At 42.3% G+C, this 57,671-nt stretch carries 57 protein-coding genes, 1 other RNA gene and 1 pseudogene (1 of these 59 only partly in view); 23 read left to right on the top strand and 36 right to left on the bottom strand.

Annotation, left to right across the window (positions count from 1 at the left end; all coding sequences use genetic code 11):
• Window positions 1–47: 47 nt before the first annotated feature.
• Window positions 48–1,097, top strand: coding sequence for a polysaccharide lyase family 1 protein (locus CRO17_RS04920; RefSeq protein WP_097039816.1), 1,050 nt, complete (start codon window positions 48–50; stop codon window positions 1,095–1,097).
• Between the two features lie 221 nt (window positions 1,098–1,318).
• Here the strand turns inward: CRO17_RS04920 and CRO17_RS04915 are convergent, their stop codons facing one another.
• Window positions 1,319–2,113 (bottom strand): VLRF1 family aeRF1-type release factor, encoded by a 795-nt coding sequence (locus CRO17_RS04915; RefSeq protein ID WP_245864604.1) that lies wholly within the window; start codon window positions 2,111–2,113, stop codon window positions 1,319–1,321.
• A gap of 147 nt (window positions 2,114–2,260) precedes the next feature.
• Here CRO17_RS04915 and CRO17_RS04910 point away from each other — a divergent pair, with 147 nt between their 5' ends.
• Window positions 2,261–2,695 (top strand): GtrA family protein, encoded by a 435-nt coding sequence (locus tag CRO17_RS04910; RefSeq protein WP_097039814.1) that lies wholly within the window; start codon window positions 2,261–2,263, stop codon window positions 2,693–2,695.
• A gap of 471 nt (window positions 2,696–3,166) precedes the next feature.
• Window positions 3,167–3,607: a DUF2512 family protein gene (locus CRO17_RS04905; protein ID WP_097039812.1), complete on the top strand. Its 441-nt coding sequence runs from the start codon at window positions 3,167–3,169 to the stop codon at window positions 3,605–3,607.
• Between the two features lie 50 nt (window positions 3,608–3,657).
• Here the strand turns inward: CRO17_RS04905 and CRO17_RS04900 are convergent, their stop codons facing one another.
• From CRO17_RS04900 to CRO17_RS04865, 8 genes are all read right to left on the bottom strand, one after another.
• A complete protein-coding gene (locus CRO17_RS04900) occupies window positions 3,658–4,644 on the bottom strand; it encodes a ketoacyl-ACP synthase III (protein WP_097039810.1) in 987 nt (328 codons plus the stop codon).
• A 76-nt stretch (window positions 4,645–4,720) separates the two neighbouring features.
• Entirely contained in the window at window positions 4,721–5,863 is a 1,143-nt protein-coding gene (locus CRO17_RS04895; protein WP_097039807.1) for an acyl-CoA dehydrogenase family protein, read from the bottom strand.
• Between the two features lie 85 nt (window positions 5,864–5,948).
• On the bottom strand, window positions 5,949–6,263 hold the full coding sequence (gene qoxD / locus CRO17_RS04890) for a cytochrome aa3 quinol oxidase subunit IV (protein WP_097039805.1): 315 nt from the start codon (window positions 6,261–6,263) through the stop codon (window positions 5,949–5,951).
• Between the two features lies 1 nt (window position 6,264).
• Window positions 6,265–6,876, bottom strand: a complete 612-nt coding sequence (gene qoxC / locus CRO17_RS04885) for a cytochrome aa3 quinol oxidase subunit III (RefSeq protein ID WP_097039803.1) — start codon at window positions 6,874–6,876, stop codon at window positions 6,265–6,267.
• Window positions 6,877–6,891: 15 nt separating this feature from the next.
• The gene (gene qoxB, locus CRO17_RS04880) at window positions 6,892–8,841 is read right to left on the bottom strand and encodes a cytochrome aa3 quinol oxidase subunit I (RefSeq protein ID WP_097039801.1); all 1,950 of its coding nucleotides are present in this window, start codon (window positions 8,839–8,841) and stop codon (window positions 6,892–6,894) included.
• Window positions 8,842–8,861: 20 nt separating this feature from the next.
• The gene (gene qoxA, locus CRO17_RS04875; RefSeq protein WP_097039799.1) at window positions 8,862–9,896 is read right to left on the bottom strand and encodes a cytochrome aa3 quinol oxidase subunit II; all 1,035 of its coding nucleotides are present in this window, start codon (window positions 9,894–9,896) and stop codon (window positions 8,862–8,864) included.
• Window positions 9,897–10,256: 360 nt separating this feature from the next.
• Window positions 10,257–10,817, bottom strand: a complete 561-nt coding sequence (locus tag CRO17_RS04870) for a GNAT family N-acetyltransferase (RefSeq protein ID WP_097039797.1) — start codon at window positions 10,815–10,817, stop codon at window positions 10,257–10,259.
• Between the two features lie 66 nt (window positions 10,818–10,883).
• Window positions 10,884–12,062: an MFS transporter gene (locus CRO17_RS04865; protein ID WP_245864660.1), complete on the bottom strand. Its 1,179-nt coding sequence runs from the start codon at window positions 12,060–12,062 to the stop codon at window positions 10,884–10,886.
• 214 nt (window positions 12,063–12,276) lie between these two features.
• Here CRO17_RS04865 and CRO17_RS04860 point away from each other — a divergent pair, with 214 nt between their 5' ends.
• Window positions 12,277–13,872, top strand: coding sequence for a solute:sodium symporter family transporter (locus CRO17_RS04860; protein ID WP_097039794.1), 1,596 nt, complete (start codon window positions 12,277–12,279; stop codon window positions 13,870–13,872).
• A gap of 32 nt (window positions 13,873–13,904) precedes the next feature.
• Here the strand turns inward: CRO17_RS04860 and CRO17_RS04855 are convergent, their stop codons facing one another.
• Window positions 13,905–14,969 (bottom strand): methyl-accepting chemotaxis protein, encoded by a 1,065-nt coding sequence (locus tag CRO17_RS04855; protein WP_097039792.1) that lies wholly within the window; start codon window positions 14,967–14,969, stop codon window positions 13,905–13,907.
• 136 nt (window positions 14,970–15,105) lie between these two features.
• Here CRO17_RS04855 and CRO17_RS04850 point away from each other — a divergent pair, with 136 nt between their 5' ends.
• Window positions 15,106–16,173 (top strand): nitric oxide synthase oxygenase, encoded by a 1,068-nt coding sequence (locus CRO17_RS04850; RefSeq protein WP_097039790.1) that lies wholly within the window; start codon window positions 15,106–15,108, stop codon window positions 16,171–16,173.
• Between the two features lie 41 nt (window positions 16,174–16,214).
• Here the strand turns inward: CRO17_RS04850 and CRO17_RS04845 are convergent, their stop codons facing one another.
• The 4 genes from CRO17_RS04845 to CRO17_RS04830 form a co-directional block, all read right to left on the bottom strand.
• A complete protein-coding gene (locus tag CRO17_RS04845; RefSeq protein ID WP_097039788.1) occupies window positions 16,215–17,156 on the bottom strand; it encodes a siderophore ABC transporter substrate-binding protein in 942 nt (313 codons plus the stop codon).
• A 95-nt stretch (window positions 17,157–17,251) separates the two neighbouring features.
• Window positions 17,252–18,007, bottom strand: coding sequence for an iron ABC transporter ATP-binding protein (locus tag CRO17_RS04840; RefSeq protein WP_097039787.1), 756 nt, complete (start codon window positions 18,005–18,007; stop codon window positions 17,252–17,254).
• Window positions 18,004–18,954: an iron chelate uptake ABC transporter family permease subunit gene (locus tag CRO17_RS04835; RefSeq protein WP_097039785.1), complete on the bottom strand. Its 951-nt coding sequence runs from the start codon at window positions 18,952–18,954 to the stop codon at window positions 18,004–18,006. The genes CRO17_RS04840 and CRO17_RS04835 overlap by 4 nt, the downstream gene beginning before the upstream one ends.
• Window positions 18,947–19,897, bottom strand: coding sequence for an ABC transporter permease (locus CRO17_RS04830; protein ID WP_097039783.1), 951 nt, complete (start codon window positions 19,895–19,897; stop codon window positions 18,947–18,949). The genes CRO17_RS04835 and CRO17_RS04830 overlap by 8 nt, the downstream gene beginning before the upstream one ends.
• Window positions 19,898–20,063: 166 nt before the next feature.
• On the opposite strand from CRO17_RS04830, the gene CRO17_RS04825 reads away from it, so the two are divergent.
• Together CRO17_RS04825 and tlp are read left to right on the top strand one after the other, a co-directional pair.
• The gene (locus CRO17_RS04825; RefSeq protein WP_097039782.1) at window positions 20,064–20,798 is read left to right on the top strand and encodes a YqcI/YcgG family protein; all 735 of its coding nucleotides are present in this window, start codon (window positions 20,064–20,066) and stop codon (window positions 20,796–20,798) included.
• A gap of 56 nt (window positions 20,799–20,854) precedes the next feature.
• Window positions 20,855–21,088: a small acid-soluble spore protein Tlp gene (gene tlp / locus CRO17_RS04820; protein WP_097039780.1), complete on the top strand. Its 234-nt coding sequence runs from the start codon at window positions 20,855–20,857 to the stop codon at window positions 21,086–21,088.
• Between the two features lie 39 nt (window positions 21,089–21,127).
• Here tlp and CRO17_RS04815 read toward each other — a convergent pair whose 3' ends face one another.
• The 6 genes from CRO17_RS04815 to CRO17_RS04795 all read right to left on the bottom strand — a co-directional run bounded on the left by CRO17_RS04815 (window position 21,128) and on the right by CRO17_RS04795 (window position 23,957).
• Window positions 21,128–21,742: a spore coat protein gene (locus CRO17_RS04815; protein ID WP_245864603.1), complete on the bottom strand. Its 615-nt coding sequence runs from the start codon at window positions 21,740–21,742 to the stop codon at window positions 21,128–21,130.
• Between the two features lie 66 nt (window positions 21,743–21,808).
• A complete protein-coding gene (locus tag CRO17_RS04810; RefSeq protein WP_097039778.1) occupies window positions 21,809–21,976 on the bottom strand; it encodes a YfhD family protein in 168 nt (55 codons plus the stop codon).
• 13 nt (window positions 21,977–21,989) lie between these two features.
• Window positions 21,990–22,211, bottom strand: coding sequence for an alpha/beta-type small acid-soluble spore protein (locus CRO17_RS04805; RefSeq protein WP_097039776.1), 222 nt, complete (start codon window positions 22,209–22,211; stop codon window positions 21,990–21,992).
• Window positions 22,208–22,381 (bottom strand): hypothetical protein, encoded by a 174-nt coding sequence (locus CRO17_RS17440; protein ID WP_179636838.1) that lies wholly within the window; start codon window positions 22,379–22,381, stop codon window positions 22,208–22,210. Before CRO17_RS17440 ends, CRO17_RS04805 begins: the two co-directional genes overlap by 4 nt.
• Window positions 22,382–22,466: 85 nt before the next feature.
• A complete protein-coding gene (locus tag CRO17_RS04800) occupies window positions 22,467–23,324 on the bottom strand; it encodes an undecaprenyl-diphosphate phosphatase (protein ID WP_097039774.1) in 858 nt (285 codons plus the stop codon).
• 12 nt (window positions 23,325–23,336) lie between these two features.
• Entirely contained in the window at window positions 23,337–23,957 is a 621-nt protein-coding gene (locus tag CRO17_RS04795) for a DedA family protein (RefSeq protein ID WP_097039772.1), read from the bottom strand.
• 231 nt (window positions 23,958–24,188) lie between these two features.
• Here CRO17_RS04795 and CRO17_RS04790 point away from each other — a divergent pair, with 231 nt between their 5' ends.
• The 4 genes from CRO17_RS04790 to CRO17_RS04775 all read left to right on the top strand — a co-directional run bounded on the left by CRO17_RS04790 (window position 24,189) and on the right by CRO17_RS04775 (window position 28,856).
• Window positions 24,189–25,313 (top strand): conserved virulence factor C family protein, encoded by a 1,125-nt coding sequence (locus tag CRO17_RS04790; protein WP_097039771.1) that lies wholly within the window; start codon window positions 24,189–24,191, stop codon window positions 25,311–25,313.
• A 3-nt stretch (window positions 25,314–25,316) separates the two neighbouring features.
• On the top strand, window positions 25,317–25,745 hold the full coding sequence (locus tag CRO17_RS04785) for a BrxA/BrxB family bacilliredoxin (protein WP_097039769.1): 429 nt from the start codon (window positions 25,317–25,319) through the stop codon (window positions 25,743–25,745).
• Window positions 25,746–26,295: 550 nt separating this feature from the next.
• A complete protein-coding gene (katA, locus tag CRO17_RS04780; RefSeq protein ID WP_097039767.1) occupies window positions 26,296–27,753 on the top strand; it encodes a catalase KatA in 1,458 nt (485 codons plus the stop codon).
• 134 nt (window positions 27,754–27,887) lie between these two features.
• Window positions 27,888–28,856 carry a sodium:calcium antiporter gene (locus CRO17_RS04775; RefSeq protein WP_097039764.1) on the top strand — a complete coding sequence of 323 codons (969 nt, stop codon included), beginning with the start codon at window positions 27,888–27,890 and terminating at the stop codon, window positions 28,854–28,856.
• Between the two features lie 46 nt (window positions 28,857–28,902).
• Here CRO17_RS04775 and murB read toward each other — a convergent pair whose 3' ends face one another.
• Both murB and CRO17_RS04765 read right to left on the bottom strand, forming a co-directional pair.
• The gene (gene murB / locus CRO17_RS04770; protein ID WP_097039761.1) at window positions 28,903–29,826 is read right to left on the bottom strand and encodes a UDP-N-acetylmuramate dehydrogenase; all 924 of its coding nucleotides are present in this window, start codon (window positions 29,824–29,826) and stop codon (window positions 28,903–28,905) included.
• Window positions 29,827–29,979: 153 nt separating this feature from the next.
• On the bottom strand, window positions 29,980–30,612 hold the full coding sequence (locus tag CRO17_RS04765; RefSeq protein ID WP_179636836.1) for a nuclear transport factor 2 family protein: 633 nt from the start codon (window positions 30,610–30,612) through the stop codon (window positions 29,980–29,982).
• A gap of 233 nt (window positions 30,613–30,845) precedes the next feature.
• On the opposite strand from CRO17_RS04765, the gene CRO17_RS04760 reads away from it, so the two are divergent.
• From CRO17_RS04760 to CRO17_RS17435, 3 genes are all read left to right on the top strand, one after another.
• Window positions 30,846–32,339, top strand: coding sequence for a glycosyltransferase family 2 protein (locus tag CRO17_RS04760; RefSeq protein ID WP_097039756.1), 1,494 nt, complete (start codon window positions 30,846–30,848; stop codon window positions 32,337–32,339).
• A 14-nt stretch (window positions 32,340–32,353) separates the two neighbouring features.
• Window positions 32,354–33,466, top strand: a complete 1,113-nt coding sequence (gene wecB, locus CRO17_RS04755) for a non-hydrolyzing UDP-N-acetylglucosamine 2-epimerase (protein ID WP_097039754.1) — start codon at window positions 32,354–32,356, stop codon at window positions 33,464–33,466.
• 138 nt (window positions 33,467–33,604) lie between these two features.
• Window positions 33,605–33,766: a hypothetical protein gene (locus CRO17_RS17435; protein ID WP_179636834.1), complete on the top strand. Its 162-nt coding sequence runs from the start codon at window positions 33,605–33,607 to the stop codon at window positions 33,764–33,766.
• A 45-nt stretch (window positions 33,767–33,811) separates the two neighbouring features.
• On the opposite strand, the gene map is transcribed toward CRO17_RS17435, so the two are convergent.
• The 3 genes from map to smpB all read right to left on the bottom strand — a co-directional run bounded on the left by map (window position 33,812) and on the right by smpB (window position 35,629).
• Window positions 33,812–34,552, bottom strand: a complete 741-nt coding sequence (gene map / locus CRO17_RS04750; protein ID WP_097040093.1) for a type I methionyl aminopeptidase — start codon at window positions 34,550–34,552, stop codon at window positions 33,812–33,814.
• A 150-nt stretch (window positions 34,553–34,702) separates the two neighbouring features.
• Window positions 34,703–35,068: a transfer-messenger RNA gene (ssrA, locus tag CRO17_RS04745) on the bottom strand.
• Between the two features lie 99 nt (window positions 35,069–35,167).
• Window positions 35,168–35,629 carry an SsrA-binding protein SmpB gene (gene smpB, locus CRO17_RS04740; RefSeq protein ID WP_097039752.1) on the bottom strand — a complete coding sequence of 154 codons (462 nt, stop codon included), beginning with the start codon at window positions 35,627–35,629 and terminating at the stop codon, window positions 35,168–35,170.
• A 118-nt stretch (window positions 35,630–35,747) separates the two neighbouring features.
• On the opposite strand from smpB, the gene CRO17_RS04735 reads away from it, so the two are divergent.
• Window positions 35,748–36,605: a GNAT family N-acetyltransferase gene (locus tag CRO17_RS04735; RefSeq protein ID WP_097039750.1), complete on the top strand. Its 858-nt coding sequence runs from the start codon at window positions 35,748–35,750 to the stop codon at window positions 36,603–36,605.
• 38 nt (window positions 36,606–36,643) lie between these two features.
• Here CRO17_RS04735 and rnr read toward each other — a convergent pair whose 3' ends face one another.
• From rnr to secG, 3 genes are all read right to left on the bottom strand, one after another.
• On the bottom strand, window positions 36,644–38,932 hold the full coding sequence (gene rnr, locus CRO17_RS04730) for a ribonuclease R (RefSeq protein WP_097039748.1): 2,289 nt from the start codon (window positions 38,930–38,932) through the stop codon (window positions 36,644–36,646).
• Window positions 38,933–38,974: 42 nt separating this feature from the next.
• Complete coding sequence (locus CRO17_RS04725) at window positions 38,975–39,730, bottom strand: alpha/beta hydrolase (RefSeq protein WP_097039746.1); 756 nt, start codon at window positions 39,728–39,730, stop codon at window positions 38,975–38,977.
• A gap of 121 nt (window positions 39,731–39,851) precedes the next feature.
• Window positions 39,852–40,085: a preprotein translocase subunit SecG gene (gene secG / locus CRO17_RS04720; protein ID WP_077307717.1), complete on the bottom strand. Its 234-nt coding sequence runs from the start codon at window positions 40,083–40,085 to the stop codon at window positions 39,852–39,854.
• A 206-nt stretch (window positions 40,086–40,291) separates the two neighbouring features.
• Between secG and CRO17_RS04715 the strand changes: the two genes are divergently transcribed.
• The 5 genes from CRO17_RS04715 to ptsP all read left to right on the top strand — a co-directional run bounded on the left by CRO17_RS04715 (window position 40,292) and on the right by ptsP (window position 45,946).
• Window positions 40,292–41,050 (top strand): DeoR/GlpR family DNA-binding transcription regulator, encoded by a 759-nt coding sequence (locus CRO17_RS04715; protein ID WP_483887659.1) that lies wholly within the window; start codon window positions 40,292–40,294, stop codon window positions 41,048–41,050.
• Window positions 41,047–41,958, top strand: coding sequence for a 1-phosphofructokinase (gene pfkB / locus CRO17_RS04710; RefSeq protein WP_097039742.1), 912 nt, complete (start codon window positions 41,047–41,049; stop codon window positions 41,956–41,958). Before CRO17_RS04715 ends, pfkB begins: the two co-directional genes overlap by 4 nt.
• A gap of 15 nt (window positions 41,959–41,973) precedes the next feature.
• Window positions 41,974–43,881 (top strand): PTS fructose transporter subunit IIABC, encoded by a 1,908-nt coding sequence (locus tag CRO17_RS04705; protein WP_097039740.1) that lies wholly within the window; start codon window positions 41,974–41,976, stop codon window positions 43,879–43,881.
• Window positions 43,882–43,958: 77 nt separating this feature from the next.
• Window positions 43,959–44,225, top strand: coding sequence for a phosphocarrier protein HPr (locus tag CRO17_RS04700; protein WP_097039739.1), 267 nt, complete (start codon window positions 43,959–43,961; stop codon window positions 44,223–44,225).
• Between the two features lie 5 nt (window positions 44,226–44,230).
• A complete protein-coding gene (ptsP, locus tag CRO17_RS04695; protein WP_097039737.1) occupies window positions 44,231–45,946 on the top strand; it encodes a phosphoenolpyruvate--protein phosphotransferase in 1,716 nt (571 codons plus the stop codon).
• Window positions 45,947–46,280: 334 nt separating this feature from the next.
• Here ptsP and CRO17_RS18005 read toward each other — a convergent pair.
• The 3 genes and pseudogenes from CRO17_RS18005 to CRO17_RS04680 all read right to left on the bottom strand — a co-directional run.
• Window positions 46,281–46,475, bottom strand: a pseudogene (locus CRO17_RS18005) (IS5/IS1182 family transposase); the annotation flags it as partial.
• 405 nt (window positions 46,476–46,880) lie between these two features.
• Window positions 46,881–47,258, bottom strand: a complete 378-nt coding sequence (gene blaI / locus CRO17_RS04685; protein ID WP_097040091.1) for a penicillinase repressor BlaI — start codon at window positions 47,256–47,258, stop codon at window positions 46,881–46,883.
• A 15-nt stretch (window positions 47,259–47,273) separates the two neighbouring features.
• Window positions 47,274–49,040 carry a BlaR1 family beta-lactam sensor/signal transducer gene (locus CRO17_RS04680; RefSeq protein WP_097039733.1) on the bottom strand — a complete coding sequence of 589 codons (1,767 nt, stop codon included), beginning with the start codon at window positions 49,038–49,040 and terminating at the stop codon, window positions 47,274–47,276.
• Between the two features lie 109 nt (window positions 49,041–49,149).
• Here CRO17_RS04680 and bla point away from each other — a divergent pair, with 109 nt between their 5' ends.
• Together bla and CRO17_RS04670 are read left to right on the top strand one after the other, a co-directional pair.
• Window positions 49,150–50,052 (top strand): class A beta-lactamase, encoded by a 903-nt coding sequence (gene bla / locus CRO17_RS04675; RefSeq protein WP_245864601.1) that lies wholly within the window; start codon window positions 49,150–49,152, stop codon window positions 50,050–50,052.
• Between the two features lie 634 nt (window positions 50,053–50,686).
• Entirely contained in the window at window positions 50,687–50,944 is a 258-nt protein-coding gene (locus tag CRO17_RS04670; RefSeq protein WP_097039731.1) for a YesK family protein, read from the top strand.
• Between the two features lie 76 nt (window positions 50,945–51,020).
• On the opposite strand, the gene CRO17_RS04665 is transcribed toward CRO17_RS04670, so the two are convergent.
• Window positions 51,021–51,734 carry a 3-ketoacyl-ACP reductase gene (locus CRO17_RS04665; RefSeq protein WP_143595990.1) on the bottom strand — a complete coding sequence of 238 codons (714 nt, stop codon included), beginning with the start codon at window positions 51,732–51,734 and terminating at the stop codon, window positions 51,021–51,023.
• Window positions 51,735–52,446: 712 nt separating this feature from the next.
• On the opposite strand from CRO17_RS04665, the gene fucO reads away from it, so the two are divergent.
• Window positions 52,447–53,619 (top strand): lactaldehyde reductase, encoded by a 1,173-nt coding sequence (gene fucO, locus CRO17_RS04660; protein WP_097039726.1) that lies wholly within the window; start codon window positions 52,447–52,449, stop codon window positions 53,617–53,619.
• A 71-nt stretch (window positions 53,620–53,690) separates the two neighbouring features.
• On the opposite strand, the gene eno is transcribed toward fucO, so the two are convergent.
• The 4 genes in view from eno to CRO17_RS04640 are tightly spaced (at most 24 nt apart) and all read right to left on the bottom strand, a layout consistent with a single transcriptional unit that may run on beyond the window.
• Window positions 53,691–54,977: a phosphopyruvate hydratase gene (eno, locus tag CRO17_RS04655; RefSeq protein ID WP_097039724.1), complete on the bottom strand. Its 1,287-nt coding sequence runs from the start codon at window positions 54,975–54,977 to the stop codon at window positions 53,691–53,693.
• Between the two features lie 18 nt (window positions 54,978–54,995).
• Window positions 54,996–56,534, bottom strand: a complete 1,539-nt coding sequence (gpmI, locus tag CRO17_RS04650) for a 2,3-bisphosphoglycerate-independent phosphoglycerate mutase (protein WP_097039722.1) — start codon at window positions 56,532–56,534, stop codon at window positions 54,996–54,998.
• A complete protein-coding gene (gene tpiA / locus CRO17_RS04645; protein ID WP_097039721.1) occupies window positions 56,531–57,289 on the bottom strand; it encodes a triose-phosphate isomerase in 759 nt (252 codons plus the stop codon). Before tpiA ends, gpmI begins: the two co-directional genes overlap by 4 nt.
• A gap of 24 nt (window positions 57,290–57,313) precedes the next feature.
• Window positions 57,314–57,671, bottom strand: the end of a protein-coding gene (locus CRO17_RS04640) for a phosphoglycerate kinase (RefSeq protein WP_097039720.1). Its footprint extends 824 nt past the window's final position; only the last 358 of its 1,182 coding nucleotides appear in the window; its start codon lies off the right edge, out of view — the gene reads right to left on this strand; its stop codon occupies window positions 57,314–57,316.

The following is a 57,671-nucleotide window of genomic DNA, read 5'->3' as shown; positions in this document are numbered from 1 at the left end:
TGGTAATTGAATGCTTATAATTAATTTATCACTAAAAGGAGGTCATTATGAGACGATTTTCAATTTCATTGGTTGCAATGCTTCTAACTATCTTCGCTTTGCCATTATCAACTTCGGCTTCAGCATTATTTCCCAATACTTCAACAAACGGGATTATGGGATTCGCAGGAAATGCTAAGTATGATAATGGCCTTTGGAAAGAAAGTACGGCTGGCGGTAAAGGTGGTAGAATTGTCTATATTAACGACTTACAAGAATTAAGATCAGAAGTAAAAGGTTCCACCCCAAAAATTTTAGTGATTGAAGAAAATATTCAGGGACACGGAAAACAAGAAGTGCAATTAGGAGCCAATAAAACAATTGTCGGTTCCTACAAGAATCGAGTTTTAAAGAACATCTACTTACAAACAACACCAGAATCAAAGAACATTATTATTCAAAATGTGAATTTTCGTCATAGTAAGTCAATTAATGGAAATAATGATATTCAACTTTACATAACACACGGCTATAATTATTGGATAGATCATGTTTCTTTTGATGGTCATGACTACGATCCAAATGGACATGATTTGGATAAATTACTTTATGTTGGTGTAAAAGCAGATTATATAACAATAAGTAATTCCAAATTTCAAAATCATCGTTATGGACTCATTTTAGGTTATCCTGACGACCATTCAAATTCTTACAAAGGATATCCTCATATGACCATAGCAAATAACTTTTTTGAGAACTTATATGTGCGAGGACCTGGATTAATGCGTTATGGTTATTTCCATGTTAAAAATAATTATGCGAATAACTTCCACCTAGCATTTACAATCGCAAACCAGGCTACAATCTATTCTGAAAATAACTACTTTGGTGTTGGCTATCAAGGAGGCGGTATTCTTGATGACAAAGGCAACGGTTATTTCAAAGACGTAGGCAGTTACCCCTCCTATAGTTCAAAATACTATAGACAGACATCACCATCTACGAATTGGAATCCATCTAACTACTATAGTTACCAAGTAAATAGTCCTTTCTATACGAAAGAATTCGTCCAAAAATATGCAGGATCTTCAAACCAAAAATTAGTATTCGGTCATTAACATGTGTGGCTGGACAGAACCAGTTAACTAAAGAAATGAAATAGGCGACCTTCTCCGGATTCGAAGAGGTCGCCTATTTCTTATGCTAAATTTTCGTTATTGTTTAAAAATTTAAAAGGGAAATTCTTACATTTAAAACATTGTATATAGATGGTGGTTTACCAATAAACGGTGAAGAATCTTTATTCCGTCACTAGCTAGTTATGTTCCACTCCCGCTTATTATAAAATCACTTCCTCCAGCACTTTTCGTTCTTCCTGTTCAAACAGATTCTTTCCTTCCATATGCTGGACTTGCTTCTGCATATAGCTTTCTATCATTTTTGCTTCTTCTTTATTTCCAACAAGGTGGATGCTCTTCCATTCTCTTTCTTTCGCTAACTTGTCCAGACTCGGCGCCAAAGATTTATACCAGCGCTTTTGATTTGCTTCGATGCGGTTCTCGATTGTATCCTTCTTCGATCCTTTACCGCCCTTTCCTTTGATTGACAAGGCTCGCTGCGGACTTGCTTGCACCTTCCATTGCTCTGTGTCGAGATCCATCTCATACAGCTTGGTCTCCCTTACCTTCCCGAGTACTGCATCTATGACTTTCACTTGATTCTTCTGCACAAGGATAACGCCTGATTCCGGGAAAGTTTTGTACAGACTGCGGAACTGATCAAGCTTGGGCTCTGTTTCCCAGAAAAACTCGGTTGCCACTGGCATTTGCAAGCATTCAGCAAACCATATGCCGTCCGCTGAAGCAAAAAAGACACAACTTTTCTTCATACTTTGACTATTATCTTCCAAGAAGGTCTTCACTTTATCTTTTACTTTTAGAAACTGCTCCCGTTCATCTGCATCATTTTCAAGATAGGCTTCAAAGTTTTTCAATCCGTTCTTCACGTGTATCTTCCACTCGCCTCCCGTCTGATCACGATTGGCTGGATCTGTGTTGACATACATGCTAAGTACTTTCTGAGGGTGGCGGCTGGCTTTTTGTGCAAGTTGCTCCATTTCCAATGCGTAACACAAACTGCAATCACTCCTCTTCCTGATTTTGCTTTATGCAATGCTTATAACACTACTTACCACCCTCACTTAAGTTAAAACGTTAAAAAGGACCTGAATTAGGGAACAATGGAAAGATATAATCACGTTACGATAAGGCTGTGAAAAATTATGTTAAAACGCACCCGGACACAGATCTTGCAGTTTACCTCAATTGGCGTGCTGAATGCCGCGGTTGATTTAGTTGTACTTAATATATTGCTACTTATCTGGCCTTCCAAAAATAATTTACTTCTTATACTTTTTAATACAATTAGCTACCTGGCATGTATCTGGAATAGTTATTACTGGAATTCCAGATTTACTTTCCGAAACCAAAAGCAGTCCAATACAACGGAGAAAGGGATGTTCTTCGCCCAAGGTTTAGTAGCGTTAGTCATTAGTAATCTTGTCTTCCTGGCCGGTTTGTCTATCCTGCGGAGTCTGACTTTTATAACCCTTCCTGCTTATGTGGATAATAATATAGCAAAAGGCTTGGCAATGTTTCTCTCCTCCGCCAGCAGCTTTTTGTTTATGAAATATATCGTATTTAAGCGCAGAAAATAAAGGAGAGGCTGGGACAAAACGAGATTACTTCAGTATAAAAGCGAACGATTAATACACCATATTTTTAATGAATTCCTCTGACGGCTGCTGCCTCTCCAGCTTTTGCTGTTACCGTTGGGCAAGAATAGCTTTTAAAGTAAGACACCGACAAGAAAATCGCTCCTTATTTTCGAGGAGTCTTACTATTCCGCCTACACTTAGCGAAAGTTCTCCGCACACAAATCAGTGTATTTCCGAAACGGTGCACTCATCTTCGTTTCCAATCCAAAAAATCCAAACAATCCTGCTGTTAGTTGCAGTGTTGTTTTAATTTTTATATAGCTTAAACTGTTATGTCCCCAGCCTCCTTCTTCTCAAGCACGGATAATCGCTGTACGACAAATAACACATTTTATATATTTGTTGCACCTGTGTATACCTTTATTCAAAAGTGGACATATTGTATAAAAAAAAGCAGCAGGTGAATTTGGAATGAAACATGTCAAAGCCATACTTCTAAAAGGAATATTTGCGTTCGCGGTTCTTTACCTTTTTGCAGGCTTATTCTATCAATTACCGCTCTCAAAAGTAGTACAGCTCACAGCTATTCTTACAGTGATTGGCTACTTGATTGACATGGCATTGCTGCCAGGCAAGACAAATAAAATGACAGGATGGCTGGACAGTATTTTCTACAGCTTTGTCTGCTGGATGCTGATTTCTCTTGCCGCTGATAGTATGGTGCATCCTTTGGTCGGTGCCATTCCGGCAGGCTTATCTTTAGCCAGCATGGATGGAATGTTTCTGCATGCCTATGTGCGGAAATATGTAATTAGAAATGGTCGTGATCAGTACTATAATGTTATTTTCCTAGATCAGTTCCGAACAGGAATTGCTGGCGAACTGCCAATAAGAGGACCGCAAAAGGACTAAAATCACTGACCATAAAGGAAGCCCGCGGAATAAATTCCGCGGGCTTATTTTTATGCTTCTGGATCCCATTTGATGATTAGGCCGCACTCTGTAAGTCCGCCGCCGAATCCATATAATAAAATGGTGTCACCATTCTTGACCTTATTTTCCTGCAGTGCAAAGTCAAACGCTAATGGAATCGTTGCAGATGAGGTGTTACCTGCATACGCCATACTAGTTAATGTTTTATCAATTGGATAATCCAAACGATCACATATGGATTCTACCATCCGCATATTCGCACTGTGCGGAATAAACCAATCAATATCATCCATTGTCAGGTTGGCTGATTCCACCAACTTTTTAACACCTTTTGGCACTCCTGAAACGGCCCATTTGTAAACTTCCCGTCCATTTTGAACCAATTTACCAGGATTAGCGAGCTCTTCGCCATTCATTGTCGTTGAAACACCTGTTTGATAAAGATGGCGTCCGCCTTCTCCTTTCGTCCCCATATGGTAAGAGAAGAATCCAGGGTTCTCCGCATCGTATTCTACTAATGCTGCACCCGCGCCATCACCAAACAGAATACAGCTTGTGCGATCTGTATAGTCCGTAATCTTAGAAAGCGTCTCTGCTCCTAAGACAAGGATTTTTTTGTGTAATCCTGCTGTTATAAGCCCGTTAGCCATGTGCAATCCGTAAACAAAACCAGCACATGCTCCGCCTAAGTCAAGTGCACCCGTGTTCTTCAGACCCAGTCTGGCTTGCAGCTGACTGGATACACTCGGAAATTTATATTCACCTGTTACTGATGCTACCAGAATCATATCAACATCTTCTAAAGATTTGTTGAAGTTCTTCGCTAAGTTAAGCGCAGCCTGTTCACATAGATCAGTTACAAATTCATCTTCTCTTGCGATTCTTCTTTCCTTAATACCTGTACGCTGAACAATCCATTCATCAGAAGTTTCGACCATTCTTTCGAAATCTGCATTTGTCAAAACCTTTTCTGGGATATATGTTCCAATCGCAGTTACGCGAGCTTTGGATTCCATGATATCTGCCTCCTTCACATCTGCCTACATTATACCATCTAGTTTTAATACCTGGTACTAAAACGAAGGAATTTCTTTATCTTTTTTTGGAATTTGCAGCTTGGGACGCTAGTAATTCAACTACCGCATCATCCATGGGCGGATTATGCAAACCTGCTCGTACATCCCGATAATGCTGTTCAAATGGCTGATTTTTGGCTAATCCTCTTCCTCCGGCAATCCGCATCGCCAGATCAACTACCTTAACGGCTGCCTTTGTTGCATTTACTTTTACTGCAGCTAGTTCTCCTGCCATTTGCTGCCGTTTTTCAGGAAAGCTATCCCACAAGCTTGCAACATGATACATAAAATGTCTTGCCTGCATTAATTCTAAATCCATTTCTCCGATTTTCTCTCTAATATGCGGCACATGAATGATCGGCTTATCAAGTGTGTTTGGCTGGAATTCCTGCGCAAACTGAAGCGCTTCGTCACGAGCGCTTTTAGCAATCCCGAGATAACAAGCAGGAATATGCAAAAGTGACCCTTTCGGTCCGGATTTCGTTTTGGTTTTTTCTACAAAGCATTCTGCTGGAACATGTACATTTTCCAGAACCAGATCATCACTGCCTGTTGCCCGCATTCCCATTGGATTCCATGTTTTTTCGACAGAAACCCCATTTATTTCCCTGGCAATTAAAAAGCTTCCAACAGTATCCTCTTCTTCTGCATATGCTGTCACAAGGTAATAATCTAAATCAGCTGCCATCGACGTAAATGTCTTGCGTCCATTCAGGATATATTCATCTCCGACTCTTTTCGCACGCGTTTCCGGAATGCCCCCGCGAGTAGGACTTCCTGTTGCTGGTTCGGATGCTGCTCGGTTAACAATCTTTCTATCCTGCACCACTTCTTGCAGAAATCGCGAAAACGTGGCTGCAGGCCAGTTTGCTTTCTCGCATAAGTCCTGCATCGTACTAAGATGCCAGCCGATAGACAAAGCAGCAGCACCATCACCAGCTGCCAGCGTTTCCTGAGCCAGCAAAAAATCGTGTAAATTTGCACCGTCTCCTCCTTGTTCTCTAGTAACCGTCAGCAATGTATACGCAGTGGTACGGAAAGTATCAAGCACTTTTTCTGCTAATCTCGCTTGTTCATCGCCAATGCTTTTATACGTTCTAGCTACATTAGCTACTTTGCTCGCTTTTTCTATAATATGTACATTACATGGAAAAATCATACCGCATCCTCCTCTTCTATCTGTTTCTATTGTAGATAAAGACGAAAAAAAACACAAAAAAACCCGCTCAAAGAGCGGGTTTGATTTACATGCCCATATGCATGTGGCCAGAAGTCATCAGCCAGTACGTACCAACAATGATAACTACTGCAATAAAGAATCCAAATAGGGTGTTACCGGAAATCAGTCCACCGTCTTCTCCTTCAGTCATGTGCATGAACATAACTAACTGCAAAGCAGCCTGGATCACAGCGAAAATCAAGATGATGATGAAAATCGTTGATGATGACCAGTCAGTCCATAGCGCTGTTGCGAAGGCGACGAGTGTCAACGCGATTGAGATCAAAAAGCCGATGATATGCTTCCAAGGAAAATGTCCCTTTTTCGTTTGTTGACTCATATTAATTCACCATCCCCATCAAGTAAACGCATGTGAAGATAAAGATCCACACTACATCTAAGAAGTGCCAATAGAGACTAGAAATGAAGACTTTTGATGCTGTCTTTGGTGTAAGTCCTCTTCTTGCAAGTTGGATCAACAGCAAGATGATCCAGCCAATACCGATTGAAACGTGCAGTCCATGTGTTCCGAGCAAAATAAAGAACATAGACCAATGTGCACTTGTGCTAAGTGTAACACCTTCGTGTACATAATGTACAAACTCATAAAGCTCATAGCCTATGAAGCCTGCACCTAGGATGAGTGTAATAATCATCCAGATGATGACGCCTGTTTTGTTGTTCGCACGCATTTCGTGGATGGCAATACCGCACGTGAAACTACTTGTGAGCAGCAGCATTGTCATAATCATAACAAGTCCTGCTTCGAACATCTCGTTTGAGGTTGGTCCGTCACCTACACGTGCTTGCAACGCGAAATAGGATGCGAATAATGTCGAGAACAAGGCGATCTCTGCACCAAGGAAAGTCCAGAAACCGGTAATATTCAACCGGCCGGTTTCTGACTGATATTCCAATGGAGCGTTGGGGTTCACATTGTGATCATGTGCCATTTCTTCACAACCTCCTTATTTATTCGCTTTCGCTTCTGTTTCTTTTATTTCTTCAACACTTACATAGTAACCGTCATTGTAATCAAATGAACGAGCAATCATCGTGATGAAGATACCGATTCCGCCAATAATACCAATCCAGTACCAGTGGAATACAAGACCAAAGGCTGCAGCTCCCATGATAACGGACATAATAATTGGTGTAGCTGCGTTATTCGGCATATGAATAGGTTTGTAATCCACATTCTTCTGCTGATCAAGACCTTTTTCTTTCATATCCCAGTACGGATCGAGTCCTGTTACTTCTGGAAGTACAGCAAAGTTGTAATGCGGCGGGATAGAAGAGCTTGTTGCCCACTCTAGGTTACGTCCAAGACCCCAAGCATCGCCCGTTTTCTCTCTTGGAGAGAATCTCCAGCTGTATACAATGTTTACAACGAAGATAAGGAATGCAAGACCCATCATGAATGCACCAATTGTTGAGATAAAGTTCAACCCTGTCCAGCCGTCTGCCTCTGTATACGTAGAAATACGTCTTGGCATACCGTCCAGCCCTAAGAAGTACTGCGGGAAGAAACATACGTTAAAGCCAATAATAAAGATCCAGAATGCCCATTTACCGATTTTTTCGTTCAGTTTATGGCCAAACATTTTCGGATACCAGTAAATTAAACCTGCGAAACAAGCAAATACAGTACCTGAGATCAGCACATAGTGGAAGTGAGATACCAAGAAGTACGTATTATGGTACTGATAATCGGCTGCTGCCATCGCAAGCATAACCCCTGTTACCCCACCGATAACGAAGTTCGGGATAAATGCAAGTGCCCAGAGCATCGGTGTCGTAAAGGTAATACGTCCTCGATACATCGTGAACAGCCAGTTAAAGATCTTAACCCCGGTCGGAATTGAGATTGCCATCGTTGTAATAGAGAAGAAACTATTTGCTTCTGCACTATTACCCATTGTGAAGAAGTGGTGAACCCATACAAGGAAGCTCAATACGGAAATTGTCACAATGGACACAACCATCGCTTTGTATGCGAAAAGCTGTTTTCTTGCGAATGTCGAGATGATTTCTGAGAAAATCCCGAACGCAGGAAGAATAACGATATATACCTCAGGGTGACCCCATACCCAGAACAAGTTAACCCAAAGCATCGGGTTACCATCACCTTGCAGGGTGAAAATAACAGAACCGAATAGACGGTCAAATGTTTGCAATGCAAGTGCTACTGTCAGCACTGGGAAAGCAAAGATAATGATAAGCATTGTGATGAGTGTTGTCCAAGTGAACATGGACATTTTCATCAATGTCATACCTTTCGTACGCATCTTAAGGATGGTTACGAAGAAGTTGATACCTGTCATCAACGTACCGATACCAGCAATCTGAATAGCTAGCAAATAGTAGTTCTGTCCAGGACCAGGACTGAATTCATTCGTCGCAAGCGGCGTGTATGCTGTCCAGCCTGCATCCGGTGAACCACCGATGATGAAGGAAATGTTAAATAGAGCCATACCGACAAAGAATGTCCAGAAGCTCAAGTTGTTCAAATAAGGAAACGCTACGTCACGTGCACCGATTTGAAGCGGCACAACATAGTTAATTAAACCAATCAAGAATGGCATTGCCATGAATAGGATCATGATGACACCATGTGTAGAAAATACCTCGTTATAGTGCTGTGGATCCAGGAATTCCATACCCGGTTTTGCTAACTGTGTACGGATCATTAAACCATCGATACCACCGCGGAAAAGCATTAAAAGGGCACTAAGGATATACATGATACCCAGTTTCTTATGGTCGACAGAAGTCAGCCATTCTTTCCACAGCCACGTCCATTTCTTAAAATAAGTAAGGGCAGCTACAACGGCGATTGATCCAAGCAAGATACTAATCTGTGCGCCAAGAATCAACGGGTCGCCGGTAATGATAAACTCATTCCATTTTAAGTCCAAAACATTTCCCCCTCTCTCTGTTACTCGTGACTCGCATGTTCTTCATTTCCCATGTTTTCATGGTCCATGTTTTCATCCGAGTAATCTACAGTATTGTCTTGCTGATAATATGGAATCTCATCTTCTGGCAAGATGTTTTGAGATTTGTCTTTCGCATGCGGGTTCTTCGGCTCATAGCCTAGACGCTCCCATGCTTCCAATGTGTATTCAGCATCTTTAGAATGGTCAATCCATTGTAAATGCGTACCATTGAATTCAGCTGTTCCTTCTTCATAAACTCCAGGAATCAGAAGTTCGTCATACTCATATTGTGTCAGTTCTGGAGCAGAATCTTGAACTTCCTCTACCCACTGGCCGTAGTCTTCTTCTTCTTCTGCATAAACGACAAAGCGCTGTTCATTAAAGCCTTCACCAGTGAAGTTTGCGTTCCGGCCGTTATACTCACCAGCTTCATCTGCTTGAAGGAAAAGTGTTGTCTGCATGCCGGACATTGCATATTTCTGTCCGCCAAGGCTTGGAATCCACAAAGCAGCCATATTATCGGCAGATGTTAGTTTGAATTCCACTGGACGATGAATCGGGATGTGCAGATAATTCACTGTTTCAATATTCTCTTCAGGATAAGTGAATACCCATTTCCAGTTGATGGATGTCGCTTCAATAACCAATGGATCTTCATTTGCCGCTTCAGCTGTTTTAGCTTCAGGCGCTTCCTCCAGGTTATAGATCGTTCTGACAGTAGGAATAGCCAAGATAACAACGATGATGATCGGGATGATCGTCCAAATCGTTTCCAGCAGCATGCTGCCATGAAGCTCTGGGCTGTACTTGTCATGATCCTTTCTTTCTCTGTACTTGACAAGGATAATTGTCAAAAGTACGAATACAACCGCTACGATTGTAAGCATGAAAATGATTGATAGAATAATAAGGTCACTCTGCTGACTTGCCACTGGTCCTTTCGGATCGAGTACTTCCGGTGTAGAACAACCGGCGAGCATTAGCGGCAGGGCAAGGAACAGTAGAAGACTTAAGGGTTTCAATTTTTTAAGCATGCGCCTGCTTCCCTTCCTTTCTTTACCTGAATCTGCGAAAACACGCTGTTTCCTCTCTGCATAAGAAAACAACCCGTTCGCTGTAATAGGGTTTTGATAAGTATTTCACATTAGAACTTCTGCATCCGGCAGGAGCAGCAGAAACTCAATCTGAAACATACAAGCATACTGCCTTTTAGGCAGTCTCTGACAACAATCCAGAAACTAGTGTAATACAAAGCAGCAAAAAACACCAGACTTGCCTAGTAAGTAAACAGTTCAATTATCATTCTAACACCAGTCAAATGAGAGAATAAGAACAAGTAGTGAACAAAATTTGAACGTTTCAATTAAAGCAGCCAGTAAGCGGATAATAAAACGCTATCTGGTCATGCTGTAATACACCGTATTACGCACTGTCTTACGATCGACACTTAAACTGTCGCAGTAATGAATACCTTCCAACTGATAACCAACGCGTTCTGGCACTGCCCTGCTTGCTTTATTAGCTTCATCACAAAGTATTTGCACCCGCTTCACACCAAGCTCTGTAAAAGCATACGCTGTGAGCGCGTCTACAGCTTCTGTCATATAGCCTTGACCAGTATAGCGAGTGTCCATCCAATAGCCAATCTCAACTTTTGGCACGTCCCAGTTGATAGCATGAAAACCGCTGGAGGCAATAAACTCCCCTGTATGTTTGTGAAAGATGAGCATACGCAGGTTTGTCCGGTTGATCCAATTGGCAACTGATTCCCGAATATTTTCTTCTGTATCCTCTGGTGCAGGAATCTCTTGCACCCACGGCATCCAGCGTTTTAATTCCGTAACGGATGCTTTGATTGCATTGTTGACTGCTTTCCCGTCGCCAACTTCCGGCTTTCGAATAAGCAGCCGTTCTGTTTCAATTGCTGTTTTAAAATCTCGTAATATCGGATTCAACCTCTTCTTACCTCCTCTAGTAATTTATTCTAGTATGAAGGAAGAATTTAGGGTGTGCAATATACTTCAAGCCAACTTCTGTTCCTTTTTCTCTTTGTGATAGGAAAGTGCAGACAATAGTATCCCTATAACGGAGATGGCAGCCCCGCATATCGCCAGCCACGAGTATCCTAGATTTGCATCCAGTATAACCCCGCCTAAATAGGCTCCGGCCGCATTCGCTAGATTGAATGCTGATACACTAGCTGCAGCTGCTATTGTCGGTCCTTCTTTGGCAGCCATAACAATCTTAGACTGTAATAACGGCGTAGTACCGAACGCACCAGCCCCGAAAAGACCGATAATGAATACTGCTGTAACTGCATATTGTGTTGCTAGCGGGAACAGCAATAAAATGACTGTCAGTATTGTAAATACATAAATAAGTGTTTTTGTCACATTACCGCCCGCAAGTCGCGGTGTAGAAAAATTACCGATAACGCTTCCCATACCGAAAAAGAAGAGACTAATCATAATACCAACACCGCCAAATCCAGTGACAGACCGGAGTAGTGGTTCAATGAATGTATAAGCGGTAAATACACCTGAATAGCCAAATATGATGATAGCAATCGTTAAAAGTACTTGTTTATGTTTAAAGACACTGAGTTCCTGCTTAATGCGAGGTGTCTCTGCTGGTTTCGTATTAGGTGCACAGATTAACAGTCCGATTAGTCCTGCTAAACCCAGAAGTGCAATCAGCCAGAATACGAGACGCCATTCAATCAAAGATCCCAGGTACGCTCCAAACGGTACACCAATCATAATAGCAATTGTAAGTCCGCCATTTACAGCAGCAATTGCGTGGACACGCTTACGCGGCTCCACCAATTCACTTGCCATCACAAAAGCGAGCGCAAAAAATGGTCCGTGCATAAAAGCAGAAGCAACACGAGAAACGAGCAGCACAGAAAAGTTAGGCGCTGTTGCACTAACAATGTTGCTGCCGATGAACAGTACCATAAACAACAGCAGCATCGGCTTACGAGGCAATTTTACAGACACAGTCGTCATAAGCGGACCAAAAACTGCTACTCCTAAGGCATACATGCTGACAACTAAACCTGCTGATGCAATTGTCACATGTAAGTCCCCAGCAATATGGGTTAACACTCCTGTCACAACATATTCTGTCGTTCCAATCGAAAAGGCACAAATCATTAAAACGGCAATGACAGTGCGCGGAGAAAAATGGCTGCTAGTCAGGGACACGCTGACTCCCTCCCTCTTTATCTGACTTAACATTGGCTACAATACAGTAGAAAAGCAGACGGTTCAAACCATATGTCGAATTATCAGCAGAAAATATAGGAATTTTAACCAAATTATTTAATAGGTTTTGAGTTTGTTAGCCTGGGGTATTTTCTTAGAAGATATGGCAGCGCTCTGTCGCTGCGTGAGTACTTAAGGAGGAAATTGTATGCTTTATACTTTTATTGTCATTTCATTTATACTGGTGACAGTCGGGATCGCCTATTATTCCTGGCGGAAGACGAGAGGAATTGATCTTGCTACATCAGACGGTTATTTCTTAGGCGGACGCAGCCTTACTGGCGTCGCCATCGGGAGCTCCATGCTTCTGACAAATTTATCTACAGAACAGCTTGTCGGGCAGAATGGGCAGACATTCGCCGACAACTTTACAGCAATGGGTTGGGAAGTGACGTCGCCACTCGCTTTGTTCGTCCTCGCATTCCTGTTCCTGCCCCGCTACTTACGAGCAGGAATCACCACCATACCTGACTTTCTCGAACAGCGCTTCGACATGCGTACACGCCAATTCGTTTCTATTTTATTCATTATCGGTTATATGACTTCCTTTTTGCCGACGGTTCTTTACTCCGGGGCACTAGTGCTTGATTCCATTTTCAACATTACTGGCGGATTAAATATCAGCACTTTTTGGGCAGTAGCAATTATTGCAGGTATCATTGGATTAGTAAGTATGGGTTATATTGTTTTCGGCGGCTTACGTGCCATTACAGCAGCCGATACATTGTACGGTATCGCACTGATTATTAGTGGTATCGGCATTGTGCTGCTTGGTTTGTGGACTTTGGGAGACAGCAGTATTATTGGCGGAGTTGATAAACTCGTTAATAATCACCCAGAAAAATTAAATGCGATTGACAGCAGCAATGATGCCAATGTACCTTGGCCGACGATCTTTACCGGTTTGCTCGTAAATAACTTATTCTACTGGGCTGCTAACCAAGCCATTGTTCAGAAATCACTTGGTGCGAAGAACTTGGCCGAGGGTCAGAAAGGTGTTCTGCTGACAGGATTCTTCAAACTGTTTGGGGTATTATATTTATTAATTCCCGGAACAATTGCCTTCCATTTATATGGAGACAGCCTAAAAACAGCAGATGACGCTTATCCAACATTAATCGTTGATTTGCTTCCGACAGCAATTACCGGTGTATTTGCTGCCATCTTGTTCGGAGCCATTCTCAGCTCCTTTAACGGCGCATTGAGCAGTACGATGACATTGTTTACATTAGACTTGTATAAACCTATTTTCCGAAAAAATGCAACGGACTCCGAGCTGGTTAAAGCAGGACGAACATTTGCAATTGTAGTTGGTGTTATCTCTATTGTCATTGCACCGTTCATCATTATGTTCCCAAGCGGACTGTATAATTATCTGCAAGAAATGTTCGGATTTATCAACGTTCCGATTGTAGCCGCGATCTTTATCGGGTTCTTTACGAAGCGTGTTCCTGCATTTGCAGTGAAGACAGCAATCGTGACACACTTGATACTATATGGATTGTCTAAGCTCTTCTTTGGAGAGGTACACTTCCTTTATGTATTAGCTGTCCTCTTCCCGTTCAGTCTGTTGTTCATGATTGTTTTAGGGAAAATGAAACCGCGAAACGAACCGTATGTCCTTGGAGATGCGGAAGTTGTTGATATGACACCTTGGAAATACGCAAAACCATTCGCCATTTTCATTACTATTTGTATGATTGGTTTGTATATTCTCTTCTCTCCATGGGGAATTGCAGCATAAAGAAAAGCGACCTGCTGAGGGTCGCTTTTTTTTTACTGATAAAACTTCTGTTGTATATCTTGTGTAATTGCGGTGACTTCTTGCATACTAGCAGCATTCTGTTCAGCGACCGTTACAATACTGTTGATGCTGTCTGTTATACCGCGGGTATTATCAAGCACCTCATACATGGCTGCAGCTATCTCCTCCACCTGCTCACTTGTGATAAGAATCTCGTTTTGCAGCTCCGCAAATGTTCGTTGAGTTGTTACTACCTTTTCAGATCCAGCCGCTGCGGCGGTATTACCTTCGCCCAGTGCCTCAACTGCAGCTTTGGATTCTGTCTGAATAGCTTGAAACACACTAGTAATATCACTCACAGCAATCCGTACTTGATCAGATAACTTACGCACTTCATCCGCCACTACAGCGAACCCACGCCCTTGATCCCCCGCGCGCGCTGCTTCGATGGCAGCATTCAACGCTAATAAATTCGTCTGTTCTGCAATCTCTTTAATTGTTTTGAGCAATGTGCTGATTTGATCTGTTTTATCATTCAATCCTCTCACCTTGTCAAAAGAAAAAGTAATCTTGTCAGCTATTGTATTCATATGAAACACGGAGTCCTCCATATGGGAAGCTCCTTCTTTTGTTAACGCATGCATTTCAGCCGCAACTCGTTTCGCATCTTCCCCTTTTAAGGCGACCATCATAATATTCTCTGCAAATTTCTGCATCGCAGCTGCCAGCTCAGCAGAAGAATGCGATTGGTTCTCAGATCCGATTGTAACTTCTTCTAAAGCGGTTACAATTTGACACAAGGAATCTTTCGTCTGCTCTATTAGAGACGTTTCCATATTGTCTGCCGTTTCGATAGCTGGCTCGAGTACCGCTGCTATCTCTTCCTGTACGGGCTCATTGGCAATAACTGCTGGTACTTCTTCCGGTGAGTTCCTTCTATGTAAAAGTAAAATTACTGCACTTCCGCCTGCCAGGAGAAGGCCAATAATTAGATTCACCCATAAACCAAGAAAGAAAACCCTTTCATTTTGTAAAAACAAAAAAGCTGCATATAGATAGCCTGCGATCCACATACTCACTACAAGTTGTTTATTCATATTCGCTCCCCTTTCCCCTCTTATTTACTATCGGCTAAGAACAGTATTCTATGAACCTTTTTCTGCATTTTTCTCCAAAAAGCATCTAATTGCGAATCACATGCTATACTACTGCTGAATAAGGAGGCAGCAGCCTATGCAAATATTATTAGAAGAAGCAGCAGCTTTCATCCAAGCGTGCTACCAAGAACTCGGCAAATCTTTTCAGGCGCTAGACATGCGTTTGTCAGAAATCAAACAGGAGATACAAGCAACCTCTACCTATACCCATACAATAGAAGAAATAGAACATGGAGCGAGAATGGCTTGGCGAAATGCAAACCGTTGTATCGGCCGCTTATTTTGGAATGGACTTCATGTACAAGATGCTCGTCACATCACAGATCCAAACCAAATTATTGAACAGCTGTTCCAGCACATTGAACAAGCAACAAATAACGGAAAAGTTCGGCCAATGATCACGATTTTCTCTCCCGCTGCAAACATTCGTGTATGGAACCATCAATTACTTCGCTATGCCGGGTATGAAACAGAAAATGGAGTTGTCGGAGATCCTGCTTCCATTCGATTTACCTCTGTATGCAGAGATCTTGGCTGGGAAGGAAAAGGAACTGCTTTTGACATACTGCCGCTCGTTGTACAAGCTGGAGCTCAAAAGCCTGTGTTAAAGGAAATACCAGCCTCAATTATAAAAGAAGTTAACATTGAACATGAAGCTTATCCTGCTTTTAAAGAACTTGATATACGTTGGTATGCAGTTCCGATTGTGTCAGATATGAAATTGGAAATTGGAGGAATCACTTATAACGCAGCACCTTTCAACGGCTGGTATATGGGAACCGAAATTGGAGCACGGAATTTAGCAGATGAAGACCGGTATAACATGCTTCCGAAAGTAGCAGAACTTCTCCACCTTGACCAAACACGCGCTTCTTCTCTATGGAAAGACCGCGCTTTAGTCGAATTGAATAGTGCTGTTCTGCAATCCTTTCAAGATGCAGGTGTTACGATTGTCGATCACCATACAGCTGCAAAGCAATTTGCACACTTTGAAAAACAAGAACAAAAAGCCGGACGTGATGTGACTGGAATGTGGAGTTGGCTTATCCCGCCAATGTCACCAGCTGCCACTCATATATTCCACAAGCCTTATTCCAATAGTATCGTTAAACCAAATTATTTCTATCAAGACGATGCCTATTGAAAAGAGCGCAATGCAATCGCATTTGCGCTCTTTTGCTTGTCTTATTTCAAAGCGTCGGAGATTTCTTTTACTTTTTCCATTTCAGATTCCAAACCGCCGCCGGATAGATACCAGTATCCTGGATCTAAGTACGTGATTTGGTTTTCTTTCGCTGCAGTTGTGCTATTAACTAATTCATTATCCAATACCTTTTCTGCAGATGATGCACCTTTACCTACAACTGCTCCACGATCTACAACAAATAGATAATCTGGGTTCTTTTCAGAAATGTATTCAAAACCAACAGACTGACCGTGCGTGGAAGATTCAATTGTTTCGTCTACAGTCGGCACACCGTAAACATCATGGATTACACCGAAACGAGATGCTTTACCGTAAGCACTGACACTACCGTCATTAACAAGTGTAATTAATGCTTTTCCATCCATGCTTTCCGCTTTCGCCTTTAGGTCCGCAATCGCATCATCCACTTCAGTTAGTGCGGTTTTGGCTTCTTCTTCTTTCCCTACGATTTGTGCAATCGTTTCTGTATTCTTCTTGAATGAGTTCATGTAGTCTGTTGTATCAATTCCGATAAATATTGTCGGAGCCAACTCACTAAGCTGCTCGTAATAATCACTTTGACGACCGGAGATGAAGATAACATCCGGGTTAATTTCTGCTATTTTTTCTAGGTCTGGTTCTTTTAAGCCACCGATATTTTCGTAGTCACTCCCGCTGTACTTAGATAGATAGTCCGGCAGCGTTTGCTGGGGAACACCTGTTACATCAACGCCTAGTTTGTCTAATGTATCCAAAGCTCCCATATCGAACGTAACAATCTTCTCGGGATTCTTCGCAACTTCTGTTGTACCAAGTTCATGCTCAATTGTCAGCTTTTCTTCTTTTTCATCTGCACCGCTGGCAGTATCCGAGTTACTTCCGCATGCTGCAAGCAGCAAGACAAACAATAGACCAGTCATTAACAATGTCAGTTTCTTCATTATATAATTTCTCCTTTTGTTGTGTAGTAGATGCTTTTCTGGTTAAGTAAGACTGCTAGCTTCATAACGGCATCACCCCTTTACCTGTCAGATGATTAGAAATAAACACAGATTCGATTGCAGCTTATGTTGTGCACATCGATATCCAAATCATAGATTGACTTCAATACATCAGACTGGATAATATCGTCGGTTGGCCCCTCCGCTATAATACTGCCATCTTTCATCGCCACAATTCGATCCGAATAAACAGAAGCGAAATTGATGTCGTGGATAACAAGAAGGATTGTCTTACCGAAATCTTCTACTAACTTCCGAAGCAATTTCATCATTTGGACTGCATGCTTCATATCCAAATTATTAAGTGGTTCATCCAGCAGAATATAATCTGTATCCTGTGCCAGGACCATCGCGATGAATGCACGCTGTCTCTGACCGCCGCTCAGCTCATTCAAGTACTTATCTTCCAATTCTTCAAGATTCACATAGGCGATTGCTTCGCTTATCTTCTGTTCATCTGCCTGCGTCAGTTTTCCGCTTGAATAAGGAAATCGGCCGAAGCTGACTAACTCACGTACAGTCAATTTCATTTGTACAACATTCGACTGCCGAAGAATAGCAATCGTCTTCGCCAAGTCCTTGCTCTTTTGTTTATGTACATTCTTACCATCTAGGTAGACGATACCATCATCTTGCTTCAACAGACGGCTGACCATAGAAAGCAACGTACTTTTCCCCGCTCCATTTGGTCCGATAAAAGAAGTGATCGCACCACGCTGCACCTCAACCGATACATCTTGAATTACTTTTTTAGAACCAAAATACTTTGAAAGCTTTTCTGCTACGATCATATCTTTTTACTCTCCTTTATTAGTAGATAAATGAAGTAGACCCCGCCGACAAAATTGATAATGACGCTAATCGGTGTTGAAAAGGAGAACACCCTCTCCACAATCAGCTGTCCGCCGAGTAAAGCAATAATACTGAGTAAACTTGCTGCTGCCAGCAGATAGGTATGCCGGAATGTCTGCAGAAACTCCCGGGCTAAGTTTGCCGTCAGCAGACCTAAGAATGTAATCGGACCAACTAACGCTGTCGATACAGCTACCAGTACTGCAATGACAAGAAACATCCGTTTTACAATCTTTTCGTACGGTACACCTAGGTTCACTGCATGATCTCTGCCGATTGACATGACATCGAAATAGTGGCGATAACGGAATATGTATACACATAACACTGCAATAATAACGGTTGAAAGAAGCAGTAAATCGGTATTTACGTTCGTGAAGCTGGCAAACATCTTGTCTTGTATTAATAGAAACTCATTCGGGTCGATAATCATCTGCATGAATGAGGATAAACTGCTGAAAAATGTTCCTAGCACAAGACCGACCAGCAAGAGCAAGAATAAATTATTATGCCCCCTGCGGAACAACAGCTGGTAAAGCCCAAAGGCAAACCCGACCATAAGCAGAATAGTTAGGAAGAAATACGCATCACTCTGCATAATAACAAATGTTCCTGATCCAAACAGGAAGACAACAATTGTCTGGATAAACATATAGACACTATCAAGTCCCATAATACTAGGTGTTAAGATTCGGTTATGCGTTAACGTCTGGAAGACAACTGTTGAAACGCCGATAGAAACTGCGCATAAAACCATAGCCAAAATCTTCTCAAGTCGTGTTCGCAGCAAATACTCCATTGCTTGGAAGTTCATATGGATGAATAAGTACAGTCCGGCCAATAACAAAGCGACAAGGGTTAGTATAAAGATCTTTCGCTTAAGCATAGGCGTTTCTCCTTAGCAGCATATAAAGGAAAATCCCTGTTCCGATAACCCCTACCATAAGCCCAACAGATATTTCGTACGGATAGATAATAATGCGTCCTGCGATATCGCACACGAGCAGGAATAACGCCCCTAGAACCCCAGTATGCCAAATGCTCTTCTTCAAATGATCCCCGCGGTACATGCTGACGATATTCGGTACAATCAATCCGAGAAACGGAATGACGCCCACAGTCAGGATAACTACTGATGTGATGATTGCTACGATAATCAATCCAATATTCACTACATATTTGTAAGGCAATCCTAGATTGGTAGCAAAATCTTCTCCCATTCCAGCAACAGTGAACATATTAGCGAACAGGAACGCAAGAATGAGAAGCGGAACACTTATGTATAGCAATTCATAGCGCCCTTCCATAATTAAGGAGAAATCTCCTTGCAGCCAAGATGACATGTTCTGTACCAGGTCAAATTTGAGTGCAAAGAACGTGGCAATGGAACTGACTACATTTCCCAGCATAATACCGACCAAGGGGATAAAAATGGTATCCTTTTGCTTCAGTCTTTGAAGAATTCCCATAAACAGCAGCGTGCCGAACAGTGCAAAAGCGGCAGCGATGCACATCTTTAAAATAGGACTTGCATCCGTAAAGAAAAGCAAGGAAACAAGAATACCTAATCTGGCCCAATCCATTGTTCCAGCTGTTGTAGGAGATACAAATTTATTTTGAGTCAGCTGCTGCATAATCAAACCGCAAATCCCTAAGCTTACCCCTGCCATGACAATACTGAGCATTCGGGGCAGCCGGCTGATCATAACAATATTCCAGGCTTCTGCTTCCCTGTTCCAAAGTCCAGAAAATGTGACGTTTTCTACGCCAACAAAAAGGGAACAACCAGCTAATAGAACGGTAACAATTACTAAATACATTAACTTCATACGCGACAACCTCTTCGGCAGCATCTGTGATACTGATATTCATTATCAATTAGATTCTCATTTTAGTATAGTGAATGAGATTAGCAACGTCAATAGGTGTTTGGGAATCGTTTCAATATTTCAATATTACCGTTCATATTCTTTCACACAACAAAGGAGCGTTCACATGTTACACCTGTTTGAGAAAAAAGATATCCATGCTGACAATAAAGAGCTTCCAAACTGGGCATTAGACGCCTACCTGCCATTCGCTGAAACAGTAGGTAAAAAAGATTTTCCTTGCTATTTTGGTATTGCCGCTCAAAAAAAAGGTGATCTGCGCTATGGATTCATCCCTCATGATGACTGGGAAGGCGCACTTAACGTTATCAATGATTTCACCCATTTAATGCACACACAGGAGAAGCAGGTGCGGCGCGGATTGTTCTTATTCTTTGAACCGGAGAAGCAAGAACAAGACTTAGCTTATTACCAAGATTATTTCTGGCGCTTCCTGCAGCAGCTGCATGAGGTCGATGATGTTCCTTGGCCGGCTGAGCGTCCGCGTCATCCTGATCACTTTTTGTTTGACTATCATATAGGCGGAGAAGCTTACTTTCTGTTCGGCAATACGCCGGCATACAAACAGCGCATTACACGTGACTTGGGTCCCTCTCTTGTTATCGGTTTGCAGCCACGCAGTATCTTTGACGGACTTGAAGGGGATAAGCCAGCAGGTGTAAAATCCAGAGGATCGGTTCGGGAGCGTGTTGAAAGTTGGGATCAGCTGCCAAAACATCCTGATATCGGACATTTCGGCGATCGTGAGCATCGAGAATGGAAGCAATATTTCATCGGCGACAACGCCGAACCCGACCACGGTAAATGCCCCTTTCATCATAAGGAATTAAGGCATACATAACTTTTTTTAGATAGCGGATACTAGTTGGTATCTGCTTGAAAAGGAGGTTTATCTCTATGCCAAAACCGGACAACCGTGCAGACAATGCGGAACGAATTGAAGATACAATCCAGCATACGCTGCAAAACGTGCATCAAACGGAAGACTTCGTTAAAGCAAATAGCGAGCATTTGACGGATGAAGAAATTTCCTTCTTAAAGGAGAAAAATGATCGTCGTGCTGCAGCTGTAGATAGCTTGCGAAGTGAATTGAAAGAAGAAGCAAATTATCAGCTGCGAAAAGAACATTAAGCAAAAGGTCCGCCGGAATGGCGGACCTTTTAAGCACACTTAATGCATTTGATTAATTGGAATTGTATCATAACTCTGCAGCAACGCTGCCATATCACTCGGCTGCAATTGTGCTACCTGGTAATAATGGTGTTTATTTTGATACAAGAATATCTCATAGCTCATTTCGATTAAGTTTGGCACAGAATCTGCTACGACCCTTCTTAATACAGGGTTGGTGATTTCACAAGCACTTTGCGCACTCATGGATGCAAGACCTTTTGCCTGGCAAAGCATGTACGTAGAAACACACTGATCGGTAACTTCATTAGCAGATGTGATCGGTTTTTTCGGCTGAGAAGGCGTCAGTCCGTATACAACATCATTACTTTGCTGCATCTTATATGAAGTAGTTGGAACAGTCGGGTCTTGTCCTGTTTTGAAGGATTCAACCATCGTGTTATACGTTTGCTTCAAGAAATTACTCTGGTTTTGAGCAATGGTTTTTAACTCAGGATCCTGGATAAATTGTTCATAGATCGTATACTGATCAATAAGACCAATCATCCCAGTCAGGATTTCATGTGTATCATAAATTTCATGACCCCCATGGTTCTGTCTGCCATGCAAAGTAGTCGGCTGGTTTGTTTGTGCTGTCTGCATGTTGTTTTCCAAAGTAAAGACCCCCTTAAGAATGTCGTGCTCTGTTAGTATGGCTGAGGTGCGAGCTCTTATAACCGGTTATTTATGCCTTTTTGCAACACGTGCATCAGCTGCATCAGACCGAGATTGCGCTTCCAAATCATCAACGTCTGCTTCTTCCTGAGAAAAGGAAATATCTTTCCCATCCCCATCTAAGTCGGTATACCGCATATAATAATTTTCCAACGATTTGTCGTTCTCGTTCATGCGTTTTTCCTCCTTATCGATGCTTTAGATTTTCTTCAGCCATTCGTACCATTTCACGGACCATGCTGCCGCCAATACTACCGCCTGTTTTACCATTTTCCCTGCTTGTTTTGTTGCCTAAATCCTCCGCCTGTTCCGCACGGTAAGGCTCGTTTGCCTCGCGAATGATCTTGTGCTTCAATTCATCCAATCCTTTGCGGGCTCCTGGTACGAGAATTCGATTGCGTCTTGTCATCGATAATGCCCTAACGTATTTTTATCTCCTATATCTCCTTCATAATCCGCTTGCACATGCTTTTTTGGATTTTTTTCGTCACGGTTTGCTGTAAGTCCTTCTTCCATGCCTGGCTGATACGTATCATCAATCCATAGACCGCCATCCACGCGATGCTTCTGCTTTTTCATGATTGTTCCTCCTCCTTTCTGCATTAGTTTCTGCTATATGTCTCATAATATGAAAGGCACTTCTAGCCAAAAAAAAGACCCCTGATTACAGGGGTCCATTGATGATCAAAAAGATTAAAATTACAATCGCTAAACCGATACGGTAGAAAGCGAACGGAACAAGTTTGTATTTCGAGATTATTTTAAGGAAAGTACGGATGGCAATCAATGCGAACAGAAATGCACTGATAAATCCGACGATAAAAAATGGTATCACATCAGGTGTAAAAGCGTGCAAGTGATTACGCAAGGAAACGAGACTGGCGCCTGCCATAATCGGCACAGCCATAATAAATGTAAAGTCTGAAGCTATGCGGTGGTTTAATCCGAGGATAACACCACCCGAAATCGTTGCACCTGAACGGGAGAAACCAGGCCACAAAGCGATACATTGAAATAAGCCGATTAAGAATGCTTTCTTATACGTTAAACCATCCAAGGAATCAATTGTTTCTGTTTTCTTCGATGATACACGGTCTGCATAGATCATCAAGAAAGCACCAACAACCAATGCAATGATAACGTACCATACAGAAAACAAATACTTGTCGATCAAATCATCAAACAAAAGACCAAGAACACCAGCTGGAAGCAGCCCTACAATGACCATGCCCAAATTGAACTTATTCTTTTGACCTGGCAGCTTTTCTTCTTTACCTTGCAGCTTCCGGATACCTAAAATCTGCATAAACTTGTCCCAAAAGACGATGACAGACGCCAATATAGAACCAAGCTGAATGACAATTATGAAGGTATTGGCAACCTCATCATTAAACAATTCGTGAATCTTCAGCCACATATCATCAACAATAATCAAATGACCTGTCGATGAAACTGGGGCAAACTCCGTCAATCCTTCAACCAGCCCCATAATAAAGGCTGAAATAAACTCAATAAAACTCATGCTACTTCTCCTCTAGCTACTTTTTTTCTTCTTATTACGTTTGATAAACCAAATAACAAATAGAACGAACAATATTGCCAGTACAATGATAACAACATCTTGGTAGTAGCCTAAATAGGTTTCCACTTTTGACCAAGACTCTCCAAGCCACATACCGAGCAATACTAATACCGTATTCCAAATGAGCGTACCTAATGTCGTGAATATCAAAAACAGGCCAAAATTCATATTGGACATGCCAGCCGGAATAGAGATTAAACTCCGGATGACCGGAACGAAACGGCAAAGGAAAATTGTCCATACCCCATACTTATCGAACCAAGCATCCGCTTTATGTATGTCTTCTTTTTTAATTCGTAAAATATGTCCCCAGCGATCAACGATTTTCTCCAGACGTTCCACATCTAAGAGAAGCCCGATACCGTATAGGATGACAGCTCCGATTACTGCACCGATTGTCGCTGCAATAATTACACCAACTACTGTGACACTAGCTGAAGTGGTTGTCAGGAAGCCGCCGAACAGCAGGATGATCTCAGATGGAATCGGCGGAAAAACGTTTTCGCCTGCCATCAGCAATACGATAGCAAAATAACCGAATTGCTCCATAAACTGCGTTATCCAATTATCCATTTCACAACTCCAAACGTAAATTATTTTCCAAATCATTATAGCATTCTATGCACAAAAAAGTGGAATTATTTACGGATTAATAACATTCTAGCAGACTGCTGTTAACAGGTTATTAGAAACAGAGACTTAATTTATATCCGTCTCTAGTCCTAATGCAGTATTGTCGCACCTGCTGCTGAGTCTGTGATATAGTCAATAAGAAGAAAAAGATCACTTATAAGGGGGAATAAAATGAAAATCGTGACCATCGAGCCTACCCCGAGTCCTTACTCGATGAAGATTGTCGTGGACGAGATGCTGCCAATGGGCAAAAGTATGGATTACAAACACCATACCGTTTCAACCGATGACCCCGCATATATACAAGCGCTGTTCCAAATCGATGGCGTGACAGGCATTTACCGCGTAGCAGACTTTCTGGCTTTGGAGAGGGATCCAAAAAAAGCTTGGGAAACGATACTTCCTTCTGTTAGAGAAGTATTTGGAGAAGAAAGTCAGGAGACGGAATCAATAACAAGCGAGCCAGATTTACATTATGGACAAGTTGATGTGCATATCCAGACAATTTACGGTGTACCAATGCAAATCAAGCTGCTTTTCGATGGGCAAGAAAAGCGAATCGGGCTTCCTGCGCATTTTACCGAAGCTGCGATGAAAGCTGCTGGAGATGACAATATTGTTTTTGCTCGTAAATGGGAAGAGCAATATCCACGTTACGGCGAGCCACAACAAGTTGGACAGGATATCTATGAGGAACTGCAGGCGAGCTATAGCACAGAAAGACTGCAAGAGCTCGTAACACGTGCACGCAACCCCCAAGCTCCGCTTCCCTCACGCCCGCAGCCGACGATGGCGATTTGGGAAGAGGATGATTGGCGTGTACGCTACCGGGCACTGGATGCTCTTGTACCAGACTTGGAGCATCTGGCATTTTTGGACAGAGCCTTGCAAGATCCGAAAGCGTCTATTCGCAGACTTGCCACTGCTTATCTAGGCATGATAGAGGATAAGGCTGTCCTTCCATTACTTTACCGCGCTCTGCGCGATAAGGTTGTCACAGTTAGACGTACAGCAGGTGACTGTTTATCTGACTTGGGCTTTAAAGAAGCCACTCCGGCTATGGAAGCAACACTTGCTGATGCAAACCGGATTGTTCGCTGGCGCGGAGCCATGTTCCTTTATGAACTTGGTGATGCAGATAGTCTGCCGATGCTTGAAAAAGCAGCCCGGCAAGAAACGGAGTTCGAAGTGAAGCTGCAGCTCAGCATGGCAATTGAGCGAATTGCCGGCGGCGAGGTAGCAAAAGGTTCTGTCTGGAAACAGATGACAGAGGCCGCGAAACAAAAGGAGGAATAAATAATGAATGCATACGAAGAATACATGCGCGGAATTGTCCAGCCAATGCGGGATGAACTCACCCAAGCAGGCTTTCAGGAACTGACTACTGCGGAACAAGTTGAGGAATACACAGCGCAAGCGAAAGGCAGCACGCTCGTTGTCGTCAACTCTGTCTGCGGATGTGCAGCCGGTCTTGCGCGCCCGGCGGTTCGTGAATCATTGCAAAATGAGAAAAGACCAGACCATTTGGTCACTGTCTTTGCTGGACAAGATAAAGAAGCAACTGAGAAAATGCGTGAATATTTTACCGATCAGCCTCCTTCATCTCCATCCGTTGCCTTGATGCAGGACGGCAAATTAGTCCATTTCGTTCCGCGTGAACAAATTGAAGGCTATGACGTAGAAGAGATCGTTGAGAATCTGACAACTGCTTATAATAATAATTTGTAAAAAGCAGCGGTAAAAATATCGCTGCCATTGAAATGGCCGGCCAGTTCTGTGTGAACTGGTCGGCTTTTTACATTAAAACAAGTGCGTTAGTCTGCTGCTCCGATAAACGGTCATTTGATTCCTCTTCCCTGTACAAATAATTCTCCTCATATCTAATCATTCTTATTTTCTCGTAATCTCTCATGACATTTGTTAAAAACAAACCTCACCTGCCTTTTTTAATTAATTTTGTTATTTTAATATTGAAAGCCTTTTCAACTTTTGTTAAAATAAATATATCAAAGGAGGGGTACCAATGTGGAAAACAAACTTGATGATTAGCGGCAGCATACTTGGGTGCGCTCTGCTTACTTGGGCAGCTTCTTTATAAACTAATATGTAAACGATATCATATAGGAACGAGGGCAAGATGGCGAATAGCTGTCTTGCCCTTTTTTAATCAATAATATTAACAAGTTTATAATTATTATAATTAAGTATTGATTTCTAATAAAAAGATGTTATTATAAAAATAGATTCACAAACTACTTAATTTCTGAGGTGATTTTTCTTGACAGACAAAAGATTAACTACTAGCTGGGGAGCTCCAGTTGGAGATAACCAGAATTCATTAACCGCTGGATCTCGCGGACCGACACTGATCCAAGACGTACACCTACTTGAAAAACTGGCACACTTTAACCGGGAACGTGTTCCGGAACGTGTGGTACACGCAAAAGGTGCTGGCGCACACGGTTATTTCGAAGTCACTAACGATGTTTCTAAATATACAAAAGCAGCTTTTCTTTCTGAAGTTGGGAAGAAAACAGATATGTTCATTCGCTTCTCTACAGTAGCTGGTGAACTAGGTTCTGCTGATACAGTTCGTGACCCGCGCGGTTTCGCTGTTAAATTCTACACAGAAGAAGGAAACTATGATCTAGTTGGGAACAATACACCTGTATTCTTTATCCGCGATGCAATCAAGTTCCCTGACTTCATTCATACACAAAAAAGACATCCGCAAACGCACTTGAAAAATCCGGATGCGGTATGGGATTTCTGGTCTCTTTCTCCTGAAAGCTTGCACCAGGTAACAATTCTTATGTCTGACCGCGGTATTCCGGCAACATTGCGTAATATGCACGGTTTCGGTTCTCATACATTCAAATGGGTTAACGAAAAAGGCGAAGGTTACTGGGTGAAGTATCACTTCAAAACACAGCAAGGCGTAAAAAACATGGATCCTGCTGTTGCTGCGAAAATTGCCGGTGAGCATCCTGACTACCATACAGAAGATCTTTTCAATGCAATTGAGAATGGTGATTTCCCTGAGTGGAAACTATACGTTCAAATCATGCCGTTGGAAGATGCGAATACATATCGCTTCGATCCATTCGACGTAACAAAAGTATGGTCGCAAAAAGATTATCCGCTAATAGAAGTTGGCCGTATGGTATTGAACCGCAACCCAGAGAATTACTTTGCAGAAGTAGAACAAGCTACATTCTCTCCGGGAACACTTGTACCTGGTATTGATGTATCACCAGATAAAATGCTGCAAGGACGTTTGTTCGCTTATCATGACGCTCATCGTTATCGTGTAGGCGCTAACCACCAAGCACTTCCAATCAACCGTGCGCGTAATGAAGTAAACAACTACCAGCGCGATGGTCAAATGCGTTTTGATAACAATGGCGGCAGCGGGGTTTATTATGAGCCGAACAGCTTGAACGGCCCTAAAGAAGATCCATCAAGTAAAATTGCACCATTTGAAGTTTCTGGAGAAGCAGATAGTGTTGGCTATGATGAAAACGACCATTACACACAGCCAGGAGATTTGTACCGTCTTATGACAGAAGATGAAAAAACACGTCTTGTACAAAACTTCGTTGATGCAATGAAACCTGTAACAAGAAAAGAAATCCTTGAACGCGAAGTAGGTCATATCTACAAAGCGGACAAAGAATGGGGACAGCGCGTCGCTGATGGTCTTGGTATCAGCATCCCGACTGTAACTGCTAATTGAAAGAAGGTCAGGACATATTGTCCTGGCCTCTTTTTTATGAAAAAACCAAAAAAATTGTTAATAGTTCATCTTTTAAGGGTAGTAGAAGTGGAATGCTTTTTTAGCAGAAAGGAAGATGACCTATTTCACCTCTATTGCTAGCTGCAATTTTCATTATAGCTGCAGCACTATCTGTATACGCTGCAATCCATCTATCCAATCACGCCGATACAATCAGCCGAAAATCCAAAATGAATGGTTTTTTAACTGGTTCTGTACTGCTCGCAGTTGGTACTTCCTTACCAGAATTAACTGCAACATTAAGCGCAGGTCTTATTAATAGCCCGGATATTGCTGTCGGAAACGGACTCGGCAGTTTATTATTTAACTTATTTGTTTTGTTTCTATTCGATCTGCATTTTCGCAGCAAACGGTTATTTTTGCAAGTAAGCAAACAGCATCTTTATACAGGTACGATTGCCCTAACACTTTGTATCGCTGCCATTGCTGCATTAGCTGTCACCCACAGCTATACCTTATTTAACGTCAGTATACCTAGCTTTATCATTGTTATCATTTACGTTGTTGGTATGTATATTACATCAAAGAAAAACATAGATAATGAACCAAATGAAGCACAAGAAAAAGAAGAATCACTTTCTCAAGCAAAGTTCCGTTTCTTTTTATTCGCTGTCATGATTCTCATTGTCGGCAGTGTCTTAACTATCTCTGGTGATGCCTTAGCCGCCTCTACTGGTATTAGCGCTACTATTGTCGGAAGTATCTTAATCGCTGCTGCGACCTCTCTTCCAGATGCCGTAAGCGTGTATACTGCACTAAAGCTGGGAAACAGCAATCTCGCTGTCGGAACAATCTTTGGCAGCAACTTATTCAATATTGCGGTCATTGCATTAGCTGATATTGTGTATACAGAAGGGAGCGTTTGGCAGGACACCAGCAACAACGTCATGCTGATTGCCGTCATTGGCTTTGTTCTGACCGCTATCGCCATGTTAATTCTTATGCGCAAACGTTCTCGATCTACCCTTACCTATTCTCTGCCTAGCTTGCTGGTCGTGATCTGTTACATGGGGACAATTGGATATCTAATTCTTGCAGGTTAATTAAAAAGAGAAGCTCACCGAATGAAATCCATGAGCTTCTCTTTTATTATTCATGTCCTGGTGCATCGCCAATGATTCGCACTTCACGCTGCAAACTAACACCGAACTTTTCTTTTACTGTCTTTTGTACATGGCCAATCAAATTAATATAATCTGTTGCAGTTCCGTTGTCTACATTCACCATAAAGCCAGCATGCTTCCCTGATACTTCTACTCCGCCAATACGCGTCAATTGCAGGTCTGCATCCATAATCAATTTTCCGGCAAAATGTCCCGGAGGGCGCTGGAAGACACTGCCGCAAGAAGGATATTCAAGCGGCTGCTTGGATTCGCGCAAATACGTTAGCTCATCCATCTTAGCCTTAATTGCCGTTTGCTCCCCTTCTGCTAATAAGAAGGTTGCTTCGACAGCGATAAAGTTATTTTTCTGCAAGATACTTGTACGGTAGCTGAGCTCCAATTCGTCGCGCGTCATCACCTTTCGGTCTCCTGCATCCGTAATAACGACCACTTGCTCCAGCACATCTTTCACTTCCCCGCCGTAAGCACCCGCATTCATGTACAATGCTCCGCCTACGGAACCTGGAATACCGCAAGCAAACTCTAAACCAGTCAAACTGGCATCATGAGCAGTTCTGCTAACGTCAATAATAGCTGCACCGGACTGTGCTGTTATCCGGTTTCCCTCCACTTTCACTTCATCTAATCCTGTTAAGATCAAGACCACTCCGCGCAATCCGCCATCTTGAATGATAACATTTGAGGCGTTTCCAAGAATCGTTAATGGTATGTTGTGCTCTTTTGTATAAGCAACCACTTTTTCTATCTCGGAGTAGCTTTTTGGAAATACTAGCACATCCGCCTTACCGCCAACCTTGGTGTATGTGTAATCAGCAAGCGGGGCTCCAACCAAAACATCTTTCGCTTCTACAAATTGCTTTATGTCTTTTTCCAATGTCATTACATTCATCGTTTAATCCCTCATAACTGTATTAAGCCGCTTCTATATCAGCGTGCCCTAACTTTTATTGTATACCACATTTCACATACGTGACAATGCTCTTATTTACCCGTTAGGCCAGACACCTATAGTTTATGCATTGCTCGCAGCAATGGATATAATTTAAAGCTTTGTACAATGACCAGCGATAACTTGATATTCTTCACCTACCAGCTGCCACACACGTGTATAAATGAAATCACCTTCGATTTTCGCTTCTCCTTCTTGCCCCTCTAAACGAATCTTAGAAATGGTTACCGCACCATCCTTCGTTGGTTTTATCTGCAGATCAGAACAAGAAACTTTGGTAAAACGTACAGCAAGTGACCGATGTGCTTCTAAATCCATCTCTTTCGTTATATAGATTCCTTCATGATTAACAAATACAAGGTCATCGTGCAAAAGTGTATCCAAAGCAAAGATATCTCTTGTTTGCATTGCTTCTCGCAGCTCCTGCTCCAGCAATTCTATTTGCTTTAGAATATCCTCCTTTTTCTCTGTTTGTGCTGTTTCGTTTATTGCTTCAGCTTGTTCGGTCTTTTCCGGAAGATGGACAGCAAATTCATCCTCATCCTGTATCTGTTTTGGACCTTCAATTTTTACTATATGCGCTGTTGCAATATGTACATCTCCTATCACCACAAAAGCTTTGTTCATCAGCCCTTGGTTAGTGGTGATTTGCTGCAGTATCTGCTCTTCCGATGCGAGTGTATAAATCTTTTCTCCTGTCGTTAATGTTATAACTGTTTGATTCATTCGCTTGCACTCCATTCTATGTTCCCTCATACAGAGGTTCACCGTCTCTCTGCGGAAATAAACGATTATTACAATTGTATCTTGATGTCTCTCGTTTAGGAAGCCAGACAGCTCGCTTCAGCCGTTGGCGGCAGCATATTAAGAATATTTTTGATTAACAGACGAAACTTATGAGCCGATAAAGTATGAATTGCTGCTTTTCTTCATATTTTCATATGTGAGGAGGAAGTAAAATGTCTATTGGAGTTGTCTTACCCGTATATAATCAGCAGGCTGCGTACGTTTATGAATGTATAGAAGCAATGGAAAAACAAATCTACCGCGATTTCAAATTAGTTATTGTTATTGATGGTGCCAATCAAGATACTGTTGAAGCTGTCTACAAAGCTTCCAGCAGCTTAACGATACCTTACAGGATCATTTATCGGAAGAAAAACATGGGGATTTCTTATTCTTTAAACGAAGGATTCTCTTATTTAACCGATTGCCCTTATCTTACATGGATATCAATTGATAATCGGCAAAACCCGCTGTTTCTGCTTACACTCTATAACCATATGAAACGTGCACCTGATGATACTGTACTGCTGTATTCTTACTACTGGCTAATCAATGAGGAAGGTGAGCGCTTTGCAGATGCAGAACAATGGCTGCGGACAATGGAAGCGCTGATGAATCGAAATAAAGAAGAGATAATGTCTATCTGTTTTATCGGCGCTTCTTTTCTATTTCGGCAATCTGCTTACAAAAAAGCGGGCGGATATAATCCAGACTATGGCGTTGTGTCTGATTACGAGTTTTGGATTCGACTGCTTGAGCAAGGTGAAATCAGTTTAATACGCGATCCGCTGATGGAATACAGAGTAAATGGCGCTTTATCACTCACAACCATTACCGGTCCCCAAGGATTATATTTGCAAAGTATGAACGCAAGCTTAGATCATCGCAAAAAACGGAAAGATATTCCGGATGTGACCATACTGATTACCGCACATAATCAAGGTGTATCTATTAACAAATGCTTAAACAGTGTATTGAATCAGACCCACACCAACTTTCATATCGTGGCCGTTGACATTGGCTCCACAGATAACACCCTGCAGAAAATAACAAGTGTAAATGACCCGCGCATCATACCGCTTCATATAAATAAAGGTACAAAAGCCGAGGCTTTAAATGTCGGTTTACAATACGCACTTGGTAAATATGTACTCGAATTAGATGGAGATGACTGGCTGGATGAAAAGGCTGTCGAAATAATGCTGGCTGAATTCGGCAGGCTGGATAAATCCTACGGCTTACTATATGCCAACAGAAAGATCTGGTACGATAACCCATCATCAGGTTTGCAGGAAGGTGAAATCATAAGCGGACCAAGTTATACCGATAAATATCACGTACTAAGCGGCGTACAATGCCCTAGTCCGCGCATGTACCGCAAAGCAGCTTTAGATAAACTAGGCGGATGGCAAGAAGAAATAAATGGGGAAAAATTACTGGAGGCAGCAGAGTATATGATGTTCTGCCGCATGGCCGATTCATTTAAGATTCATTGGCTCAATTCTTCGCTATACCATGAAAGAGTATACGATGATGATGACGATAAGACCTTGAGAAATAGCCAGATTCGAGCTGTCGTCCAGTATCTGCTCCAGTCATGGGACAATATAAGCATTCCAGAGTTTAAGACAGAAGGAGATTCTATCACTAAAATTTATCTTCGGTAAGTGAGGAGCGGCATATGAAAGCAGCATTTATATTAGGCACCCGTCCAGAAGGAATTAAGCTTGCCCCTATTATTAGCAAACTCAGACAAGAACGAGATTTTACTCCGCTTGTCATCCATACAGGGCAGCATACCGAGCTGCTGGATGACGTTTTAAATATATTTTCCATTCAGCCAGATTATCAGTTATCTCTCATGAAACCAAACCAATCCGCGGAACAAGTAATTGCCGCCGCTATCCCTGTCATTGCTGACATATTAAAGGCTGAAAAGCCGGATATGGTAGCTGTAGTAGGTGATACAGCCACTACATTCGCCGCTGCCTTTACTGCTTTTCACCTTCAGATACCTGTTATGCACATAGAAGCTGGATTGCGTACGTATGATCCGTACACGCCATTTCCCGAAGAGATGTATCGGCAGCTTGTAACCCGAATTGCTGCCGTCCACTTCGCTCCAACGGAACAAAACAAACAAAACCTGCTTCAGGAAAACATTGACGAAAGCAACATACACGTAGTGGGTAATCCAGTTATTGACGCACTTTTCTACATACAAAATCACGCCCCTTCCCCTCTGAAAGAGCTGGAACATATGATAAACGCAGAACGAAAGCTAATTCTTTTGACGACGCATCGAAGAGAGAACATGAAAAGCATGCGGTATATTTATGAAGCGATAAATGAGATGATCAACCGTTATGACGACGTAGAAGTAATTTTTCCGGTACACCCTAACCCAAATGTAAGAAATCAAGTACGCTCCTTTCTAAATGCGCACAACCGCCTGCACATGATTGACCCAGTAGATTATGCCTCCTTCACGCACCTGTACAGTCACGCCTATCTTGTCATTACCGACTCAGGGGGCATTCAGGAAGAAGCACCTGCTTTCGACGTGCCAGTTGTTGTAACACGTTCTTCCACAGAAAGAACAGAAGGTGTAGAAGCCGGAACACTAATCCTGGCAGGTACAGAAAAACAAACAATCATGAAGGCAATAGATACTTTATTAACCGTTGAATCATACTACCAGCGCGCAGCTGCGGCTGCAAATCCTTATGGCGACGGCAGAACGAGTGAGCGCATTGTGAAGTGGCTGAAAGAATATAAAGCAGCAAATAATTAAGATAACGCCTTGTTTCACTAGCTTATTTGTGCAGCAAGGCGTTTTTCTTTTGGAGAAGTTCCATATCCACATAATAATTCAGAGTAACAGGCAAAGGGAACGGTTAAAATATATGATATAAAACAGGAGGTGTGCAAGGTGAGTAATGAAACACGAGAATACCGAACCGGACAAGGTGTGCCGCAAACAGGCGTTTATACTTGCCAGTCAGGCGAAAGAGTTGAAATAAAAGCAAATGAATTATTCCCTGTTTGCCCGACAAAAGGCGAGGAAACAACTTGGAAACAGGATAAGGCATAAAAAAAGGTGCAGAGGATTGCTCTGCACCTTTTTTCTTATATCACTTTAAAGCGTAATAATAATCGGACCGTCTTTCGTCAGAATAAGCGTATGTTCTATTTGTGCTACATAGCTTTTTTCTGTCGCATACGTCCAGCCGTCGTTCTTTTGGTAAACTTCTTCTTCCGATGTTGATATAAATGGTTCAAATGCGATAACCATGCCATCCTTTAATAATTCATCATCAAATGTTTCTTTATAGTTATAAATATGATCAGGTGCTTCGTGAATCGTGCGACCAATACCATGTCCTGTAAGATTTGTGATAACAGTCAAATCACTTTGTCTAGCTGTTTGGAATACCGCTCTTCCAATTCCGCTTTTTTTAGAACCCGGCTTTGCTTTCTGAAGACCTGCTTCGAATGCCTTTTTAGCAACGTCACATACCTTTGTTTTCAATTCTTCTCCTTCGCCTACTACAAAAGAGATTCCTGTATCTGCAAAATAACCATCTTTCGAGCCGGAAACATCTACATTTACTAAGTCTCCTTCAGCGATAACGCGATTTCCAGGAATACCATGCGCCACTTCATCATTCACACTAATGCACGTATAACCTGGGAAATCATATTCACTTTTGGGAGCAGAAACTGCTCCCTCTTTCTCAAAAAGCTCTCCCGCAATATCGTCAAGTTCTTTCGTCGTTATACCAGGAACCGTTCTTTGTACCAATTCATCTCTAATTGAAGCAACAATTTTACCGATTTTCTTTAAACCATTAAAGTCTTCTTCTGTTTTTGCGATCATTTTCTCTACCTCACTAATTTTCATGTTTTACGATATATCTTTATCTTGGTCCTGCTTTAGACGAACATTTAAATCGACTTAAAAGAAATAAAAAAGCTTTGAAACACTATAATCAGCATTTCAAAGCCTTACTTTCCATCCAATATGTAAGGATGGAGACGGTGGGAGTCGAACCCACGTCCAGAGATATCGGCACTCAGGCATCTACGTGTGTAGTCGATATATTATATTTCGCGCACGCTTCGGCCTAACGACAGGCTTTCAGCGAGGCTAGCTTGATTGTCTTCTTCCGATTATCCGCAAGCCGAGGATAATGGCGTAGCCCACTTTAAGTTGAGACCCTCAAATCTGCCACATGGGCGATAGCAGCAAGGATCCTCTAGTACTACTTACGCAGCTGCTAGAGAGTAGTTGTTGTTTGTTTTGCCAGTTATATTTAGGCGTAACGTTTTACGAGCCGTAACCTCGACACGCAGCCTGAGCTCGACCTACCCCTGTCGAATCCGTAACGTCCCCATGATAATGGGGGCTACAGGAAGTAACCCGTTCACTTAGGATTTATTCAAATCCCAGACAACTTCCATTATAGCATCTTTGCAGGAAATTGCAAGCTTATTAATCGCGTTCCCGCATTGCACGGTCAACATCACGTTTCATTTGCTTCTTCTTCAAGTCATCCCGCTTATCGTATTTCTTCTTCCCTTTTCCAACACCAAGCAAAATTTTCGCAAAACCATCTTTAATGTACATTTTTATTGGTACGAGCGAATAACCTTGCTGCTGGGTTTGTCCAATCAATTTGTCGATCTGCTTGCGATGCAGCAGCAGCTTCCGAGTGCGAGTCGGATCATGATTAAACCGATTCCCTTGTTCATAAGGCGAAATATGCATGTTAATGATTTTCACTTCTCCGCGGTCAATTCGCGCGAAGCTATCTTTTAGGTTCACCCGGCCAGCCCGGATTGATTTAATTTCAGTTCCTTGTAACACGATGCCCGCTTCAAGGGTTTCTTCAATCGCATAATCGAAATTGGCTTTCTTATTCTGTGCAAGTACTTTACCATGTCCTTTAGCCATAGACGCTTCCTCCTAACTACGTGCTTTATTTTATCAGAAACTGTATGATAATCCTAACGATTCCTATACTAAAACGGGTATACATATAGTGCAATTCGATTGATAGGAGTGTACATAAATGACTGCAATTAGACAATTAACAATGAATGACTACCAGCAAGTGCTCGATATGCAGACCGGCATTGAAGATGATTACGTTATTCGCCTCTTCCCGCAGCTGATTGAAAATCCAGCGCAAACATTATACGGATTAGAGACAGAAGGAAAACTGGCTGCGGTAGCGGGTGTCGTTCGGATGCCAAACGGCAATGGTATTCTTGGCAGATTACGCAGCGATATCCGGTACCAATCCAGCGGAAACGCCACTGCGCTGCTGCAGAAAATAATAGATGATTGTGAGCATGATTCAAACATGCACTGGGTTGGCGCGATTACGCAAAAATCCAATAAGCCCGCGCAGCGTGTGCTGGATAAGCTCGGGCTGCAGCAGGCTGATCAGTTTATCAGCTTATTAATGGAGTCGCCTGACATGACGCTTTCTGCAGGAGCACAGCCATGGCAGCAAATCACAGGTAACGATGCGAAACGTGATGCGATTGAACAAGCTGTCCTGGAAACACAACGCTCTTTTTATCCATATGAAGCATACTTTCCAATTCCATTCGCTTCCGCCGTTTTAGAAGATGACTATCTGGAGCAGCTGGCTGTATTTCAGGATCCAGATTCCAGTAAGATGATGGCAATACAAGAAGATTATAAAGGCAGATATCTTGCTCAAATTCAGTATTTCTGGCCTGATTTGTTTGAACAGGATGGTCTATGGGCTGCCGTGTTCGGCTATATAAACAAGTCGGACAAACCGTTCACACCTCAAGTAGATGTATCACCTGAGACTGTTTCCAGCATGCCCGAGGCTTTTAAATCTTGCTTTATTGCTAATGATGATCCTTGGCTGATTTACGGCATATCCATTTGATAACAAACGCCCCGGCACTCTTTGCCGGGGCGTTCTTGTTATGGTCGTTTTCTTGTGTTGCGTTTTTTACTTTTCTTGCCTTTTGCAGGCGGCTTTCGTTTGCCTTTATTTTTCGGCGGACGATGGTCACCTGGTTTATTTTTCTTTTCGGCTTTAATAATCGTAGGGCGGTCTCGATTTTCCCGCGGCTTACGAGGTTTCATGCCAACCACTTCGAAATCAATTACGCGTTCTTCGATGTTAACCTTCACTACTCGTACGGTAATTTCATCTCCAATACGGAACTGGTTGCCTGTCCGCTCGCCGACCATGGCATAACGGCGGTCATCAAAGTGATAGAAGTCATCTGTCAGATAGCTAACGTGCACAAGTCCTTCAATCGTATTCGGCAGCTCCACGAATAGACCGAAGCCTGTTACAGAGCTGATAACACCGTCGAATTCTTCACCGATCTTATCTTGCATATATTCTGCTTTCTTCAGATCATCCGTTTCCCGCTCAGCATCTACAGCCGCGCGTTCTCGCTCTGAAGATTGTCGAGCGATTTCCGGCATCCGGTCTTTCCAATGGTTCTGCGTCTTTTTATCCAGCTGTTCGTTGACAGCATATGTGCGGATTAGACGATGCACAATCAAATCCGGGTAACGGCGGATCGGCGATGTGAAGTGCGTATAAAATTTTGTTGCCAGCCCAAAGTGCCCCAGCCCTTGCGGATCATATTTCGCCTGCTGCATCGAGCGCAGCATCAGACGATTGATGATCATTTCTTCTTGTGTACCTCTGACACGCTCTACAATCTTCTGCAATGTTTGCGGATGAATATCGGCGGAAGATCCTCTTACTGTATAGCCTAGGCTTGTAATGAATTCGAAGAAATGCTGCAATTTATCTGGATCTGGGTCTTGGTGCACCCGGTGGATAAACGGCACGTCCAGCCAATGGAAATGCTCTGCTACCGTTTCGTTGGCAGCAAGCATGAACTCTTCAATCAGCTTCTCCGCGACAGAACGCTCGCGAAGCACCACATCCATTGCTTTGCCTTCCTCATCCACAGCTACACGCGCTTCTGGGAAATCAAAATCAATGGCACCTCGATCCATCCGTTTTTTTCGAAGGATTGCAGCTAAATCTTCCATGTGGTGAAACATCGGAACGAGCGTTTCATAACGGGATTTTAGTTCCTGATCATCTTCAAGTAAGATTCTATTCACATCACCGTACGTCATTCGCTCATTAGTTTTAATTACACTTTGGTAAATCTCATGCTCCACAACTTCCCCTTGCGGTGTGATCTGCATATCACAAGTAAGTGTCAGTCGATCAACTTGTGGATTCAAGGAACAAATACCGTTAGAGAGTCTATGCGGAATCATCGGAATTACCCGGTCAACAAGATAAACACTCGTCGCCCGTTCCAATGCTTCTTCGTCAATCGGTGAACCTTCTTCTACATAATAAGAAACATCCGCAATAGATACGACTAAACGATAATTGCCATTCTCCAGCTTACTAACCGCAACTGCATCATCCAAGTCCTTCGCATCAGCACCATCAATCGTTACAGTCATCATATCCCGCAGATCCCGGCGGTTTTCTATTTCACTTGGATCAATCGTTTCTGGTGTATTTGCGGCTTGTTCTAAAACTTCTGGCGGAAACTCGGTCGTGATGCCATGTTTATGAATGATGGAGAGAATATCAATACCTGGGTCATTTTTATGACCGAGTATTTGAATAACTTCTCCTTCTGCACTCATACGGCCTTCTGGATACTTCGTAATACGGACAATAACTTTGTGACCATCTGTCGCACCGCCGGAGGAACCGCGCGGAATGAAGATATCATTCGGTATCCGTTTGTCGTCCGCAATCAGGAAACCGAATCGGCCATTATCTTCATAAGTACCGACAACTTCCGCAACTGCACGCTCCAGAATACGAACAACTTTACCCTCACGTCGCTGTCCGCCCTCCGCTTGGTTTTCTACACGTACTAGCACAACATCTTTGTTCATAGCAGATTGCAAATCAGAATAGTGGATATAAACATCGTCCACTCCTTCTTCATCTGGTATGAGGAAGGCAAAACCTTTTGCATGCATCTGAATCTTACCGCGCACCAAGTTCAATTTTTCCGGCAGTCCGAAACGATTGCTTCTCGTGCGGACAAGCTGTCCCTCTGCTTCCAATTCATTCAGTCCTTTTACAAGAACGGTAAATTCACTTGATTCATCAAGCTCAAGCTGCTGCTCAATTTCTTCTACAGTCATTGGTTTTTCTGCGTTATCTTTAAAATAAGCTAATATTTTCTGTTTTAATTCGTCCATTTCTGCTTCACCTTCTTTTCGGCTTTTTCTATCTAGTATGGACTATTCCCAGTCAAGCGATTCGAGAAACTGATACACATCTTCGTGCAGCTGTTCCTTTTCTTTTCCCATCGTAATAACGTGGGCGGAGTTCTCATACCACTTGATTTCTTTTTGATCGGACTCAGCTTGGTCATAAATATAGTTCGCACTATCTGTATTAATCATTTGATCCTCGGTTGCCTGAACAACGAAGAGCGGTGCATAAATCTCATCTACGTGCTTGCTCACGTCTGTGATAAATGCTCCCAAGCGCTGAAACATATCTGCAGTGGCTGGCGCCTCCATTAATTCTGCTAATTCTTGTTCAATTGCTTGGTTATCTTTCCCTTGGAACTGTTTGTATTGCCGCGCAAACAGTTTGAAGCCTTTGTTGAGCTGTGTTTCATTATCAAAAAACATTGGCGAACACATCGTCACAACACCACTCACAGGGTAAGAATACGCAAGTTTCAAACCGAGCACACCACCAAGTGACAACCCTGCTACAGCTATCTTTTCATATCCTTTATCCTTTAGAAATTGAAAAGCAGCCTGTACATCTTCCCACCATTCATCTGAACTGGAAGCGACGATGTCATCAGGTGATTTGCCGTGTCCGCGATAAATCGGCGCATGAGCTGTATAGCCTTTGCTGGAAAGAAAACGCCCCATCATCCGTACGTCTGCAGAATGGCCTGTAAAGCCATGAAGCAGTAAAACGGCACGATCTCTTGTTCCCTCAAAAGTAAACGGTTCTGGCTGTTTCATTGTTACCATATGTATCTCCCCTGTTTCTTAAGCTTTTCTATAGTAGATTCCTGCATTAGTTTTCCCTTTTGCAGTAATAAATAATCCCCCACCACAGGAGTTGTGACGAGGGATGAAGTTGGCTATTCGATTATTGCAAGACGTACGCCAATAAGAACGTCAATACAAATAGAATGACTCCAGTAATGATTGTCGCACGGTGAAGGAATAAATCCAGGCCGCGTGCTTTCTGTTTTCCGAACAATTGTTCAGCTCCGCCGGAAATCGCTCCGGACAAGCCTGCACTCTTACCAGATTGTAAAAGAACTAGCGCAACTAGCGCAATCGCATCGATTATTAATAGAACTACTAAAGCTGTCTGCATCCCAACACCTCCTAAACGGCAAATACCTACGTCAACTTTAGCATATGGGTCAGATAATTGGCAAGATGTTCTTGTTTATACGACAAGTTCTTACAATATATTGAACGTTTTTTGCGAAATATGACTTTTTATGATGTTTTTTGAATTTTTCTGGTTGCAAGTTGAAACCGTTTCCTTTATATTAGGAATAAGTTCAGGAGGAGGTTGTGCAAATGCTTACACCTGAGCGGCAGGAATTGATCCTGCAGATGCTGCAAGAACAGCGAAATGTTTCAATACCGGAGTTTTCAGAAGCAACAAATGCCTCTGTTTCAACAATACGCCGGGACTTGATTGAGCTGGAAAAGAAACAGCTCCTGACCCGGGTGCATGGCGGCGCGACAATTGCTTCCTCTCTCAGCTATGAAATGAGCTATACGGAGAAAGAAACGCATAACAAAACAGGCAAACAAGCAATTGCTGCCTTTGCTGCCAGCCTCGTTGGCGAAAATGATTGCATCTTTCTTGATGCAGGAACGACAGCAAATGCCATGATTCCTTACTTAACCGGCAAAAATGTAACCGTCGTCACAAATGGCCTTACGCATTTAGAGGTACTCTACGAAAAAGATATCACGGTGTATGTAACTGGCGGATTAGTAAAGGATAAGACAAGAACTCTGATCGGAAGAGGCGCGCTAGAAGCACTTTCGCAATACCGGTTTGATAAATGTTTTCTAGGTACAAATGGAGTGCATCCGGAAAACGGATACACGACTCCAGATCCAGAAGAAGCGTCCATTAAACGACAGGCTATGCTCCGTTCAAATGAACCATTTATATTGGCCGACCGCAGCAAGCTTGGCGAGACAGCGTTTGCATATATAGCAGATATGGCCGAAGCCACACTTATCGTTGACTCTATTAACGCAAAGCTGCAGGCAGCATACGAGAAACTTACTTCATTAAAGGTTGTGGACTCATGAATTACACATGTACGCTGAATCCATCCATCGATTACATTATGCATGTCGATGCATTTCGGGCAGGTGATTTAAACCGAGCCGCGAATACAGCTTATTTCGCAGGCGGAAAAGGCATTAATGTCTCTCGTTTGCTGAATCGATTGGATGTAGAAACAACAGCATTAGGATATCTTGGCGGTTTTACCGGTACCTTTATTCGGGAAACACTGGAAAGTGCCGGTATCAACCATCAGTTTATTGAAATAAATGAACCAACCCGAGTAAATGTAAAACTCAAATCAGGTGAAGAATCTGAAATAAACGGACCTGGTCCTTCCATTACGAAAGAACAGCTTGCTTTGCTGCTTGAGCAGATCAGAAATCTCGGAAAAGATGATGTGCTCGTAGCCGCAGGAAATGCACCAAGTTCTGTACCAGCAGATATTTATGCGCGAATGGCTGATATTTGTGAAAAGAACGGCACAAGATTTATTGCCGATACGTCAAGTGCAGCACTTCAAGACTTGATCGGCAAGCGCATGTTTCTTGTTAAGCCGAACCATCATGAGCTAGGCGAACTTTTCCATACAACAATTTCTTCGATTGAAGATATTGTCAGCTATGCAAGAAAACTTCACGAAACAGGTATCGAAAATGTCATCGTCTCGATGGGCGGTGAAGGAGCAATCTTTGTGAACAAGTATCATGCTTGGAAAGCAGAGACACCAAAAGGTACTGTAAAGAACTCTGTCGGTGCTGGCGATAGTATGGTGGCAGGATTTTTAGCTGCTTATGAAAAGACAACTAATTACGAGCAGGCCTTCACATATGCAGTTGCTGCAGGAAGTGCTACAGCATTCAGTGATGACCTTGGCGAACGGCAAGATATAGAGAACCTAGTCAGCCAAGTCAGACTCACATCTATCTAAGAGGGGGTTTCAACTATGCGTATTACCGAACTACTAACAAAAGACACAATTATTTTGCAGCTGCAGTCACAGACGAAAGCAGATGTTATTGAAGAGCTTGTTTCCAAGCTAGACGAAGCAGGCAAATTGAATAACAAAACAGGTTTTAAAGAAGCAATCCTTGCTCGGGAAGCACAATCAACAACTGGTATCGGCGAAGGAATCGCCATCCCGCACGGTAAATCTGCAGCAGTTACAACTCCTGCTATCGCATTTGGCCGTTCGAAAGAAGGATTGGATTACGAAGCACTTGATGGACAGCCGTCTCACCTATTCTTCATGATTGCAGCATCAGAAGGAGCAAATCAGACGCACTTAGAGACATTATCTCGTCTTTCTTCCTTCTTAATGGACAGTACTTTCCGCTCTAATATTGAAAACGCAGAAACAGAAGAAGAAATTATGACTATTATTGATGCCAAGGAAAAAGAAGAACTTGGCGAAGAAGAACCAGAAAACGAAGCAGTAGAATTGGCACAGGATGCGCCAGGCACACCAGGCAAAGTGCTCGCCATCACAGCCTGCCCTACTGGTATTGCCCACACATTCATGGCTGCTGATAAACTGAAACAAACAGCTGCTGAAATGAATGTTCCGATCAAAGTACAAACAAACGGAGCTGGCGGTATTAAAAACCGTTTAACAGATGAAGATATCCGAGAAGCATCTGCTATCATCGTCGCAGCTGATGTCAATGTTGATCTTAGTCCGTTTGAGGGTAAACATGTTTTGCAGGTTCCTGTAGGCCGCGCATTAAAAATACCTCGGGAGCTAATTGAGAAAGCAGTTGCACAAGATGCTCCAGTTCATCATAATAACGGACGCAGCTCAGAAGCTGCCGCAGAAGGCGGACAAAAGCAAGAACAGCGTTCCGGATTCTATAAGCACATTATGAATGGTGTTTCTAACATGCTGCCCTTTGTTGTCGGCGGCGGTATCCTGATTGCACTTGGTATTTTATTCGGTGAATTGTTCCCAGGCAGTGCCTTCGCAGAAATGCTGAGTGAAATCGGCAGCAGCCAAGCATTCTTCCTGATTGTTCCTGTCCTATCTGGTTTTATCGCAAGCAGTATTGCTGATAAACCTGGTTTCGCACCTGGTGCTATTGGCGGTTTGATTGCTGTGACGTACGGACATGGCGACGCAACAAGCTCTGGTTTCCTTGGCGGTTTAATTGCCGGTTTCCTTGCTGGTTATGTAACACTTGGTATTAAGAAAGCTCTTTCTGGTCTTCCGGCAGTGCTGGAAGGTTTGAAAACAATTCTTTTCTTCCCTGTATTGAGCATCTTCATTACAGGTATGATCATGCTGTTGATCAACCCATCTCTAACGCAAGTATATGTTGGACTTTCTAACTTCTTGGAGAATCTTGGCGGTGCAAACTTAGTGCTCGTAGGTATTGTGCTTGGTGCGATGATGGCGATTGATATGGGCGGACCAATTAACAAAGCGGCCTACACTTTCGGTATCGCAATGCTGGATGCCGGCAACCTGGAATTCATGGCAGCAGTAATGGCCGGCGGTATGGTTCCGCCGATCGGTTTGGCTATTGCAACAAGTATCTTCCGCAACAAATTTACAAAGCAAGAACGCGAAACTGGTAAGACAGCTTATGTTCTTGGGGCTTTCTTCATCTCAGAGGGCGTTATCCCATTCGCTGCAGCAGATCCACTACGCGTTATTCCTGCAACTGCTATCGGCGCTGCCGTAGCTGGCGGACTGTCTGCATTCTTTGAAATCGGGCTAAACGCACCGCATGGCGGTATCATCGCTGCAAGTCTAGTTGACGGAAATCCATTGCTTTACTTCCTTTCCATCATAATCGGTGCTTTTGTCACAGCGATTATTGTAGGATTGTTGAAAAAAGACCTAAGAAAAGTATAAAATAAGATAGAATGAAAGCATTCACAAAAATCAGGATGAAAGCATTCACATAACACACTACTTTGGAGGTAATTAACATGGCAGAAAAAACAATGACTATTACAGATGAGACTGGCGTACACGCTCGTCCAGCTACAATTTTAGTAAATAAAGCAGGTGGCTTCAAATCCGATATCCAGCTTGCATACAACGGTAAAAGCGTTAACCTTAAATCAATTATGGGTGTAATGAGCCTTGGAATTCCACAAGGTGCTGAAATCACGATCACTGCTGAAGGTGACGATGCTGATGAAGCAGTAAACACAATTGCGGCAACAATTAAAAGCGAAGGCTTAGGAGAATAACTCCAATGAGCATGATAAACGGGATCGCAGCTTCAAATGGTATTGCAATTGCAAAAGCGTACCATTTGGCTGTACCAGACCTCTCCTTCGAAAAGACGACAGTTGCGAATGCAGAAGAAGAGATCAGCCGTTTGGATGCTGCCTTAGACATCAGCAAGCAAGAGCTGGAGAAAATCCGTGAAAATGCTCGTGTGTCACTTGGCGATGAGCATGCTGAGATTTTCTCGGCTCATTTGCTTGTTTTGGCAGATCCAGAACTGGTTAATCCAATCAAAGATAACATTCGCAGCAATAAACTGAATGCAGAAGCTGCTCTTGACGAGACAGCGACAATGTTCATCGACATGTTCCGCAGCATGGATAATGAATATATGAAAGAACGCGCAGCTGACATCCAAGATGTTACGAAGCGTGTGATGGCACATTTACTTCAAGTGTCCTTCCCTGACCCAGCACTTATAGATGAAGAAGTTATCATTATTGCAGAGGACCTTACTCCTTCTGATACAGCGCAGCTAAACAAGCAATTTGTGAAAGGGTTTACAACTGATATCGGCGGCCGTACTTCTCACTCCGCTATTATGGCTCGATCTCTAGAGATTCCTGCTGTAGTCGGTACTAAATCCATCACAAGCTCTGCTGGTAAAGATAGTATGATTATCGTTGACGGTATAGAAGGTACTGTTATTATCAATCCTTCAGAAGACGAGCTAGCTGCATACAGAGCAAGACAAGAAGCTTTCGAACAGCAAAAGCAAGAATGGGCGAAGCTGAAAGATGAGCCTACTGTCACAACGGACAACGTACATGTAGAGCTTGTAGCAAATATCGGTACACCAGAAGACGTTACTGGCGTACTGAACAATGGCGGCGAAGGTGTTGGTCTTTACCGTACCGAATTCCTATACATGGGCAAGAGCGAGCTTCCTAGCGAAGACGAACAGTTCGAGTCTTATAAAGCAGTTCTTGAACAAATGGGCGACAAACCAGTTGTCGTACGTACATTGGATATCGGCGGCGACAAAGAGCTAAGCTACTTGCAGCTTCCGAAAGAACTAAACCCGTTCCTAGGTTTCCGTGCAATCCGCCTATGCCTGGAACGCGATGATATCTTCCGCGTACAGCTTCGTGCTCTCTTGCGTGCAAGCGTATACGGTAATCTGAAAATTATGTTCCCGATGATTGCTACGTTGGAGGAATTCCGCCAGGCAAAAGCAATTCTTCTTGAAGAAAAAGACAAGCTTACAGCTGACGGTGTATCTGTTTCAGATGATATTGAGATCGGCATCATGGTTGAAATTCCTTCTACTGCAGTTGCTGCAAAACAATTTGCAAAAGAAGTTGATTTCTTCAGCGTTGGTACAAATGATCTAATTCAATACACAATGGCAGCAGACCGCATGAACGAACGCGTAAGCTATCTTTACCAGCCATACCACCCAGCAATCCTTAACCTTGTGCACAACGTTATTGAAGCGGCACATGCTGAAGGCAAATGGGCAGGCATGTGCGGCGAAATGGCCGGCGATGAAATTGCGATCCCGCTTCTTCTCGGCCTTGGCCTTGATGAATTCAGCATGAGCGCAACAAGCATCCTGCCAGCAAGAACACAAATTACAAAACTGTCTAAAGCAGACATGCAGCAGCTAAGCCAAGAAGCACTAACGCTAAGCACAGCTGATGAAGTAGAAAAGCTTGTTCGTCAGAGAACTGGACAGTAAAAAAACAGCTCTCCAGCATGGAGGCCACTGAAAAACTAACGCTTTAGTTTTTTAGGATGTCAATAAAACAAAAAAAGGTGTCTGCCCGTTCAAAATTGAGCGGGCAGACACCTTTTCTCAATGATTTTACTCCTTTGATTCATCCATTAATTTCATAATTCGTTTTAAATTCACTGTGAATATGCCCATTGCTCCTTGCATCTCCATGCGAACGATGCCACATCATACCCGTGTCTGTGCTTTAGTTCACTATTTTTCGCTTCAATTTTGTATCGTTCTTTTGCTTTTTCACGAAATTCAGCACTTTCCTGAAAAGCTGTCTGTTCTTTATGCTCCCAGAAGTGACAATTGCAGCTGTGATAATTCTTTCATCACTCATAGCTATGTGTGTCTTATATCCAAAGAAAGAAGTGTCAGCCGATTTATGCCCTTTTCGGGCGTCAGGATCCGCAGAAGGAGGAAGGTTTTCTTCATGATCTTCCACCATTTCTTTTAAGTAATTAAGCTTTTCTTTCACTTTTGGATAGTTGGATACAGCTTGGTCTTGGTCCAACACGTGAATAAATTGCTTATTGTACTGAAGCTCATCAGCTAAATCCTCTGTAACGCTTTAGAAGGGAATTTTTCTTTCATACGCTCATCCACTTGGTAAACAGTTTTACGCAACAGCTTAGAATTTCCCCTCAGAAATTCAACCGGTTATTTCTGGTTAAAGCGCGCTATTGTATGAGGGGCATCACCGATGATGGAATGACTCGCAATAAGCTTCTTTTCCAGAGCTAACTCCATAATATTGCCATAAAGAGGCTAAGATGAAGCGACTGTTGATCAGAGTACCACCACCACTAAAAATTGTTGCCTCCATTATACATGAAAAAAAATGAGGGTTTGGACTTTTTCAGTGGCCTCCCAGCATGGGAGAGCTGTTCTTTCCTTATTTACTTTTCTTATCCAGCATCTGACGAATTTCGTTCATATCTTTTTCTGATAAAGCATCATCTTCAATAAACTGAACTAACATGGATTTCAATGTTCCACCATAGATTCGTTTAAGAAAAGACTTGGCTTCAGCACGCTGACATTCGTCCTCCGCATATAGTGGATAGAAGGTGTATACTCGCTGTTCTTTATTTACACCAACAACCTTTTTTTTCATGAGTCGATCCAGCAGTGTACGAATTGTCTTCGGCTTCCAATCTGCTTTGCCCTGAAGAGCAGATACAACCTCATTCGCGGTCCTCGGAGAATTCTCCCAAAGTATTTTCATTATTTCCCACTCTGATTCGGCTATATTAGGTACTTCTTTTGCCATCATCAACACTCTCTCTTATTTATAAATCTGTTTCTCTTCCAGTATTCTCAATGTAATTTTAGCGGCGTTACTACCAGTTGCATTTCCATTTCCATTTCTCAGGTTCATTGCAAAATAATAAGTGTCTGATTTTGTTTCTACAAAACCAATAAACCATCCATTCAATGCCTTCCCATTAACAATACCCGTTCCCGTTTTCCCATAAAGAACAGCATCACCCTTCTTCTCTAACATCATAGAAGCTTTGACTGCTTTCCTGTACGCAGGCTTCACGCCAAAACTATTCTTGTTAAAGTCACGCAATAATTCTACTTGTTCAAATGGAGCTATCTTTAATGATGATTCTAGCCAAAAGTTTTTAGCAGATGTATCCATGTTTCCATAACGGTATTTCTCTAGCATATCTTGTATAGTCTTTTTCCCAACCTGTTGATCCAGATATTGAAAGTACCATGTTACTGAATTCTTCATTGCCGATTGCAAATTTTGATTTTGATTCCATGTCTTATACGCATAATTGCTTCCGTCCCATTCCACATCCGTAGCAGTTGGCTGGATAACACCTGCTTCCAGAGCTATTAAAGCACTAAATATTTTATACGTTGAATTAGGAGAAACTCTTTGCATGCTCTGTTTCTTATTGTGTATATAATATTTATCAGCCTTCATACTATACAAAACAAAAGTGCTGCGCTCGCTGTTAAAAAATCTGTTCAAATCTTCTTCTGCTACGTTTTTCCCATCAATATTATACTGCTCACCTGAAGAAGATGCTGCACTAAATACAGGAATTTGTGAGGCTATAACAATGCCTAAGACTATAAATATGACTACAGTCTTCCAAATGAGATTTTTTGCATATTGAATTCCACAGGTTATATGGAATATTCGTTTCTTCAAGTGGCGTTTTGAACTTCTAATTGAATTAATTATTTGGTCGGGCTGTGGCTGCTTTAATCTTTCTGCATAGTGCAATATAGTCCTGCCATAATCTAAATTCTTCTCTTCCCTATTTCCCAAGGAACGCATAACAGCCGCATCACAAGCAATCTCACGGTCTAATCGCATTTCCTTCAGCGCATACCATACAAACGGATTGAACCAATGTAATACAGTTGCAAATAAAAAGAAATAATTCCAGTGCACATGTCGGCTTTTATAATGATGTAATTCATGAAGCGTAACATTTTTGATATTTGTTAATGAACTTCCTTTTTCAGTTGCTGCCGGAAGAATCAGATACGTATTAAAAAAACCACAAATAAATGGTGAAGTAACTGCTGCAGACTGCTTTAGCTTAATTTTTTTTCGAATGGAGAGCTGCGTTTTGCATGTTAGAAAGATCTCATTTATTTCTTTATCATGAACGGGTTTTGCTCGGTTTATTAAGAGCATTAGTCTTAACTGTGTTAATAAAAGCACAATTAATCCGATAACAACCCCAGTTATCCAGACAGCCTTCGTCAGCTCATCTAATAGAGGGATATTTATACGTGCAACCGAAGTGCCAAAGTTATTCATCCACCCAGTATGATGAGTATCAGTTGAAACTGAATTACTTACAATATTCACCTTGTGACCATGATGAATTGATAAAGAGTGCTTCATACTAAATTGCTTAAATGGAAAGAAAGGCAGCATTAGAGTTCCTAACAGAAAAAACCATAAATAATATCGCCAAGCCGGTGCCAACTGTCCAGCCAGAAAACGTCTGATAAATAGAATAATACCTATGGTTGCAGAAGATAAAATCATCACTAGCAGCAATTCAGCAAAAGTCACTCTCTCTTCCCCCCTACCAATCTATTCTATTGCATTTTACAATTGACAGCTTAAGATTACAAGTGTAATATCGATTACAAATGTAATCTAAATAGGAAGGGGTTTACTATTGAAAACTTTATGCTACATAGCGAATGCATTTTTCATCTTTTGTATTCTGGCTGGTTGTTCCAGCAGCTCCAGATTTGATGATGCATCAATGACAGCTAACCAAGATCCAGAAGTAAATACAGACGCATTTAGCCAATTGGAAGAAACCTATGATGCACGCCTTGGCATTTTTGCAATTGATACGGGCTCCGGGGAAACAATAGCTTACCGAGAAGATGAACGATTTGGTTTTGCTTCCACTCATAAAGCTTTATCAGTTGGTGTTTTATTGCTTCAAAATTCTGTTGAAAATCTTAATAAGAAAATCTCAATTACAAGCGATGACCTTGTCAACTACAATCCGATTACTGAAAAAAACGTGAATACGCAAATGACGCTAAAAGAGTTAAGTGAAGCTTCTATTAGTTATAGCGATAATGCAGCTGCGAATTTAATCTTTGCTGAAATAGGCGGGCCTGAAGGATTTGAACAAGGATTACGAGCTGTCGGCGACCAGGTAACAGACTCTTCAAGAATCGAGCCGGAATTAAATCATGTAGAGCCTAATCAAATTCAAGATACTAGCACACCAAAGGCTATGACAGAAAGCCTGCGAGCTTTTACGTTAGAAGACCACCTATCATCTGAAAAACGACAATTACTTATCAAGTGGTTAAAAGGCAATACAACTGGTGACACCTTGATTCGAGCTGGCGTACCTTCAGATTGGGAAGTCGGGGACAAATCCGGTGCTGGATCCAATGGTATTAGAAACGATATTGCCATTCTATGGCCACCTGACAAAGAACCAATTGTATTGTCTATTATGTCCAGTCGTGATAAAGCAGGTGCAGAATACGATGATGCCTTGATTTCCAAAGCTGCTGAAGAAGTTATCACGCTGCTTTCTGAGAATGAATAAAATATCTTCGTTTTGTTCTTCAAGTTTACTTCTTGATATGCCCGAAGATTTCTGTTGAGCTATATTAAAAGATCCAAACAGTACTGCATATATAGCAGCACCGTTTGGATTTTTTACATCAAAACTTAGTTATAGAGCACGGCAAATTTGTGTTGTAGGAAAGTTAAACTAGAGCAACAAGTATACGGAAACCTCTCGAAAAATCACTGTTTATTCTTCGTGAAATGTTGCATGTAGAAGCATTCATTTCATACATCATTTACCAATATGTCAAAGTATGGCATACTAAAACCATTGCTGGAAATCTTAACTTTAAAAGTCGCTTCTTCTTTCGGCTAACCTGTTGCAAACAACAACTTTGCCGCAGAGTTATTTATCTAAGTTAATATAGTAAAGGTCGTGGAACAGTGAGCACCATATCCGCAATTATAATCGTTTTCGGTTCGGTAGCGCCTGCACAACGATTTCGAAAAAGCTGAAGCTAAATTTCTGTCTCAATCTTTTAAGCTGTTTCTTGCCCAAGGCAGTATAGCGGCCCTATCATCAGCTCTCTTAGCAATGACATTAAATATGTTTTAAGCCGCTTCATGCTTCATATTTGATTAAGAATGGGTCTAACAAAAAGGAGAAGATAATGGTACAATTTTGGCTTATGGTCATCATCCTTACACTGATTATTATTGGCGTTTCATTATTATTTAAAGGCAAGGTTGCAATCATGTTTTTAGTTCCATGTATCTTTTTATTGATAGGCGTTGTTATTCTGATAGTTAGCTTTAACATCGGTCGATGGACAGGTATGAGCTTAAGTATTATAAGTATTTCCGTCTTTATCGCTTCTGCAATCTCTTTGATTGTATTAGGGGTTATCGGCTACATACGAAGTAAATGATGATGTAAAAAAAGGGTAATTCTCCATATATTCGTTTAGGAGAATTACCCTTACCATTTTTATTATACGATTTTGTTTACGGATTCGTAGACCAAAGACCTGCAGATTTAATGAATGTACGGCTGTTTAATTTCAGCTGTGCTACGATAAATTCTGCGATATCTTCTGGCTGCATGACTTTTTCCGGGTTGCCGTCAGTCAGCTTGTTTTCGACTGCCATATCGGTTGCTACCGTACTTGGAGTCAGCGCAGTAACACGGATGTTATGCTTACGAACTTCCATTGCTAATGATTCTGTCAATCCTAGTACGCCGAATTTAGATGCGCTATAAGCACTTGTAGCCGGCGCTCCTTTTTGTCCTGCTGTAGAAGAGATGTTAATGATGTCGCCTGATTTTTGCTCAATCAAGTCTGGCAGCACAGCGCGTGTAGCGTTGTAAACTCCCATCAAGTTAACATCAATCATTTGTTTCCACTCAGCAGGGTCGAGATCCATAAAGCCGCCGAATTTTGCAATACCGGCATTGTTGATTAAGATATCAACACCGCCCAGCTCTTCTTTCACCTTCGTGATTGCTGCTGTTACATCTTCCAGACTAGAAACATCTGCCGCAGCATATGCAGTCTTCACCTCTTGGAGAGAATCTGCTACTGTTTTCACGTTTTCTTCTGTGCGTCCGATCAAGCCTACATGGACACCTTCAGCAGCTAAAGCCGTTGCAACCGCGCGTCCAATACCGCGGCCTCCGCCTGTGATGATTACTTTTTTACCTTGTAATGATTGTGCCATATTATGTATTCCTCCCTTAATGAATCTGATTTATAGTAACAAGGTCTTCCTAATTCAACAAGCTATTTGCTCACTATTAATTACTATTGTTTAGATCTTGTTACTAGTGTTACCAGAATTGCGGGTTCTCTTCCACATTTATTTTTTTAGTTAAAGCACCAAAGGTATGCCTGTCATCTTCACTACGGTGTCCCTATAGGATGTTCCTTCCCCAATTATTCTACCAAATAAATTGTACTATAAAATTATCTCCCCCTAGTGCATATAATTCAAATGTTTTATTTTTACAAAAAACGATTAATTAAATTGACAAATATATGGAATAGGTGCTTAAATGACATTATGGTGAACACAAGTCATCTGATGACATGATGTTTAGCAATAAGAGCAAAGGTGGTGAATCTCACTTTAGCAATTGAATAATTGAGATTGATAGGTATGCAAGTCCTTTAGAGTTACCTGAGACCTAATGTAAGTATCTAAGTGAAGAAGCAGGTAATAAAACAAACGCATCCTTAAAATGATAGCGGTTTCAAATTGTTCCTCGACACCTTCAGCAAGAATAACGGTCTCCCGCAAATTATTCCCCACTTAACATGTAAAGCTATTGAAACTTCTTTAGAAAAGGAAATTCGAGAGGCTAATACACACAGCTATACAAAGCAATGGAGCGGCAGTAACCATTTAATAAAAATTTAATGGAGGTCATAGAATGGCTTATCGTTTTATCTTGAATGAAACTAGTTACCATGGTGCTGGAGCTATTAATGAAATCGTCAATGAAGTAAATAATCGCAGATTTCAAAAGGCTTTAATTGTGACTGACGCTGATCTGGTAAAGTTTGGTGTTGTAAAAAAGGTAACGGATCTACTAGATAACGCTAATCTCTCATATGAGATCTTTGACCAAGTGAAAGCGAATCCAAGTGTTGCTATCGTAAAAGCTGGCGTGGAAGCCTTCAATAATGCCGCTGCTGATTATATTATCGCTATTGGCGGAGGTTCACCTCAAGATACCGGTAAAGGTATTGGTATTATTATTAATAACCCGGAGTTTGCAGATGTGGTTTCTTTGGAAGGGACAGCTCCTACTAAGAACAAAGCAGTTCCTATGATTGCTGTAGCCACAACTGCAGGTACAGCAGCTGAAACTACTATTAACTATGTGATTACAGATGAAGAGAAACGTCGTAAATTTGTTTGCGTGGATCCACATGATATACCAATCGTTGCTGTTGTTGATCCTAATATGATGTCCTCGATGCCCCATGGCTTGTCTGCAGCTACTGGTATGGATGCACTAACGCACGCAATCGAGGGATACACAACACTTGCAGCGTGGGAGCTTGCGGATACGCTGAATCTAAAAGCGATTGAATTAGTTTCTCGTTCCCTTCGAGATGCGGTGAACAACGATCCCAAGGGACGTGAAGATATGGCACTTGGTCAATATGTAACAGGAATGGCCTTTTCCAACGTAGGACTTGGTGTTGTGCACGGTATGGCTCACCCATTAGGTGCATTCTATAATACACCACATGGTATTGCCAATGCTGTGCTGCTTCCATACGTCATGGAATTCAACAAAGATTATACTGGTGAAAAGTTTAAAGAAATTGCGCGTGCAATGGGAATTGAAGGTGTTGATGATATGACGCAAGACGAATACCGTACGGCAGCTATTGATGCTGTACGCAAACTGTCTATTGACCTTAACATTCCTCAAACATTGGACGAAATCGGTGTAAAAGAAGAGGATCTCGATGCTTTAGCAGATGCTGCTATGGCTGATGTATGTACAGGAGGCAATCCGCGTCCATGCACAAAAGAGTTAATTCTTGAAATATACAAGACCGCCTATTCGCTTCCTATACAAAAACAATAACTCTTTACTGGCTTTCTAGCCAACCATACAAATAAAAAAGGATGAGCCAAATGCTCATCCTTTTTTGCCAATTATTTATCCAAGTTATAGAAAGATGCTAGTCCGCCGTAGATACCGGATGCTTTCAACTCGTCTTCGATACGAAGAAGCTGGTTGTATTTCGCAACGCGGTCTGTACGGGATGGTGCACCAGTTTTAATTTGGCCAGCGTTTGTTGCTACAGCGATGTCAGCGATTGTTGCATCTTCAGATTCACCAGAACGGTGAGAGATAACAGCTGTGTAGCCAGCGCGTTTAGCCATTTCGATTGCGTCAAATGTTTCTGTTAGTGTACCGATTTGGTTTACTTTAACAAGGATAGAGTTGCCAACACCTTGCTCAATCCCTTGTTTCAAGCGTACTGTGTTTGTAACGAACAAGTCGTCACCAACAAGCTGTACTTTGTCGCCAAGGCGGTCAGTCAATAGCTTGTGACCTTCCCAGTCGTTTTCATCCAAGCCATCTTCGATAGAGATGATTGGGTATTTGTTTGTCATTTCTTCATACCAGTTAACCATTTCTTCAGATGTGCGGACAACACCTTCACCTTTTAGGTTGTATTTGCCATCTTCGTAGAACTCAGAAGACGCAACGTCCATTGCTAGTTTTACTTCTTCGCCTGGTTTGTAGCCAGCTGCTTTAATCGCTTCTACAATTGTTTCTAGTGCTTCTTCGTTAGAAGAAAGGTTCGGTGCGAAACCACCTTCATCACCTACACCAGTGTTCAAGCCTTTGCCGCTAAGTACTTTTTTCAGGCTGTGGAAGATTTCCGCACCCATGCGAAGTGCTTCTTTGAAAGTAGGAGCTCCTACAGGCATGATCATGAATTCTTGGATATCAACGTTGTTATCCGCATGCTCTCCGCCATTTAAAATGTTCATCATTGGCGTTGGAAGCGTTTTTGCATTGAAACCGCCAAGGTATGTGTAAAGCGGTACACCAAGGTGATCTGCTGCAGCATGTGCTACTGCCATAGATACACCAAGAATAGCGTTAGCGCCGAACTTACCTTTGTTATCTGTACCGTCAAGATCAATTAAAAGCTGGTCGATGATTACTTGGCGTGTTACATCGATACCGATCAATTCTGGTGCGATTTTTTCGTTTACATTGGCAACAGCTGTTTGAACACCTTTGCCTAGGTAACGATCTTTGTCACCGTCACGAAGCTCAACTGCTTCGTATTCACCAGTGGAAGCACCACTTGGTACGATTGCAGAACCGAATGCTCCGGATTCTGTTAATACTTCTACTTCAACTGTAGGGTTACCGCGGGAGTCAAGGACTTCGCGTGCATATACGTCAGTAATGTATGGCATTATTTTTATTCTCTCCTCTTATTTTTTAATTAAGCTGCTTCCAGTCATTTCTTCTGGTTTCTTTACATCTAGAAGATCAAGCAATGTTGGAGACAAATCAGCTAGAATACCGCCGCTGCGGAGTTCTGCGCCTTCTTTTGTCACAATAACTGGTACAGGGTTCGTTGTGTGGGCTGTCATTGCTTTATCATCCATCGTCACCACTTCATCAGAGTTACCGTGGTCTGCTGTGATGATGGCGTGACCGCCTTTTTCAATAATTTTGTCAACAATCTTGCCGAGGCACTCGTCTACTGCTTCAATTGCTTTCACAGTCGGCTCCAGCATACCGGAATGTCCAACCATATCCGGATTAGCGAAGTTCAAAATAATGGCCTGGTGTTTGTCCTGATCCAAGTCATCAAGCAACGCGTCCGTCACTTCATAAGCACTCATTTCAGGCTGTAAATCGTATGTCGCCACTTTCGGGCTGTCAATTAAGATGCGATCCTCACCAGGGAACTCTTCTTCGCGGCCGCCGCTCATAAAGAACGTGACATGCGGAAACTTTTCTGTTTCTGCAATTCGCAGCTGTTTGATGTTGTTTTGGGAAAGCACTTCCCCAACCGTGTTGTCTAGGTTGACCGGTTTGTAAGCTACATCGCCGTCTACTGTTTCACTGAAGTTCGTCATGCAGACAAACTGATTGATTGTCGGCGGATGTTCGCCGCGGTCAAAGTCACGGAAATCTTTATTTGCGAATGTCCGTGAAATCTGGATAGCGCGATCCGGACGGAAGTTGTAAAAGATGATCGCGTCATCATCTTCTATTTTCGCTACCGGCTCCCCGTTCTCCTCTGTAATGACAGATGGCAGCACGAATTCATCGTAGATTTCATTTTTATAAGAATCTTCAATAACATCATAAGGATTGCTGTAAGCAGGTCCTTCTCCATAAACCATTGCATCGTATGCTTTTTTCACACGATCCCAGCGTTTGTCACGGTCCATAGAATAATAGCGGCCTGTAAGTGTCGCAATCTTACCAACGCCCAGTTCTTTCATCTTCTCGTCTGTTTGATCAATAAATTCTTTTGCGCTGCGCTGACCAACGTCACGGCCATCAAGGAAACCATGAATATAAACTTTCTCCAAGTCATGCTTTTTCGCAAGTTCTAATAGTGCAAACAAATGCTCGATATGACTGTGTACGCCCCCATTGGATAAAAGACCGAAGAGGTGCAGACTCTTGTCATTCTTTTTCGCATGACGGACAGCATTCACAAGCACATCGTTATCATAGAAGTCGCCTTCTTTAATGGATTTGTTCACGCGAGTCAGACTTTGATACACGATGCGGCCAGCACCAATGTTCAAATGCCCTACCTCGGAGTTTCCCATTTGTCCTTCAGGCAAGCCTACAGCCTCTCCGCAAGCTTCCAATTGGTTATGCGGGTACTTGTTCCAGTAACGGTCAAAGTTAGGCTTCTTGGCATGCTTCACTGCATTTCCCTTTTCTTCATCACGGATACCAAATCCGTCAAGTATAATAAGGGCTGCTAGTTTGTCCTGACTCATTTTGAACCAGCCTCCACAAGCGCTAGGAAGGAATCTGCTTCCAGGCTTGCACCGCCGACTAGAGCACCGTCGATATCAGATTCAGAAAGTAATTCATCCACATTTGCTGGCTTCACGCTTCCCCCGTATTGGATGCGTACACCTTCAGCTGCTTCTGCAGATACTTTCTCTTTTACTACATTGCGGATAAACGCACAAACTTCATTTGCTTGCTGTGCTGTTGCTGTTTTGCCTGTACCAATTGCCCATACTGGCTCATAAGCGAGAATAAGATTGCTTACTTGATCAGCAGAAAGACCTTCCAAAGCTTTCTCTACTTGACCGCCAACAACTTCATTTGTTTTATCAGCTTCACGCTCTTCAAGCGTTTCACCGATGCAGACGATTGGTGTAATACCATACTTGAAAGCAGCGTGCGTTTTTTTGTTTACAGTTTCATCTGTCTCATTGTAGTATTCACGACGCTCAGAGTGACCGATTACAGCATATTCAACGCCAACGCTTTTTAGTGCAGCGGGGCTGATTTCACCTGTAAAAGCGCCGTTTTCTTCATAATGCATTGTTTGAGCTGCGATTTTTAAATCTGTTCCTTCCGTACGTTTCACTAGCTCAGTCAAGTACAAAGCTGGTGCACAAACAATTGCTTCCGCTTTGTCACTGGATGGAATTTTCGTTTTCGTTGCTTCGATGAAATCCTCTGCTTCAGAAAGTGTTTTATTCATTTTCCAGTTTCCTGCGATTACGTTTTTACGCATTTGTTTCCCATCCCTTCGTCTGATTTATTTGTCGTTTAATGCAGCTACACCTGGGAGTTCTTTACCTTCCATGAACTCCAGGCTGGCACCGCCGCCAGTTGAAATATGATCCATCTTGTCAGCAAGACCGAACTTCTCTACTGCTGCTGCGGAGTCACCGCCGCCAATGATGGAGAAGCCTTCCCCTTCGGCTAATGCTTCACCGACTGCTTTTGTACCGCCAGCAAATGCGTTCAATTCAAACACACCCATAGGTCCGTTCCAGATAATCAATTTAGATTCTTTCACGATTTGCTGATATTTTCCCCTTGTTTTTGGTCCAATATCAAGTGCTTCCCAGTCAGCTGGGATCGCATCAATCGCTACTTCTTTTTTATTGGCA

The organism is Terribacillus aidingensis (assembly GCF_900215625.1).
Lineage (GTDB): Bacteria > Bacillota > Bacilli > Bacillales > Amphibacillaceae > Terribacillus > Terribacillus aidingensis.
This window is presented reverse-complemented; position numbering and strand designations above follow the sequence as displayed.

Excerpts from the sequence above, each read along its gene's own strand:
- CRO17_RS04920 (WP_097039816.1), top strand. The coding sequence starts at position 48 with ATGAGACGATTTTCAATTTCATTGGTTGCAATGCTTCTAACTATCTTC.
- CRO17_RS04910 (WP_097039814.1), top strand. The coding sequence starts at position 2,261 with ATGTTAAAACGCACCCGGACACAGATCTTGCAGTTTACCTCAATTGGC.
- CRO17_RS04905 (WP_097039812.1), top strand. The coding sequence starts at position 3,167 with ATGAAACATGTCAAAGCCATACTTCTAAAAGGAATATTTGCGTTCGCG.
- CRO17_RS04900 (WP_097039810.1), bottom strand. The coding sequence starts at position 4,644 with ATGGAATCCAAAGCTCGCGTAACTGCGATTGGAACATATATCCCAGAA.
- CRO17_RS04895 (WP_097039807.1), bottom strand. The coding sequence starts at position 5,863 with ATGATTTTTCCATGTAATGTACATATTATAGAAAAAGCGAGCAAAGTA.
- qoxD (WP_097039805.1), bottom strand. The coding sequence starts at position 6,263 with ATGAGTCAACAAACGAAAAAGGGACATTTTCCTTGGAAGCATATCATC.
- qoxC (WP_097039803.1), bottom strand. The coding sequence starts at position 6,876 with ATGGCACATGATCACAATGTGAACCCCAACGCTCCATTGGAATATCAG.
- qoxA (WP_097039799.1), bottom strand. The coding sequence starts at position 9,896 with ATGCTTAAAAAATTGAAACCCTTAAGTCTTCTACTGTTCCTTGCCCTG.
- CRO17_RS04860 (WP_097039794.1), top strand. The coding sequence starts at position 12,277 with ATGCTTTATACTTTTATTGTCATTTCATTTATACTGGTGACAGTCGGG.
- CRO17_RS04855 (WP_097039792.1), bottom strand. The coding sequence starts at position 14,969 with ATGAATAAACAACTTGTAGTGAGTATGTGGATCGCAGGCTATCTATAT.
- CRO17_RS04850 (WP_097039790.1), top strand. The coding sequence starts at position 15,106 with ATGCAAATATTATTAGAAGAAGCAGCAGCTTTCATCCAAGCGTGCTAC.
- CRO17_RS04845 (WP_097039788.1), bottom strand. The coding sequence starts at position 17,156 with ATGAAGAAACTGACATTGTTAATGACTGGTCTATTGTTTGTCTTGCTG.
- CRO17_RS04840 (WP_097039787.1), bottom strand. The coding sequence starts at position 18,007 with ATGATCGTAGCAGAAAAGCTTTCAAAGTATTTTGGTTCTAAAAAAGTA.
- CRO17_RS04835 (WP_097039785.1), bottom strand. The coding sequence starts at position 18,954 with ATGCTTAAGCGAAAGATCTTTATACTAACCCTTGTCGCTTTGTTATTG.
- CRO17_RS04830 (WP_097039783.1), bottom strand. The coding sequence starts at position 19,897 with ATGAAGTTAATGTATTTAGTAATTGTTACCGTTCTATTAGCTGGTTGT.
- CRO17_RS04825 (WP_097039782.1), top strand. The coding sequence starts at position 20,064 with ATGTTACACCTGTTTGAGAAAAAAGATATCCATGCTGACAATAAAGAG.
- tlp (WP_097039780.1), top strand. The coding sequence starts at position 20,855 with ATGCCAAAACCGGACAACCGTGCAGACAATGCGGAACGAATTGAAGAT.
- CRO17_RS04810 (WP_097039778.1), bottom strand. The coding sequence starts at position 21,976 with ATGAACGAGAACGACAAATCGTTGGAAAATTATTATATGCGGTATACC.
- CRO17_RS04805 (WP_097039776.1), bottom strand. The coding sequence starts at position 22,211 with ATGACAAGACGCAATCGAATTCTCGTACCAGGAGCCCGCAAAGGATTG.
- CRO17_RS17440 (WP_179636838.1), bottom strand. The coding sequence starts at position 22,381 with ATGAAAAAGCAGAAGCATCGCGTGGATGGCGGTCTATGGATTGATGAT.
- CRO17_RS04800 (WP_097039774.1), bottom strand. The coding sequence starts at position 23,324 with ATGAGTTTTATTGAGTTTATTTCAGCCTTTATTATGGGGCTGGTTGAA.
- CRO17_RS04795 (WP_097039772.1), bottom strand. The coding sequence starts at position 23,957 with ATGGATAATTGGATAACGCAGTTTATGGAGCAATTCGGTTATTTTGCT.
- CRO17_RS04790 (WP_097039771.1), top strand. The coding sequence starts at position 24,189 with ATGAAAATCGTGACCATCGAGCCTACCCCGAGTCCTTACTCGATGAAG.
- CRO17_RS04785 (WP_097039769.1), top strand. The coding sequence starts at position 25,317 with ATGAATGCATACGAAGAATACATGCGCGGAATTGTCCAGCCAATGCGG.
- murB (WP_097039761.1), bottom strand. The coding sequence starts at position 29,826 with ATGAATGTAATGACATTGGAAAAAGACATAAAGCAATTTGTAGAAGCG.
- CRO17_RS04765 (WP_179636836.1), bottom strand. The coding sequence starts at position 30,612 with ATGAATCAAACAGTTATAACATTAACGACAGGAGAAAAGATTTATACA.
- CRO17_RS04760 (WP_097039756.1), top strand. The coding sequence starts at position 30,846 with ATGTCTATTGGAGTTGTCTTACCCGTATATAATCAGCAGGCTGCGTAC.
- wecB (WP_097039754.1), top strand. The coding sequence starts at position 32,354 with ATGAAAGCAGCATTTATATTAGGCACCCGTCCAGAAGGAATTAAGCTT.
- map (WP_097040093.1), bottom strand. The coding sequence starts at position 34,552 with ATGATCGCAAAAACAGAAGAAGACTTTAATGGTTTAAAGAAAATCGGT.
- smpB (WP_097039752.1), bottom strand. The coding sequence starts at position 35,629 with ATGGCTAAAGGACATGGTAAAGTACTTGCACAGAATAAGAAAGCCAAT.
- CRO17_RS04735 (WP_097039750.1), top strand. The coding sequence starts at position 35,748 with ATGACTGCAATTAGACAATTAACAATGAATGACTACCAGCAAGTGCTC.
- rnr (WP_097039748.1), bottom strand. The coding sequence starts at position 38,932 with ATGGACGAATTAAAACAGAAAATATTAGCTTATTTTAAAGATAACGCA.
- CRO17_RS04725 (WP_097039746.1), bottom strand. The coding sequence starts at position 39,730 with ATGGTAACAATGAAACAGCCAGAACCGTTTACTTTTGAGGGAACAAGA.
- secG (WP_077307717.1), bottom strand. The coding sequence starts at position 40,085 with ATGCAGACAGCTTTAGTAGTTCTATTAATAATCGATGCGATTGCGCTA.
- pfkB (WP_097039742.1), top strand. The coding sequence starts at position 41,047 with ATGAATTACACATGTACGCTGAATCCATCCATCGATTACATTATGCAT.
- CRO17_RS04705 (WP_097039740.1), top strand. The coding sequence starts at position 41,974 with ATGCGTATTACCGAACTACTAACAAAAGACACAATTATTTTGCAGCTG.
- CRO17_RS04700 (WP_097039739.1), top strand. The coding sequence starts at position 43,959 with ATGGCAGAAAAAACAATGACTATTACAGATGAGACTGGCGTACACGCT.
- ptsP (WP_097039737.1), top strand. The coding sequence starts at position 44,231 with ATGAGCATGATAAACGGGATCGCAGCTTCAAATGGTATTGCAATTGCA.
- blaI (WP_097040091.1), bottom strand. The coding sequence starts at position 47,258 with ATGGCAAAAGAAGTACCTAATATAGCCGAATCAGAGTGGGAAATAATG.
- CRO17_RS04670 (WP_097039731.1), top strand. The coding sequence starts at position 50,687 with ATGGTACAATTTTGGCTTATGGTCATCATCCTTACACTGATTATTATT.
- CRO17_RS04665 (WP_143595990.1), bottom strand. The coding sequence starts at position 51,734 with ATGGCACAATCATTACAAGGTAAAAAAGTAATCATCACAGGCGGAGGC.
- fucO (WP_097039726.1), top strand. The coding sequence starts at position 52,447 with ATGGCTTATCGTTTTATCTTGAATGAAACTAGTTACCATGGTGCTGGA.
- eno (WP_097039724.1), bottom strand. The coding sequence starts at position 54,977 with ATGCCATACATTACTGACGTATATGCACGCGAAGTCCTTGACTCCCGC.
- gpmI (WP_097039722.1), bottom strand. The coding sequence starts at position 56,534 with ATGAGTCAGGACAAACTAGCAGCCCTTATTATACTTGACGGATTTGGT.
- tpiA (WP_097039721.1), bottom strand. The coding sequence starts at position 57,289 with ATGCGTAAAAACGTAATCGCAGGAAACTGGAAAATGAATAAAACACTT.